This window comes from Nocardiopsis sp. NPDC057823, assembly GCF_042797335.1.
GTDB classification, from domain to species: domain Bacteria; phylum Actinomycetota; class Actinomycetes; order Streptosporangiales; family Streptosporangiaceae; genus Nocardiopsis; species Nocardiopsis changdeensis.
Map to the genome: position 1 here is coordinate 1 of NZ_JBHVLR010000027.1, position 54,916 is coordinate 54,916.

Consider the following 54,916-nt stretch of genomic DNA (forward strand, 5'->3'; position numbering starts at 1 on the left):
CGTGTGACGGGGCCAAAACAAACTTGGCTGTAAAAATCGAACACGCGCTGTTGAGTTCTCAAGAAGCAACCGCCCTTCCCGTACAAGCCCGGAACTCTAGGTTCCTTTTGCTCTTCCGTGGAAGGCGTCTGCGTTTCCGCTTTGTTGTGTCTTCACTTTATCAGTGTTCCCGTTCCCCGCCAAATCGGCGTGGTCTGGAATGGACCGACCAGGAGTGAAGAATTCCTGTTTCCCTTCGCCGCCCTTTTCAGGGCCGCCTCCGAAGCCTACCGCCTGCGGGCGCATGCCCGTGACGCTCTGGTCGGAGTGAAGAGGAGGTGCCGCTTCGACGCGGTCCGGGGCCGAACACGCCCTCTGGGCGCTCGCCGTCCCGCAGCGGCTCTTTCGAGTATAGGGAGGTGTACCGAGGACGTCAAACCGTGGCCCGGGTCGGGTGTCGAACCGGGGACCTGGCGCCCGTGGGCGCGGTTGCGTCTCTGGGTCCTGGGTGCCTCGTGCCTGGGGCCGCTCCCCACACCGGGAGCCGTCCACTCACGTGGGCCGTTGTTCATCGGACAACAGTCGTTCTCCCCGGGAGATTCCCCTCGAAACCCTCATGCCGGGGCAAATTCTCCGCCTCCCCCGCAACACGAAGGGCCGGCGCCCGAAGGCGCCGGCCCCGTGGGTCCCGCGGCTCAGCCGGTCAGGACGACTCCGCCGATGTTGCGCTTGCCCTTGCGCAGCACCACGAACCGCCCCTGGAGGACGTCGTCCTCGGTCAGGCGCGCCTCCACGTCGGTGACCTTGGTGTTGTTCACGTAGGCACCGCCCTCCTGGATGGCGCGGCGGGCCGCGGACTTGCTCGGGGTCAGGCCGCTCTGGGCGAACAGGTCCGCGACCCCCGGCAGGTCGGCCACCGGGCCGGACACCTCGGCCTTGGGCACCTCGGCCAGGGCCGCCTCCAGGGTGCGCGCGTCGAGCTCGGAGAGCTCGGCGCGGCCGAAGAGGGCCAGGCTGGCGTCGATGACCTTGCGGCACTCGTCCGCGCCGTGCACCAGGGTCGTGAGCTCCTCCGCCAGGGCGCGCTGGGCGGCGCGGGCCTGCGGGCGCTCCTGCGTCTGGCGCTCCAGCTCGGCGATCTCCTCCTGCGAGCGGAAGCTGAACACCTTGAGGTAGCGGACCACGTCGCGGTCGTCGGCGTTGAACCAGAACTGGTAGAACGCGTACGGCGAGGTCAGCTCCGGGTCCAGCCACACCGTGCCGGTCTCGGTCTTGCCGAACTTGGTGCCGTCCGCCTTGGTGAGCAGGTTGGTGGTCAGGGCGTGCGCCTGGCCGTGCGGCTCGTTGCCGTCGATCCGGCGGACGAGGTCCAGGCCCGCGGTGATGTTGCCCCACTGGTCGGAGCCGCCGGTCTGGAGCGTGCACCCGAAGCGCCGGTACAGCTGCACGAAGTCGTAGGACTGCAGCAGCACGTAGCTGAACTCGGTGTAGCTCATCCCCTCGCCGTCGAGACGGCTCTTGACGGTCTCGCGGGCGAGCATCTGGTTGACGCTGAAGTGCTTGCCCACGTCGCGCAGGAACTCGATGGCGTTGATCCCCGACAGCCACTCGGCGTTGTTGGCCAGGATCGCGTCGGTCGCCCCCGGGGTCTCCCCCTCCGGGGCGAACCGCAGGAACGCGGACAGCTGGCCGCGCAGCGCCTCCACCCAGCCGAGCACGGTCTCCACGGAGTTGAGCTGGCGCTCGGCGTTCGGCTTGGGGTCGCCGATCATGCCCGTCCCGCCGCCGACCAGGGCGATGGGCCGGTGGCCCGCCTGCTGGAAGCGGGCCAGGGTGAGGATCTGGGTGAGGTGGCCGACGTGCAGGCTCCCCGCCGTCGGGTCGAAGCCGCAATACAGGGTGATCGGACCATCGGCGAGCGCCTTGCGAAGTGCGTCAAGGTCGGTCGTCTGCGCGATGAGGCCGCGCCACTGGAGTTCGTCGATGATGTCGGTCACTGTGCTTGCTCTCTGATTCGTAGGCGGGCCGGGGCCCGATCTGCCTTGCAGTGTAGGTCGGGCCCGGAGGGGGCACACCCTCTTTTCCCCTCCGCCGCCCCTGACCTGCGCTCCACCGTCACGCTATCGGTTCCGCGGCCGCGGGCGTCCGCACGGCTCCCGGTTCCCCTTCGTGAGGGGCCCTTGACACCTCAAGCTAATGCCATTAGCTTCATGGCTATGGAGATGAGCTTGAGCAGTGGAGAGCGGACCGTGCGACACCTCACCCGGCCCCAGGGGCGGATCGCGTACGACCTGTACGGGGCGGACCACACCGACGGCACCCTGGTGGTCTGCGTGCCCGGGATGTTCGACCACCGGGCGTCCTTCCGGTTCGTGGGCGAGGCCCTGGCCGCGGCCGGGCACCGGGTCGCCGTCATGGACCTGCGCGGGCACGGGGACAGCGACGCGACCTTCGACGACCACACCAACCGGGCCGCGGCCACGGACGCCATCGCGCTGGCCGAGGAGCTGGGCGGGCGGGACGTCGTGATGGTCGGTACCTCGATGGGCGGCGCCGCCGTGACCATCGCCGCACTGGAGCGCCCCGACCTGGTGGCCGGCATCGTTCCCATGGCCGCCTTCCTGCGCGCCGGGAAGCCGAACCTGTTCATGCGGGCCGCCCTGCGGCTGATGCTGCTGCGCCCCTGGGGGCCGCGACTGCTGACCGGCTTCTACGACGGCCTGCACAAGGGCCGCACGCCGCAGGGGCACCGGGAGCAGCTGGACCGGGTCCTGGCGATGCTGCGCCCCGCCGACCGGTTCCGCGCGGTGCGCGACACCGTGAACGCGCCGAACGAGGAGGTCCTGGCCGCGGAGGGCCTGCGCGCCCGGGCCGTGGTCGTCGGCGGCGAGCTGGACCCCGACTGGAAGGACCCGGCGGCGGAGGCCGCCTGGGTGGGCTCGGTCGTCGGCGGCCGGGTGGTGATGCTGCCCGAGTGCGGCCACTACCCCCAGAGCCAGCGGCCCGACCTGGTCGTGCCGCTGCTGGAGGAGCTGATCGCGCAGGTGCGCGCCGATGCCTAGGGCCGGACTCACACCCGAGCTGGTGGTCGCCGAGGCCGCCCGGCTGGTGGACGAGCAGGGCTGGGAGGCGCTGTCGCTGGCCGCGGTGGCCAAGCGGTTCGGCGTGGCCGTGCCCAGCCTGTACAAGCACGTGGAAGGTCTGCCGGGGCTGCGGAGCGGCATAGCGGTGCTGGCCGCGAACGAGATCGGCGAGGCCGTCCAGCGGGCGGCGGTGGGCCGCTCCGGGCCGGACGCGCTGCGCGCCTGCGCCGACGCCTACCGCGCCTACGCCCACGCGCACCCCGGGCGCTACGTCCACCTGCAGCGGCTCCCCCGGATGGCCGCTCCCGACGTGAAGCTGGACACCGACCCGGTCGCGGTGCTGGCGGCGGTGCTGCGCGGGTTCGGGATCACCGAGGACCGGTCGGTGCACGCGGTCCGGGCGCTGCGCAGCGCGCTCCACGGCTTCGTGGACCTGGAGGTGCAGGGCGGGTTCGGCCTCCCCGAGGACGTGGACGAGAGTTTCGCGCTGCTGGTGGAGGGGTTCGTACGCGCTTACCGGGACTGGCCCGGGAACGGGGACGGCGGCGGGGCGGCCCGCGGACGGAGGGCGGACTGATGCTGGCGGGGCACTTCGGGGTGGCCGGGATCGTCAAGGCGTGGCGGCCGGAGATACCGATGGCGGCGCTGCTGGTGGCCTCGCAGGTCCCCGACCTGGTGTTCGCGCCGCTGGCCGCGCTGGGCGCGGAGTCCATGGCGCCCGCCGACCCCGGGCTGAGCGGGTACGGGTCGCTGCTCATCACGGCGCCGTTCTCGCACGCCCTGGTGTCGAACGTGGTGTTCGCGGCGGTCGTGGGACTGCTGGTGCACGTGTTCCTGCGGGGGCGGTGGGGTTCCCATGCCGGGTGGGTGCTGGGCGGGGTGGTGTTCTCGCACTGGCTGCTCGACCTGCTGGTGCACCGGCCCGACATGCCGCTGCTGCCCGGCGGTTCCGGACCGCCGCTGCTGGGCCTGGGCCTGTGGGAGGTCCCCGCGGCGGCGGCCGTGGTGGAGGGCGCGCTGGTGGCGGCCGGGGCGCTGCTGTACGGGTGGCGCACGCTGCGGGACCTGCCGGACCACCGGGGGCGGGCGTGGGCGTACAGCGCGGGTGTGGGGCTGCTCCTGGCCGGATCGTTCGTGTTCGACCTCTTCGCCTCCTGAGCCCCTCCCAACCCACGGGCACCAGGGGACGGCGGACCGCTCTGCGGCCCCCGTTCCGGTCGGCCGGATCGGGGGCGGCATCGCCGAATGTTCCCGACCGGCCCCGGAATGCGACAAGCTGGAGGTCGGCGCCGCTCCACGGCGGCGCGCCCCGTTCACCAGCCCGTGGAGTTCCCTCATGGCCGATAAGAAGTCGTCGTCGAAGCTGGGCGGGATCATCTCCGCCGTCGTCGGCGCGATCGTCGTCGCAGCGTTCGTCCTGTACCAGCTCGGGATCATCGACCTGGGCCTGGAGGAGGACACCGGCGCCCCGCAGGACGGCGCCCCCTCCTCCCCCTCCGGGGAGGTGTCCGTCGAGCAGGCCCGGACCATGCTGGACGAGCTGACCGTCGAGGCGGAGAACGACCCGCCCGGATACGACCGCGCGATGTTCCCCCACTGGAGCAGCCAGGACGGGTGCGACACCCGGCAGACGGTGCTGGAGCGCTCCGGCGAGAACGTGGAGATGAACGAGGACTGCCGCGCGGTCTCCGGGTCCTGGTACAGCGCCTACGACGGCGAGACCTTCACCGACCCCCAGGACCTCGACATCGACCACATGGTGCCGCTGAAGGAGGGCTGGCGCTCGGGGGCCCACGCGTGGACCACCGAGGAGCGGGAGCGGTTCGCCAACGACCTGGAGTCGTCGCCGCAGCTGTGGGCGGTGAGCGCCACGACCAACCGGTCCAAGGGCGACGCCGACCCCGCCGACTGGATGCCCCCGCTGGAGTCCGTGCACTGCGAGTACGCGGCCGCGTGGATCGAGGTCAAGCACGTGTGGGACCTGAGCGTGGACACCGACGAGGAGGCCGCGCTCCGCGGGGTGCTGGACGGCTGCTGAGCCGCCGCCCCGGCGCCGCCCGCGGGGCGGCTCCGGGACCGGGCCGGCCCGGCGTACCGCGGAGGACGTCCGCGGCGCGCCGGGCCGCTCCCTTCTCAACGGGGGTCGGCGAGGGTGATCCCCCGGGCGGTGGCCAGCAGTTCTTCGGGGCCGAGGATCCCGAAGGCGTCGCGGACCTCCACCGCGACGCCCGTGCCCGGGGTCCAGAAGGCCTCGGTCTCACCGTGCAGCGCCGGGACCCCGCCGTTGTCGAACGGGGTGAGCTCCCACTCGTCGGGGTCGCGCTCGTGGTACTCGGCGAGGAAGGACCGCAGCGCGTCCAGGTCGGTGAGCCCGTCCCCGCGCAGGACCAGGACCTGGAGCACCACCTCGGCGCCTCCCCCCTCCCGGGGGCGTTCCCACACCCTGCTGGAGAAGGCGACGTCCCCCCACTCGTACTCGAAGTCGGAGACCGAGGTCCGGTCGTCGATCGCCACTGGCAGATGTCCGATGCTGAAGCCGTCCAACTCTCCCCCTCGTAGGTCGGTGACGGCGGCGGCCGTCGTGAGCGCGAGCGTGAACACCGCGGCGAGGAACGCCGCGAGCGGGCGGATGAAGGACATGGGACCTCCGACCGGCGCGGTGCGGGACCTTCCCGGACCGTCCGGCTCCCTTTCATGCTGGGCCGCGCACGAGGTCCGGACCAGCGTGTTCCGGAACCTGTGGATAACCCCGTTGCGACACGCGCCGCCACCCGGTTCCGTCCCCTTCCCGATCGTGCCCGGGTCAATCCGGCGGGACGGCGGACGGCGGGGGACATCGGGGTGCCGTCCGGGGGAACGGGAACCGGACGGGGGCGGGGATGGGGACGGGTACGGCCGCCCCGGGGCCGGTCGTACCCGGGCGGCCGGGAACGGTCATGTCCGGGGCGGTCGTGGCCGCTCCCTTCTGAGTCCGGTCGCCGCCGATCCGTCGAGAAAGCGCGCGCAGGCGGAGGGCCGCTCGTGCCCGGGGGCCGGGACCGGCCGGGACCGGGTCGGCACCGGTCAGTGGAGGAAGCGCGCACGGGCTAAGGGCCGGTCGTGGCCGGGGTGGCCGGTGCCGACCGCCTACGGGGCCGGTCGGCACCGGGCTGCGAAGAGGGCGCACACCGGCGGAGGACCGGTCCGGGCCGGGCGGCGCCGGTCCGCGGAGAGGGCGCGCACGGGCTAAGGGCCCTGCGGGCGGACCGGACACCGCGGACGCTACAGGGAGCGCAGGCCGACGAGGACGGCGTGCAGGATGTCCTTGCGGGCCAGCGGGCGGGAGGGGCCGCACCGCTGCAGGGAGCCGTCCGCGATCATGCGGGCGGCCATCGCCCTGACCTGGCCGACGGGGAGGTTGACCTCGGCGGCCAGCTCGACGACGGTGCGGGCCCGCAGGGCGTGGCGGAGGATGGCCTCGCGCTCCGGGCGCAGCCATTCCCGGCGCCCCGGGGTGCGCGCGGCGACCACCAGGGTGAGCAGGTCCAGCGTCTCGGGTCCCGGGCCCGGGTCCGCTCCGTCCGGGTCCCCCGCGGCCACGGCGAACGGGCGCAGGAACCGCTCCTCGGCCCGGTCCGGGTCGGCCCCGCCGTCGGGGTCGAGGTCCGCGCCCTCCCCTACGTGCCGGGCCACGGCCCGGCGTCTGTCATGGCTCACTGTGTCCTCCCGGTGGTGTGGGAGCCGGTACTCGGGGGACGTCCCGCTCGCGGGGCACGGGGCGTTTGGGCAGGGGCGCCCGCTCCGGGTCCGGAGGGCCGTCCGGGGCCCGCCGGGAGTGCCGGGGGCCCTCGGCGCGGTCGTCGGGGACACCGCGCGGGTCCCCGTCGGCGGGCCGGCCCTCCGGGGCCGGGAAGGGCGCGGTCGGCGCGCCGTCCGGCCACGGGCCGACCAGGCGGCCGCGGTCGGGGCCGACGGGGCGGGGGCCGGTGAACCCCGGGGGCAGATCGCGGCGGGGGGCCGGGCGGCCGTTCTCGGGCGCCGTGCCGGGACGCGGCGGGGCCGGGTCGGGGCGGCGGTGCTCCGCCGTCAGGTGGGGCAGGGGTTCGGTGGGGTCGCCCGGGTACCCGCCCGGGGCGCCGGGCACCGCCCCGGGGCCGGTGGCACGGAAGGGATCGGTGCGGTGCCGCGGTTCGGCGTGGTGTCGGCTGAGGTCGCCGAGCACCTCCTGCGGGCCGCTGTCCCCCCAGCGCACGTCCCACTGTCGGCCGGTGTCCGGGCCCGGGCCGCCGGGGCCGGGGTCCGCGGAGTACCGCGGCCGCCGCTCGCCGGCCGGCACGTCCTCGAAGGCGGGCGGTTCGGCGAACAGGTCGATCTCGCCCGGGGCGTCGGCCGGGTGCGGCCCGCGCGGGGGCTCCCCGGCCGGCGGGCGGGGGTCGGCCGGTGCCTGCGGGCCGGTGGTCCGGACACGGTCGGCGTCCGGGCCGGGCCCGCCCGGGGCGTCGCCCGCGGCGGCCCGGGGTCCGACGCTCCGGACCGGGCCCGTGTGGACGCCGGTCCCGTCGCCGGGGGCCGCCTGAGCGCCGGTGCCCGGGAGCCGGTGCGGGCCCGTCTCCCCGCCGCCGGAGGCGGTCCGGGGTCCGGTGACCGGGATCGCGCCCGAGTGGGGGGCCGACCGGCCGGTGCCGGGGTCGGGGGCCGGGCGGGGACCGGTGTCCCGGACCGGTTCGGGGCGCGGGTCCGGCTCCACTGGGCCGTCGGCGGCGAAGGCGGCCCGGGGCCCGGTGGGCCGGGGCGGGTCGGTGTACGGGTTCGGGGCGCCCGAGGGCCCGACGCGCTCGGGGGGCGTTCCGGTGCGGGGGTCCGGCTCCGCAAAGTCGCCGGTGTCGGGGCCGTCGGCGGCGACCGGCCGCAGGTCGGGCCCGCCCTCCGGGGCGGCCCAGCGTTCCGGCTCGCGTTCGGGGCGCACGCCCGCGGGGGCGGCCCCGGTCCGGGCCTCCGACAGGCCGAACGCCCGGCGCACGTCCCCCTCGGCGGGAGCCGCCGCGGCCGGGACCACGCCGCGCGGGCCGGCGGCCGGCGGTGCGTCGGCGGGCTCCAGCAGGGACTTGGGGACGAGGGTGATCGCCCGGGTGCCCCCGTACGGCGAGGGCTCCAGCCACACCCGCACGCCGTGGCGTTCGGCCAGTCGGGCCACCACGAACAGTCCCAGCCTGGGGTCGTCGGGCAGCGCCATCACGTCGAACTCCGGCGGCCGCGCCAGGGTGCGGCGGGCCTGCTCGTACCCGTGCTCGGACATGCCCAGGCCGCGGTCCTCGACCTCCACCAGCAGTCCCTCCGGGCAGGGGCCGCAGCCCACGTCCACCGGGGTGCCCGCCGGGGAGAACTGGGTGGCGTTCTCGATCAGCTCGGCCAGCAGGTGCACGATGTCGGCGACGGCCTGGCCGTGCATGAGCATGCGGGGCGCCGAGGTCAGCCGGACCCGTTCGAAGTCCTCGGTCTCGGCGATGGCGGCGCGCAGCACGTCCACCAGGGGGCGCGGCTGGCGCCAGCGGCGGGCGGACTGGCCCCCGCCGAGGATGATGAGGTTGTCGGCGTACCGGCGGGCCCGGGTGGTGAGGTGGTCGAGCCGGAAAAGCCGGCCGAGGGCCTCGGGGTCCTGTTCGTCGTATTCGATCTCGTCGAGCAGCCGCAGCTGGCGCTGGACGAGGTTCTGGTTGCGGAAGGCGATGCCCAGGAACGCCTTGTTGGCGCCGCGGCGGATCTCCGCCTGCCGCACGGCCGCCTCGACGGCGGTGAGCTGGGCGCTGTCGAACGCCTCGGCGACCTGGCCGATCTCGTCGTCGCCGAACTCGTCCAGCGGGGGCAGCTCCTCGTGGGCGTCCACCCGGTCCCCGCGCTGGGCCCGCTCGACGATGTCGGGCAGGTCGTCGTCGCGCTCCATGACGCGTTCGCGCAGCAGGGCGAGCCGGTCGGTGAGGCGCCGGGAGGAGCGGCGGACGGTGGCCAGGGCGATGGCGCCGCCGGCCAGGCTGACCAGGGCGGCCGCCACCCCGAAGGACACCTGGGCGAGGGAGGCCCTCCAGGCCAGGTCCACGGTCCGGTCGGCCTGGGCGCGGGCCAGCTCGTCGATCAGGGCGACGGAGGCGCCGGAGGACTCGTCCCAGTCGGCGACGTCGACGTCGACGGCGGTGTTCCACTCCGGGGGCGAGCCCTGCCCGGGGTCGTCGGCGGCGGTCGCCGGGGAGCGGGTGACGACCCCGCGGCTGATGTCCTCGGCCCGGATCCAGGCCGGGTCGGCCGCCATCTCCTCCTGCCGGGCGCCCACGGCCGGTGAGAGCAGGGGGGCGGCCTCGGCCAGGGTGTCGCGGTAGGAGGCGGTGAGGTAGGTGAAGTGGGCGGTCTCCTCGTAGCCCATCGTGCCGCGGGCGGCGACCCCGGCCAGGAGGGCGTCGGCGGTGGAGTACTCGGCGGCGGCGCGCAGGAGCTCGCTGGTCAGGACGGCGTCGGTGAGGTTCTCCCCGCCGTCGGTGGTGTGCACCAGGGCGGTGGTGACGGCGGTGGCGCCGTCGAGGACCTCCGCGTAGCCGACCAGGATCTGCTCCTGGACGGCGGAGCCGTCGTCCAGGGCGGTGCGCAGGGCCGGCAGGGTCTCGGCGGCCTCGGTGAACGCGTCGGCGCTGCGGCGGACCTCGTCGTCGCGCGTGGCCTCCAGGCGCCCGGCGAAGCCGACGGCGTCGGCGACGGCGGCGTCGGTGCGGGAGCGCTGCTCGCGCAGGGCCTCGGTGTCGACGGCCTCCCCCGCTTCGAGGCGGCCCAGGTGGACCAGGCCCATGCGGCGCTCGGAGCGCAGCTCCAGAACGGCGGCGGCGAAGACCTCGGTGCCCTCGCGGGCCTGGACGACGGCGCCCATGAGCCGGACGGCCTGGACGGTGCCGACCGCGGCGACGATCAGCCACAGGGCCAGGAAGCACAGGCTCGGCACGAGCACGATGCGGTTGAGCTGCCCACGGATCGTGGACGCTTTGACGCGGGTTCTGCGCATGGCCCCTCCAGCCTGTGCGGGTGCCGGGCCGGGGGGCCTCGGCGGCTTTCGGTCGTGCCGAGGCTATCGAAAAATCATGGCGGAACGCTGTCAAATGATTACTACGAGTTGTCTTCGGAGATACGGAAGACCCGTGACGACCTTCCCGAACGCCCTCGAAGCTCCAGGTCGAGGCGCCTGTGAACGGCGGCGGGGCCGCCCGCAGAAGCGGACGGCCCCGTGAACACGCCTCATCCCACGGCGTGTCGCCGTGCTCAGGCCTCCGGACGGTGGCGCGAGCCGACCGGGGCGGGCAGCTGGTCGGCGGTCGGCGGCTGCTCCACGCCCAGCGAGTTGAGGATCTCGGCGTAGCGCAGCGCGGCGATCTTGCCGAGCAGGCCGTCGGCGCCCAGCGGGGCGCCCAGGCGCGCGCCGAACCGCTCCGCGGTGGCCGACAGGTCCGCGCGCAGCTCCGGGCCCAGGGCGCTGGGGGCGATGACCGGGCGGCGGCAGCCGCCCTGGCGCAGCTGCCCGATGGCCTGCTCCAGGGCCGCCTCGTTCTCCAGGTCGGCGGGCAGCACGGTCAGTCCCAGGCGGGCGGCCAGCAGGACGGCGGTCACCCCGGCCGCGGCCACGGCGGCCTCGCCGCCGACCGCGCCGACCACCACTCCGTCGGCCATACCGGTGTCGCGGGCCACGACGCTGATCAGGCGCATGCGGTCGGCCCGCACGTAGCCGCTCTCAGCGAGCCGCAGGTGCAGGACCTCGGCGAGCATCGGGTGCGGGCCCAGGCCCTCGCTGACGCGCACGTCGGCGCCGGAGGCGCGCACGGCGGCGTCGATGGCGGCCGAGACCCCGGCGTGCGGGGCGGTGACCAGGGGGACGACCACACCGGTCAGCGGCCGCTCGCCGTCGCCCTGCAGGCCGGACAGCGCCTCGGCGAGGGTCTCCTCGTCGCCTTCCAGGTGCCCGTGGCGGATCGTCACCTCGGGCCGGTAGGCGCGCACCAGGTCGGCCATGCGGGCGCCGATGGACTCACCGTCGACGCCCCGGGCCCGCTCGGCGGTGCCGGGGACCGCCATGATCAGGGTCGGGGTCCCGAACCAGTCGTCGAAGGACAGCGGGTTCCGATGGCGGCCGGACCGCCGCTTGGGCAGTTCGCGTGGGGGGAGTCGATCTGAGTTTCGCATACCAGGATTCAGGATGAGAGGCGGACGGATCGCCCGGTCGGAGCGTTGTCACTGACGCGCCATTGTAGCGTTCCAGGGCATATCCACGGGTGTGTCTCCCGAACGTACACCGGACCGTTCCCCCGCCGGCGGGGCGGGGTACCACCCCGGCGGGCTCACCCGCTCAGGGCCGGCCTGCGGCCGTGGATGACATGGGTGACCAGGGCGACCAGCACGTCCCGGCAGGAGGCGCGGTCGCGGGCGTCGGCGAGGACGACGGGCACCGAGGCGTCCACGTCCAGGGCCCTGCGCACCTCCTCGGGGTCGTAGTCCTCGGCGCCCTCGAAGCGGTTGACCGCCACCACGAAGGGCACGCCGCGGCGCTCGAAGAAGTCCACCGCGTGGAAACAGGTCTCCAGGCGGCGGGTGTCGGCCAGGACCACCGCGCCCAGGGCGCCCTCGGCGAGCTCGTCCCACATGAACCAGAAGCGGTCCTGCCCGGGCGTGCCGAACAGGTAGAGGACGACGTCGGGGTTGACGGTGATGCGGCCGAAGTCCAGGGCGACGGTGGTGGTGGTCTTGTCCTCCACTCCCCCGAGGTCGTCGATCCCGTAGCTGGCCTCGGTCATCACCTCCTCCGTGCTCAACGGGGTGATCTCGCTGACCGAGGCCACCATGGTGGTCTTCCCGGCGCCGAAGCCGCCGGCGATGATGATCTTGACCGCCTGGGGGATCGCCTCGGCCTCCCCCGGCCTGGTCTCAGAGTCTGCGGATGCCATCGAGTACCGCCTGCAGCACTTTCTTCTCGGGGAGCTGGGAGATGGGCGTCGCCGCCCGGGTGCGGATGTCGCCGTCGGCGAGCAGGTCGCCCAGCAGCACCCGGACCACGGTGAGGGGGATGTCGAGCCGGGCGGAGACCTCGGCCACCGAGATGGGCCTGCGGCACAGCTCGAGGATGGCCCGGCGCTCGGGTTCCAGCGGCCGCTCGCGCCGGTCGCGGGCGGCCACCACGATGGTGATGAGGTCGAGCCGGGGGCCCGCGGCGGTGGGCCGGACCCGGCCGCGGGTCAGCGTGTAGGGGCGGACCAAGGCCCCCTCCACGGTGCCGCCGGGGGACAGTCCCTCGGCGGGGCCCTCGGACGTGGGGTGCCCGCGCCCGGGGTGCCAGGGCGCGGCGGTGCGGCGGGAGGCCGGGCTCCGGCGTTCCTCCTGCGCGGTCATGAGCCGGCACCCCCGGTGGTGGTGAGCTCGCCGGGCCGGCGGGGCGCGGCGGTGAGGAACTGGCCCACCCGCTTGACCCGCAGGTTCATCTCGTAGGCGACCAGGCCCACGTCGGCGTCCTCGGTGGCCAGCACCGCCAGGCAGGCCCCGGCCCCGGCGGCGGTCACGAAGAGGTAGGAGCGCTCCATCTCCACCACGGTCTGGCGGACGTCGCCGCCGCCGAAGTGGCGGCCGGTGCCCCGGGCCAGGCTCTGGAAGGCGGAGGCCAGGGCCGACAGGTGTTCGGCGTCCTCGGGAGGCAGGTCCCGGGACCGGCCCAGGAGGAGTCCGTCGGCCGACAGCACGATCGCGTGCGCGGCCCCCACGACCCGGTCGGCCAGGTCGTCCAGGAGCCAGTCGAGGTTGTCCACGGCGTTGCTCTTGCCCACCATCTCAGTCGTTCTCTCCCGTGTGGTCGTCGGTGCTGCCACCGACATGGCTGTCGTACTGCCGCCCGTCCCCGTCACCGTCGACGTCCGCGGCGCGGCCCCGGCGGGTCCCCGCGCTGAAGGCGTCCATCATCCGGCGGGCCTCCTCCGGGCTGCGGGCGCTCGGCGGCGGGGCCTGCTCCTCCCCCGGTTCCGGTGCGGGCGAATGTCTGAGCTGGGGGGCGAGGCTGGCCTGCCGCCTGCGCCGGGGCAGGTCGGGACGGTCCCCGCCGGCCGCCGCGCGGTCGGCGGTGCGGGAGGGGCCGTCCGCGGGTGCGCCGTCGTGCGCCCCGTCCGGGGCCGGCAGGTCGGGGACGCTGCGCAGGAGCGGGGCGCGGTGCCCGGCGCCGTCCCCGTCGGGCGGGGGCACCGGGCGCAACCGGGGCCGGGGCGGCGCGGCCCCGTCGTCGGCGACCAGGACGCCGACCGCGGTCCCGGCGTCCGCCCCCTCCTGGGCCGGGGCGTGCTGAACGCGGCGCGCGGCGGGCCGGGAGTGGTCGGGCGCCGCCCCGGCGGCGGTGAACAGCGCTCCGGGCAGGAGCACGACGGCGCGGGTGCCGCCGTAGGGCGAGGGCCGCAGCTCGACCTGGACGTCGTGCTTGACGGCCAGCCGGGCGACCACGAACAGGCCCAGGCGGGCGTCGGTGCCCGGCGCCATGACGTCGAACTCGGGCGCCTCGCTGAGGGTGGTGTTGGCGCGGGTCAGGGCGTCCTCGGTCATGCCCAGGCCGCGGTCCTCGATCTCGACGGCCACGCCCTTGGGCACGGACTCTGCGGAGATGGTGACGTCGGTGTGCGGGGGCGAGTAGGCGGTGGCGTTCTCCACCAGCTCGGCGAGGAGGTGGATGACGTCGGCGACGGCGGCGCCGGCCAGGGACAGCTCGGGCACGGCGGTGACGTGGACCCGGGCGTACTCCTCGGTCTCCGACACGGCGCCCCGCAGGATGTCGATCAGCGGGATCGGCCGGCGCCAGCGCCGCCCGGGCCGGGCGCCGCCGAGGATGATGAGGTTCTCGGCGTGGCGGCGGCCGCGGGTGGCCAGGTGGTCGAGCCGGAAGATGCTCTCCAGCAGGTCGGGGTCGTCCTCCTCGCGCTCGATCCGGTCCAGCAGCTGGAGCTGGCGCTGCACGAGCGACTGGTTGCGGTGGGCGATGCCCAGGAAGACCCGGTTGACCCCCGACCTCAGCTCGGCCTGTTTGACGGTGGCGGCGACGGCGGTGCGCTGGGCGATGTTGAAGGCGTCGGCGACCTGGCCGACCTCGTCGTCGCCGTGGTCGAGCTGCTTGATCTCGGCGTCGGGGTCGACGCTCTCCCCGGCCTCCAGGCGGCGCACGATGCGGGGCAGGTCGACGCGGGCGACGCCCAGGGTCTCGGCGCGCAGCCGGGCCAGCCGGCGGGTGAGGCGTCCGGCGGAGCGGGCGGCCACCCCGTAGGCGACGGTGCCCGCGAACAGGGAGGTGATGCCGCCGCCCAGGGCGAGGCTGAGCATCCAGGCGCTGGCGGCCTCGGTGGCGGTGACCACGTCGCCGGCCCGGCGGGCGGTGAGGTCGGCCAGTTCGGTGTTGACCCGGTCGGCCTCGGCCCGCCAGTCGGCCAGCCCGGCGGGCGGCGAGGTGTCGCGGACGATCTCGGCGGTGACCGGGTCGAGGGAGGCGGGCGCCTCGTGGGAGCCGATGGCCGCGCCGATCTCCAGGAGCCGCTGCCAGGGGCCGCTCCGCGTGACGGCCGCGGGGGTGGGCGCCCCGGCGTCGTCCCCGGGGTGGACGGTGTCCAGGCGCAGGCGGGCGTCGTGGAGCAGGGCGGTGATCCGCGTCTGCTCGTCCCGGGTGAGGTCGCCGCGGACGGCCACGGCGGCGACCAGGGCGTCGGCGTGGCTGAAGGACTCCTGGGCCCAGAGCAGGTCGGTGGTGGCGGCGGCCTCGGCGGAGGCGCCGCCGTCGTCCAGGGAGCGGATGGTGCCGGAGTACAGGCGGATGCCCCGGTGGATCGCCGAGGTGTAGGCCTCCAGGGTGTCGGCGCCGGCGGCCGGGGGGTCGGTCAGAGCGGCGGTGCGGGCCGCGGCGACGGCGTCGAAGGAGGCCAGGAGGTCCTCGGTGAGGGCGGGGGTGCCGGGGTCGTCCCGGTCGCCCAGGGAGCCGTCGAGGCCGCGGACGGTGTCGACGGCCTCGTCGGTGAGGCGGGCGCGGTCGGCCAGGGCCCGGCGGCTCCCGGACCCGGGGGCGGCCAGGTACTCGGCGGCCAGGCGGCGCTCCTCCTGCAGCCGGGTGAGCGCGGTGACCAGGTGGATGCCCGCCCGGCCCTCGGACACCGCCGAGCGCAGCGAGACGGCCTGGGCCAGCGTCGCCATGCTGAGCAGGACGAACAGGGCCAGGAAGGTGATGCTCGGGATCAGCACGATCCTGTTGAGCTGCGCCCGGATGCCGCGGCCTCGGCCTCCCGGTCTTCCCATTGCGCTCCTCCAGCGGACTGACCGCGGGCACCGGTCGGCGTGGTTCCGACGCGGATCATCACCGTGTGCACCGGAGAGGGCACTCAGCGGCACCCGCGGACTTCGGACGCTATCGCACCGTCGGACGGGCCGCCGGGGAAACGGCGAAATACACCCGGGTCCGGGTGCCCGCCGCGCGTTCGGCACCCGGGGACCGCCCCGGCGCCCGCCCCGTGCCGGGAGGGGGAAGCGCGGCAGGGCGCCCCGAGGTCTCGGGACGCCCTGCCGTGTGGACCGCTGGAATGGACTAGGACCTGTCCTTGAACATCCTCCTGTGCCATGGGGGGTTCGCGAGGCGCCGGCGGGGTTCTGGAGGCCCCGCAGGAGCGGTCCTCAAGGGAAGCCTGTGGCCGTAGGCCATCCGTTGAGGGTGGCGGTGGGCGACGGGCGGGCGAGGACCGCACCGGAGGGGCCGAAGGTCCCCGCCCTCAAAGGGCGCCGAGCAAGGTGGCCGGGCTGCGGCCGTAGGCCGTCCGTTGAGGGTGGTGGCGGGCGACGGGCGGGCCGAAGCGCAGCGGAGGTTCAAAAGAACGCGGTCTAGGAGAAGGCCTCGCGGTTCTCCTCGACGGCGGCGCGGAGCCGTTCGAGCTGTTCCGCGACGCGGACGGGCGCGGTGCCGCCCCGGCCGGCGCGCGAGGCCAGGGAGCCCTCCACCGCCAGCACCTCGCGCACCGCGGGGGTCAGGTGCGGGGAGATCGCGGCGAAGTCGTCGTCGGACAGGTCGGGCAGGTCGATGCCGCGCTCCTCGCACACCCGCACGCAGGTCCCGGCGATCTCGTGGGCGTCGCGGAACGGCACCCGCTCGCGGACCAGCCACTCGGCGATGTCGGTGGCCAGCGAGAAGCCCTGCGGGGCCAGCTCGGCCATCCGGTCGGTGTGGAAGGTCAGGGTCGCGACCATGCCGGTCATCGCGGGCAGCAGCAGGTGGAGGGTGTCGACGGCGTCGAACACCGGCTCCTTGTCCTCCTGGAGGTCGCGGTTGTAGGCGAGGGGCAGGCCCTTGAGGGTCGCGAGCAGCCCGGCGAGGTCGCCGATGAGGCGGCCCGCCTTGCCGCGGGCCAGCTCGGCCACGTCCGGGTTCTTCTTCTGGGGCATGATCGACGACCCGGTGGAGAAGGCGTCGTCGAGGGTGACGAAGGAGAACTCCTTGGTCGCCCAGAGGATGACCTCCTCCGACAGCCGGGACAGGTCCACGCCGATCATGGCGGTGACGAACGCGAACTCGGCGACGACGTCGCGGGAGGCGGTGCCGTCGATGGAGTTCTCCACCGAGGCGGGGAAGCCCAGCTCGGCGGCGACGGCCTCGGGGTCCAGGCCCAGGGAGGACCCGGCCAGCGCGCCGGAGCCGTAGGCGGACACGGCGGCGCGGCGGTCCCAGTCGCGCAGGCGCTCGATGTCGCGCACCAGCGGCCAGGCGTGCGCCATGAGGTGGTGGGCCAGCAGCACCGGCTGGGCGTGCTGCAGGTGGGTGCGGCCGGGCATGGCCGCGCCGGGGTGGGCGGCGGCCTGGTCGGCCAGGGCGTTGACCAGCTCCAGCAGTCCGGCGGCGATCGCCCGGGCCTCCTCGCGCAGGTACATGCGGACGAGGGTGGCGATCTGGTCGTTGCGGGAGCGCCCGGCGCGCAGGCGCCCGCCCAGCTCGGCGCCGACCCGCTCGATGAAGCCGCGCTCCAGGGCGGTGTGCACGTCCTCGTCCTCCAGGACGGGGGTGAAGGCGCCCGAGGCGACGTCGGCCTCCAGCCGGTCGAGGCCGGCGATCATGCGGTCGAGCTCGTCCCCGGTGAGCAGTCCGGCGCGGTGCAGCGCCCGAGCGTGGGCGCGCGATCCGGCGATGTCGTGGCGGGCCAGCCGCCAGTCGAAGTGGGTGCTCAGCGACAGCCGGGCCAGGGCCTGGTCCGGTCCGCCCTCGAAGCGGCCTCCCCACAGGCGCAGCGCCTCGGGCTGGTCGGCCATGGTGTGGTTCTCCTCAACGTGGTTCGGGTGCGGTCCGCGGGCCGCCTGCGGCGCGCGGGCGCCGCTACGGCCTGCGGTCGGCCAGCCGCAGCAGCGCGGCGGCCAGCTCCTCGCCGCCCTGGGGATCGCGGGAGATGACCAGGATGGTGTCGTCTCCGGCGATCGTCCCCAGGATGGCGTGGAAGTCGGTGTGGTCGATGGCCGAGGCCAGGAACTGCGCGGCGCCCGGCGGGGTGCGGACGATGACCATGTTGGCGGACGCCTCCGCCGACACCAGCAGGTCCTCGGCCAGCCGGGTGAGCCGGGCGCCGGAGGCCTGGGACAGGTCCAGGGTGTCGGGGCGGGTGCGCTGGAGGCGTTCGCCCCCCTCCCCCGGCAGGACGTAGGCGAGGTGCCCGGCGGCGGTGCGGAGCTTGACCGCGCCGAGTTCGTCCAGGTCGCGGGAGAGGGTGGCCTGGGTGACCAGGACGCCCGTCTCGGCGAGCCGTTTGGCCAGCTCGCCCTGGGAGCGGATGTCCTCGCGGGTGAGGACCTCGGTGATGCGGGCGTGCCGCGCCGCCTTGGTCATCGGTGCGGTGGCGCCCCCGTCGACGGTCATCGTCGCACGTCCCCTTCGGCGTCGGTGTGCTCCAGCAGGAAGGCCAGCAGGGCCTTCTGGGCGTGGCGCCGGTTCTCGGCCTCGTCCCAGACGACGCTCTGGGGCCCGTCGATGACGCCCGCGGAGATCTCCTTGCCGCGGTAGGCGGGCAGGCAGTGCAGGACGATCGCCCCGGGGTCGGCGGCGGACAGGAGGTCCTCGTCGACGATGTAGGGGCGGAAGGGCGCCTCTCGGTCGGCGGCCTCGGCCTCCTGGCCCATGGAGACCCAGGTGTCGGTGGCCAGGACGTCGGCCCCGGCGGCGGCCTCGCGGGGGTCTGTGGTGACGGAGACCGATCCCCCGGTGGTGCGGGCGATCTCGGCCGCGCGGGCCAGGACCCGCGGGTCGGGGTGGTAGCCGTCGGGGGCGCCGACGCGGACGTGGAGCCCCGCGGTGGCTCCGCCCAGCAGGTAGGAGTGCGCCATGTTGTTGGCGCCGTCGCCCAGGTAGGCCAGGGTGAGCCCGGCCAGGGCGCCCTTGTGCTCGCGGACCGTCTGGAGGTCGGCCAGGATCTGGCAGGGGTGGAACTCGTCGGTGAGGGCGTTGACCACCGGAACGGTGATGTCGGCGGCCAGGGTCTCCAGGTCGGCCTGGGCGAAGGTGCGCCAGACGACGGCGGCGACCTGGCGCTGCAGGACGCGGGCGGTGTCGGCGAGGGGTTCGCCGCGGCCCATCTGGGTGCTGCCCGAGTCCAGGACCAGCGGGGCGCCGCCGAGGTCGGCGACGCCGACGCTGAAGGACAGGCGGGTGCGGGTGGAGGGCTTGTCGAAGAGGAGGGCCACGGTGCGCGGGCCGGCCAGGGGCCGGTGGGCGAAGCGGTCCTTCTTCATGGCGTCGGCGAGGTCCAGCACCCGGGCCTGCTCGGCCGGGCTCAGGTCGTCGTCGCGAAGGAAGTGCCGGGTCATGACTGCTTCTCCTTGGTGGCGGCCTCGGCGGCGTCGAGGATGGTGGGCAGGGCCTCGATGAAGACCCCGATCTGCTCGGGTGTGATGACCAGCGGCGGGGCGAGCCGGATGGCGTCGGGGGCGACCGCGTTGACCAGGAAGCCGCGGACCGCGGCCTGTTCCTGGACGTGGGCGGCGTGCGGACCGGTCAGGGTCAGGGCCCGCCACAGGCCCGAGCCTCGCTGCCCGGCCAGCAGGGGGTGGTCGATGGCGTCGAGCTGCTCGGCGAGCAGGTCCCCCATGACGGCGGTGTGGGCGAGCAGGCCCTCCTTCTCGATGGTGTCCAGGACGGCCAGGGCCGCGGCGCAGGCGATGGGGTTGCCGCCGAAGGTGGAGCCGTGGTCGCCCTTGTGGAAGGCGTCGGCGTAGCGGCCGAAGCCGACGCAGGCGCCGATGGGCAGGCCGCCGCCCAGCCCCTTGGCGAGGGTGAGGACGTCGGGGCGCACCCCGGCCTCCTGGTGCGCGAACCAGGCTCCGGTGCGGCCGATGCCGCTCTGGATCTCGTCCAGGACGAAGGCCGTGCCGGTGGCGTCGCAGATCTCGCGGACCCCGGCGAGGTAGCCCTCGGGGGCGGGGACGACCCCGGCCTCGCCCTGGGTGGGTTCGACGAACACGGCGGTGCAGCCGGTGTCGACGGCCTCGCGCAGGGCGTCGAGGTCGCCGTGGGGGACGAAGCGCACGTCCATGCCGAACGGCCCGAAGGGCTCGCGGATGGAGTCCTTGCCGGTCAGGGCCAGGGAGCCGGAGGTGCGGCCGTGGAAGCCCTTCCCCGCGGCGACGAAGTAGTGGCGGCCCGGGCCTGCGGCGCGCTTGACCAGCTTGAGGGCGGCCTCGTTGGCCTCGGTGCCGGAGTTGGAGAAGTACACCTTGGCGTCGCCGCCGAGCAGGGAGACGAGCCGCTCCGCCAGCTCGATCTCGCGCTCGTTGATGAAGAGGTTGCTGGTGTGGGCGATGGTGGCCGCCTGGTGGGCCACGGCCTTGACCAGGGCGGGGTGGCCGTGCCCCAGGGAGGAGACGGCGATGCCCGCGATGAGGTCGAGGTACTGGCGCCCGTCGGCGTCGTAGACCTCGCAGCCGCGTCCCAGGGTGAGGGCGATCGGCGGGACGCCGTAGTTGGGCATGAGCGAGGCCGAGAAGCGTTCGCGCAGTTCGGAGCCGGTCATGGCCTGCCTCCGTCGGTGTGGTCGGTGCGGGTGTCGTGGGGGCGCCAGGGGCGCGGGCGGTCTCCGGCGAGCAGGGCCGCCTCCAGTTCCTCGTCGGCGACCATCGTGCCGACACCCTGGTCGGTGAAGACCTCCAGGAGGAGGGAGTGCGGGACGCGGCCGTCGATGATGTGGGCCTGGGGCACACCGCCCTCGACGGCGGTGAGGCAGGCCTCCATCTTGGGGAGCATGCCGGAGGAGAGCGTGGGGAGCAGGGCGCGGAGCTCGTCGACGTTGAGGCGGCTGACCAGCTCGGTGTTGGCCGGGTAGTCGGCGTAGAGGCCTTCGACGTCGGTGAGCATGATGAGCTTGCTGGCGCCCAGGGCGACGGCGATCTCGGAGGCGGCGGTGTCGGCGTTGACGTTGTAGACGCCGCCGTCGTCGGCGCGGGCGACGCTGGAGACGACGGGGATGCGGCCGTCGGCCAGCAGGGCGGCGACGGCGCCCGCGTTGACCTCGGTGACCTCGCCGACGCGGCCGAGGTCGACCTCCCGGCCGTCCACCGTGACGCTCTTGCGTTCGGCGACCAACAGGTTGGCATCCTCGCCGGACATGCCGACGGCGAAGGGTCCGTGCCGGTTGATCAGGCCGACGATCTCGCGGTTGACCTGGCCGGTGAGGACCATGCGGACGATGTCCATGGCCTCGTCGGTGGTGACGCGCAGCCCGGCGGTGAAGGCGGACTCCACCCCGGAGCGTTCGAGCATGGCGCTGATCTGGGGGCCGCCGCCGTGGACGACGACGGGGCGCAGTCCGGCGTAGTAGAGGAAGACGACCGATTCGGCGAAGCGGACGCGCAGTTCCTCGTTGATCATGGCGTTGCCGCCGTACTTGACCACGACGGTGCGGCCGTGGAAGCGGGACAGCCAGGGCAGCGCCTCGATGAGGTTGGCGGCCTTGTCTATGGCCTGGGCCCGGTCGTCGCCGGTGGCGGCGCTGTCGGTGGCTCGGGAGATCATGTCCGGTCCTCGTGCTCCGTGGTGGCGGGGTCGGCGTCGATCTGGGCGGCCAGGTCGGCGCACACGTCGGCGAGCAGGGCCGCGAAGGCCTCCTCGTCGGGGGTGGTGCCGGCGGCCCCGCTGGCCATGAGCAGGGCGGTGTCGGCCGGTCCGGTGAACGGGGGGAGGGTCTTGGCGGCGGCGTCGGCGATGAGGGCGCGGCACCGGTCGGCGGTCAGGTCGGCGTCGGTGGTGACGATGTACAGGCCGCTGGACAGGGAGGGGTCCGGCCCCTTGGCCATGGCGCCGACGGTGTAGCCGTCCCCGCGCCGGAAGACGATCTTGACGACGGTGTCGGTGGTGCGGACGGCGTCGGCGGCGGTCAGCCCGCCGGAGCGGGAGAGTTCGGCGACGGCGGCGGTGACGCCGCCGGTGAGCCGGTCCAGGGGCGGGCGGGTGCCGACGGGTCCGGCGGCGCACAGGGCGATCTCGGCCGCGGAGTCGTCGACGGCGGCCGCGGTGTGCTCGGCCAGGGCGTGGACGTCCTGGAAGCCGAGGGGGACGGTGTCGACGTTGGCGCAGCCGGAGTTGAGGACGGCGGCGCGGACCCGGCCGCCGGCCAGGACCTGGCGGGACCACAGGGCGGGGGCCGAGCGGTCGGCGCCGGAGCCGAAGACCGCCCCGGCCGCCCGGGAGGGGCCGTCGTTGACGAGGACGGCGACGTCGCGCACGCCGGGGACGGCGATGCCCGCGCTGACTCCCGCGGCCCGGAAGCCCAGGGGTGCGGTGACGCTCACGTTGTGCCTTTCCAGCTTTCCGGTGGTCAGGGGGCCACGGCGGCGAGCGGGAGGCCGGTGGTCTCGGGCAGGCCCAGGGCGAGGTTGGCGCTCTGGATCGCGCCGCCCGCGGTGCCCTTGGTGAGGTTGTCCAGGGCGGCGACGGCGACCATGCGTCCGGCGTCGGGGTCCACGGTGACCTGGACGAGGGTGGTGTTGGCGGCGAGCGTCATGGCGGTGCTGGGCCAGGTCCCCTCGGGCAGGAGGTGGACGAAGGGCTCGTCGGCGTAGGCGGTCTCGTAGGCGGCGCGGACCTGCTCCGCGGTGGTGCCGGGCCGGAGGGGGGCGGTGCAGGTGGCGAGGATGCCGCGCGGCAGGGGGGCCAGGACGGGGGTGAAGGACAGCTTGACGGGTTCGCCGGTGACCGCGGTGAGGTTCTGGACGATCTCGGGGTTGTGGCGGTGGACTCCGCCGACGCCGTAGGGAGTGAGGGCGCCCATGACCTCGCTGCCGATGAGGTTCGGCTTGGGGGCCTTGCCCGCGCCGGAGGTGCCGGTGACGGCGACGACGGTGAGGTCGGGTTCGACGAGCTGCTCGGCCAGGCCGGGGAAGAGCGCGAGGGTGGCGACGGTGACATGGCAGCCGGGGACGGCGACGCGCTTGGCGCCGGTGAGGCGCTCGCGCTGTCCGGGCAGCTCGGGCAGGCCGTAGGGCCAGGTCCCGGCGTGGGGGGTGCCGTAGAAGCGTTCCCAGGAGGAGGAGTCCACGAGCCGGAAGTCGGCGCCGCAGTCGATGACGAGGACGTCCTCGCCGAGCTGCCGGGCGATGTCGGCGGACTGGCCGTGCGGCAGGGCCAGGAACACGAGGTCGTGGCCGCGCAGGGAGTCGACGTCGGTGGGGGCCAGGACGCGGTCGGCCAGCGGGAGCAGGTGCGGCTGGTGCTGGATGAGCGGTGTCCCGGCGTTCTTGGCGGCGGTGACGGCGCCGATCTCGATGTCGGGGTGGCCGATCAGCAGGCGGAGCACCTCGCCTCCGGCGTATCCACTGGCCCCGGCGACCGCCGCGTTGTAACCCATGGTGCTCCCCTCACTCTCAATGACTGAACTATCATGCACACTGCTGCAAATTTATGCAAGCCAGATCGGAGGAAGGCCGGTGCGAGCGCGCTCACACCGGCCCCGGTACGGCGGCGTCCGGTCAGCGGCCGGCGATGCGCCCGGCGATGCCGGCGAGGCGGGAGGTGTGGGCCTTCTCCTCGGAGGTCTTGGACTCGCGGCGGTCGGCGGTGCGGTAGAGCCCGTAGATGACCTGCGTGCCGACCCAGCGCAGCGGCTCGGGCTCCCAGCCGCGCACCTGGTGGCCCACCCAGGGCAGCCGGGTGAGCTCGGTGTCCCGGCCCAGGATGAGGTCGCGCAGGGTGCGCCCGGCCAGGTTGCTGGTGGCCACGCCGCTGCCGACGTAGCCCCCAGCCCAGCCGATGCCGGTCTCGGTGTCCATGTGCACGCTGGGGCACCAGTCGCGGGGCACGCCCAGGACGCCGGACCAGGCGTGCTCGACGGGCACCTCCGCCACGTCCGGGAACATGCGGGTGAGCGCGCGCCACAGCTCGGCGATGGCCTGGGGCTGGGTGGCGCCGTCCTTGTCCTGGGCCGAGCCGAAGCGGTAGGGCACGCCCCGGCCGCCGATGGCGATGCGGTCGTCGGCGGTGCGCTGGGCGTAGACGTAGGCATGCGCGGTGTCGCCCAGGACGTCGCGGCCCTCCCAGCCGATCTTGTCCCACACCTGGGCCGGAACGGGCTCGGTGACGATCATCGAGGAGTTCATCGGCAGCCATTCGCGGCGCTGGCCGCGCAGGGTGGAGGTGAAGCCCTCGGTGGCGCGCACGACGTGGTCGGCGTAGACGGTGCCGTGGTCGGTGACCACGGCCGGGCGGGCCACGCCCCGGCGGGGGCGGATCTCCTCCACGGCGGTGCCCTCGAAGATGGTCACCCCCAGCGCCTCGACCGCCCTGGCCAGGCCGGTGACCAGCTTGGCGGGCTGCACGCGCGCGGCGTGCGGGGAGTAGGCGCAGGCGACCGCGTCGGCGACGGCCAGGGAGGGGGTGTGCCCCTCGGGGAGCATGTGGATGTCGTCGGGCCAGTACCCCCATTCCTGGAGGTACTCGATGTCCTCGGCCAGCCGGTCGCGCTGGGCGGCGTTGGTGGCGACCAGGCGCATGCCGCCCTTGACGATGTCGGCGTCGATGCCCTCGGCGGCCGCGGCGGAGATGACCTCGTCGACGGTGCTCATCATCGCGCGTTGCAGGGCGATGAACGCGCTCTTGCCGTGTGACTGCGCGTAGCGCTCGCGGGAGCCCGCGAACTCCGCCGACAGCCACCCTCCGTTACGGCCGGAGGCGCCGAAGCCGGCGAACTCGCGCTCGACCACCGCGATGCGCAGGTCGGGCTGCGCCTTCTTGAGGTAGTAGGCGGTCCACAGCCCCGTGTACCCCGCGCCGACGACGCAGACGTCGTAGTCGGCGGTGCCGGGCAGCGGGTCCCTGCGCTCGGGAAGGCCGATGTCACGGAACCAGAAGGAGACGGAGCCGTTGGCGAACCGGGGGGACCGGGGGATCGGCCTCAGCTGCGCGGCAGTGGTGAACAGTCCCATGATTCCCCCCGGGGCCTTACCGTTGGGACCCCTCCCCCGGAGCCCTCGAACATCCGCCAACCTACACGGGAACGAAGGCCGGTGGGACGTTTTCCGTACTTTCGTACGGACACGGCGACATTCCGACCGGGGAATCGACTACCGAGCGTTTCCGACGGGTAATCCGGGGTCAGACCGTGCTGTCACGGAGCGTGCGCGCGACCGCGGACAGGGTGCGCACGCCCTCCTCGCCCAACGGCCCCAGGACGTGCTCGCGCAGACGCTCGACGTGCTTGACCCGCACCTGGCCGATGAACTCCACCCCCTGGGGGGTGAGGGTCGCGTAGACCACGCGCCGGTCGGACGAGCAGTTCTCGCGCTTGAGGTACCCCTCGCGTTCGAGCCGGTCGGCGAGCTTGGTGAAGCCGCCGGTGCTGAGACTGACCTCTCGGGCCAGGCGGCTCATCGGGAGCCGGTGTCCGGGGGTGCGCTGCAGGCGTATGAGGACCTCGAACCAGGGCCCGGCCATGTCCTTGCCGTCGGGGGTGATGCCGCGCAGCAGCCTGGGGTGGACGCCGTTCATGGCCTCGTGCAGCAGGCCCCAGGCGGTGATGAGGTCGTCGTCGGTGAGCGTCGCGGTGTCCTCGGTCGGCCGTGCGGTCATGATCCGCCCCCTCAAGAAGTATCTTCCCGAGAAACAATACCGGATGATGGGAGCACGGGAAAGTCTTTTCCAAGGAAAATATTTCATCCGGCCGGCTCCCCTGCGGCCGGGGCGCGGCCCCGGCAGCCCGAGGGCCGCCCCCCGCGGTGCTCCGCGGAAGGCGGCCCTCGGAAGAGCCGGCCTCAGTGGCGGGCGGCCACCGCGTCCAGGGCTCCGGCCAGGGTGGACACCAGGTGGTCGATCTGCTCCCAGGTGATGGTCAGCGGCGGCGAGATGAGCAGCGCCGTCGGGACCGGCCGCAGGATCACCCCGCGCGCACGCGCCTCGGCGAACACCTCCGCCGTGGTGATCCCCCTCCCGGCCAGCGCCTCCTCGGTGAGCTCCACCGCGGCCATCACCCCGGTGCCCGAGCGGACCTGCGCGACCAGCGGGTGGTCGGCCAGGGGGCGCAGGGCCCCGTCCAGCTGCCGCTCCACCTCCAGGGACACCGTGAACAGGTCCTCCCGCTCCAGGATGTCCAGGTTGGCCATGGCCGCGGCACAGGCCGTCGGGTGCCCGGCGTAGGTGGTGCCGTGCAGGAAGGGGTGGCCCTCCCGGTACCAGAACGGATCGGCCACCCGGCCGCTCACCACCACGCCGCCCAGCGGCAGGTAGCCGCTGGAGACGCCCTTGGCGAAGACGATCATGTCGGGCCGCACCCCGAAGCGCTCGATCCCGAACCAGTCGCCCAGCCGGGCGAACGCGCAGATCACGCTGTCGACGATGAACAGCACGCCGTACCGCTCGCAGATGCGGGCCACCTCGGTGAAGTAGTCCGGCGGCGGCGCGTACACCCCGCCCGCCCCGATGACGGGCTCGGCGAAGAAGGCGGCCACCCGCCCGGGGCCCACCCGCAGGATCTCCGCCTCCAGGGCGGCCGCGGAGTCGTGCGGGACCACCGACACGTCCTCGACCAGCGGCCCGTATCCGGTGCGGAACCGCTCCATGCCGATCACGCTGGTGCCGAACCCGTGCAGGCCGTGGTAGCCGCCGGTGCGGCTGATCAGGTGGACCCGCTCCGGGGCCCCGGTGACGGCGTGGAAGCGGCGGGCCAGCTTGGCCGCGGTGTCGATGGACTCCCCTCCCCCGCAGGTGAGGATCACCCGCGGGTCGTCGACCGGGGCGTGCGCGGCCAGCCGCTCGCTGAGCCGCGCCGCGGGGGCGTTGGAGAAGTCCCCGTAGACGGTGTAGGCGTCCAGGGTCAGCATCTGACGGTGGACGGCCTCGGCGATCTCGGGGCGGCCGTGGCCGACGTTGCAGTACCAGAGGCTGGCCGTGCCGTCGAGGTACCGGTCGCCGGCCTCGTCCCAGAGCCACACGCCCTCGGCGCGCGCCACCGTGAACTCGGGGCCCTTGCGGACCGTGTTCATATCGCAGAAGGTGTGCCAGAGGCGGCCGGGCTCCCGCACCTGCGGGGCGGCGGGAACGAACGGGAGAGCCGTTTCGGTCATAGGGCGACCTCCGAACCGTGGACGTGCGCGAACGACGACGCGCTGCCGGGAATACTGCGGTCCCCGCCCCCGGGCGCCCTGGGAGGGGCGGGTGCTTGCAGGCTAAATGTGGGGGACGCCTCACAGCAAGAGACGAAACGAACTTTCATGCCCCGAAACACCGGGGTCATTCCGGCTACCCCGGCACATGGTCCGGAAAACCCATGACACGCTGGGAGAACAGAGCCGAAAAAAGTTCTCCGCGTCCCCTCCACGGGAGAGCGTTCCGTCTTCCGGCGGCCATCTCCGGGAAACACGGGCCCCGGAGGACACGGGCCCGGGGAACGCGGGAGGGGCCGCCCCGTCGGTGGACGGGACGGCCCCTCGCGGTGGCGCGGTGCGCCGGCGCGGCGTGTCAGGCGCGCAGCGCGGCGCCGGTGCGCTCGGCCGCCGCGGCCACGGCGGCGTCGCGGGCGGCGCCCGCCTCCTCCGCCGTCAGCGTGCGGTCGGCGGCGCGGAAGCGCAGGGTGAAGGCCACCGACTTGCGGCCCTCGCCCACCTGCTCGCCGGTGTAGACGTCGAACAGGCGCACGCTCTCCAGCAGCTCCCCGGCGCCCGCCGCCAGCGCGGCGCCGATCTCGCCGACCGGGACGGACTCGTCCACGACCAGGGCCACGTCCTGGACCGCCACCGGATAGGTGGAGACCTCCGGGGCGACGACCGGGGTGCGGGCCCGCTCGACGCGGTCCAGCTCCAGCTCCATCGCCGCGGTGCGCTCTGGCAGCCCGAACGCCTTGACGGTGCGCGGGTGCAGCTCGCCGGCGTGGCCGACGAGCACGCGCTCGCCCCCGACCCGCACGTACAGTGCGGCGCAGCGGCCCGGGTGCCAGGGGGCGTGGGCGTCGGCCTCCGCCTCCAGCTCCACCCCGGCGACCCGGGCGACCTCGCGGGCGGCCTGGATCGCGTCGGCCCAGGTGGCCGCGCGGCCCCCGCCCCACCAGCCGGCGCGCTCGGCGTCGCCGGTGATGACGACGCCGATCCGGCGCGGCTGGGCGGGCAGGGCGGCGTCGATCAGCGCCAGCTCCTCCGCGCTCGGTCCGCGGTCGACCGGCAGGAGCGGGGCGCGGGTCGCACCCGGCTCGGGCCGGTACACCAGGCCCGTCTCGAAGAGGGCCACGTCGGTGAAACCGCGCCCCACGTTGCGGGCCAGCGCCTTGAACAGGCCCGGCAGCAGCGTGGTCCGCAGCAGCGGCTCCTCGTCGTTGAGCGGGTTGGCCAGGCGCAGGGCGACCCTGCGGGCGTCGTCGGCGGGCAGCTGGAGCCCGTCGAGGTCGCGCTCACCGGTGAACGGGTAGGACAGCACCTCGTTGTACCCGGCGTCGGCCAGGGCCCGGCCGACGGCGCGGCGCAGCCGCTGGCCCTCGGTGAGGCCGCGGCCCGAGCCGCGCGGCCGGATCGAGGGGATGTTCTCGTAGCCCTCGAACCGGATGACCTCCTCGGCCAGGTCGTTGGGGTCGGTGAGGTCGGGCCGCCAGGACGGCGGGGTGACGGTCAGGACGTCCCCGTCCGCGGCCACCTCGCAGCCGACGGCCGTCAGCCACTTCTCGGTGGTGCCGGCCGGGTAGTCGACCCCGGAGACCGAGGAGGCGTGCCCGGCCCGCACCGTGATGGGCGCGCGCGGGGCGACCCGGTCCAGGTGGGTGTAGGCGTCCTCGACGGTCGCCCCGCCCAGCTCGGCCAGCAGCCCGACGGCGCGGGTGGCGGCGGCGAGCTGGAGGCCGGAGTCCACACCGCGCTCGAAGCGGCGGGAGGCCTCCGAGGAGAGCTGGTGGCGGCGCGAGGCCCGGGCGATGTGCATCTCGTCGAAGTGGGCGGCCTCGATCAGGACCGAGGTGGAGGACAGGCCGATCTCGGTGTCCACCCCGCCCATGACCCCGGCGATCGCCTGGGCGCCGGACCCGTCGGCGATGACGATGTCGTCGGTGTCCAGGGAGCGCTGGACGTGGTCCAGTGTCTCCAGCTTCTCCCCCGCCTCGGCGGCGCGCACGGTGACGGTGCCGGTGAGGCGGTCGCGGTCCCAGGCGTGCAGCGGCTGGCCGAGCTCGAGCATCACGTAGTTGGTGATGTCGACGGCCAGGGAGACGGGGCGCACCCCGCACTGGTGCAGGCGGCGCTTCATCCACAGCGGGCTGGGCGCGTCGGGGTCGAAGCCGGTGGCGCCGCGCAGGACGAGGCTGTCGCACAGGGAGTCGTCGGCGATGGCGGCCGGGTGGCCCTCGCCCGCGGGGGCGGACACGGCGACGTCGGCGGGGTCGTGGAACGCGACGCCGTACAGGGAGGCGGTGTCGCGGGCCACACCGCGGATCGACAGCGCGTAGCCGCGGTCGGGCGTCACCGCGATGTCGATGACGTCCTCGCGCAGGCCGAGCGGGCCGATGGCGTCCTCGCCGACCTCGCCGAAGCCCTCGGGCAGGATGACGATGCCGCTGTGGTCCTCCCACAGGCCCAGCTCGGTGGCCGAGCAGATCATGCCCTCGGACATCCGGCCGTAGGTCTTGCGGGCGCCGATCCTGAAGCCGCCGGGCAGCTCGGCGCCGGGCAGCGAGACGACGACGAGGTCGCCCTCGGCGAAGTTGCGGGCGCCGCAGATGATCTGCTGGGGCTCGCCGGTGCCGTTGGCCGACCCGACGTCCACCCGGCAGTAGCGGATGGGCTTCTTGAACCCGGTGAGCTCCTCGATCTCCAGGACGCGCCCGTAGACGACGGGGCCGGTCAGGTCGGCGCCCAGGGTGTCGACGGTCTCGACCTCGAGCCCGGCCAGCGTGAGCCGCGAGGCCAGGTCGCGTGCGGTGACGTCGGCCGGCAGGTCGACGTACTCCCGCAGCCAGGAAAGGGGGACGCGCATCAGTTCTCACTCCCGAACGCCGAGGTGAAGCGGATGTCGCCCTCGACCATGTCGTGCATGTCGCGCACGCCGTGCGCGAACATCAGTGTCCGTTCGATTCCCAGGCCGAAGGCCCAGCCGCTGTAGACCTCGGGGTCGACCCCGGCGGCGACGAGCACGCGGGGGTTGACCACGCCGCAGCCGCCGAGCTCGATCCAGCCCTCGCTGGAGCAGGTGCGGCACGGGTTGTCGGGGTCGCCCACCGACGCGCCGCGGCACACGAAGCACTCCATGTCCACCTCGGCCGACGGCTCGGTGAAGGGGAAGTAGGAGGCGCGGAAGCGGGTGCGCAGGCCCTCCCCGAACATGGACCCGACGAAGGCGTCGATGGCGCCGCGCAGGTGCGCCATCGTGATGCCCTTGTCCACGACCAGGCCCTCCAGCTGGTGGAAGACCGGGCTGTGGGTGGCGTCGAGCTCGTCGGTGCGGAAGGTCTTGCCCGGCGCGACCACGTACACGGGCAGCTCGCGCGAGAGCAGCGCGCGGACCTGCACCGGCGAGGTGTGGGTGCGCATGACCATGCCGGAGTCCCCGCCGCCGGGGCCCTCCACGAAGTAGGTGTCCTGCATGGTGCGGGCCGGGTGGTCGGGCTGGAAGTTGAGGGCGTCGAAGTTGAACCACTCCGCCTCGACCTCGGGGCCCTCCGCGATCTCGAAGCCCATGCCGACGAACACGTCGGCCATGCGCTCGGCGACGGTGGTCAGCGGGTGGCGGGCGCCGCGCGGGGCCCGGTCCCAGGGCAGGGTGACGTCGACCCGCTCCTCGACCAGGACGCGCTCGTCGCGCTCGGCCTCCAGGGCGGCCTGGCGCTCCTTGAGGGCCTGGCCGACGTCGCGGCGGGCGCCGCCGACGCGCTTGCCCGCGTCGGCCTTGGCCGCCGGGGGCAGCGCCCCGATCTCGCGGTTGGCCAGGGCCAGCGGGGACCGGTCGCCGGCGTGGGCGAGACGGACCTCCTTGAGTTCGGCGAGGTCCTTCGCCGCTGCGATGGCGGCCAGTGCCTCCTCGCGCATGCGGGCGACCTCGTCGGGGTGCAGGGGGGTCACCTCGACCGGGTCGAAGGAATTGTTCGGTGCAGACATGGTTGGTCACCTCACCGCCGCGTCCCCGTGCAGGAGGAAGGCGTGCGGTGGTCACGGTCCGCCGTGGGGCGGACGGGGCCGACAGGGAAGGCTCAGGGATGTCGGGCGCGCAGGGAAGGGTCCACTCACCGGTCCCGGGCACGCCGTGGAGCCCACCGGGGGCGTCGGAGGGTCTGAAGGGCTTCAGACGAACTCGGGCGTCCCGGCGGGCATGGTAAATCGGAACTCGGCACCGCCGCTGGGGGCGCGTCCGACGGTGATCGTGCCGCCGTGGGCCTCGACGAGGCCCTTGACGATGAACAGCCCGAGGCCGGTCCCGCTCCGGCGCTTGCTGCGCCAGAACTGGCGGAAGACGCGCGGAATGGTCTCGGGCGCTATGCCCTGGCCTTCGTCGCGCACCGACACCGCTGCTCCTCCCTCACACGGCTCGATCACGATACTGACAGTACCAGCGCCGTGCCGCACCCCGTTTTCCACGAGGTTGGAGAGGATCTGTTCGAGCTTGTCGGGGTCCAGCCACATCTGCGGGAGGCCTTCGCGCGTCTCGACCCGGAAGCGCTCCTCCGACTCGCCGGAGGCCACGCGTCCGGCGACGACCCGGCGCACCACCTCGGTGACGTCGACGACCTGGCGGCGGACCTCGATGCGGCCGGACTCGATGCGGGAGACGTCGAGCAGGTCGTGGATGAGCCGGGTGACGCGGTCGGCGTCGGCGTTGACGGTCTCCAGCATGAACAGCTTCTGCTTGTCGGTGAGCCGTTCCCACTTGGTGAGCAGCGTGGAGGTGAAGCCCTTGACGCTGGTCAGCGGGGAGCGCAGCTCGTGGGCGACCTCGGAGACGAGGTCGGCGCGGCTGCGCTCGGCGCGCGTGGAGGCGTCGCGCAGGGTGACGACCAGGCGGACGAGGTCGCCGCCGGGGCGGGCGCGCACGTAGCGGGCGGCGACGAGGATCTCGCGGTCGTCGGGCAGGTACAGGGCGCGCTCGGTCTGGCGGGTGCGGCCGCGGTCCCCCCCGTAGGGGTCGCTGGCCTCCCACCAGTCGTTGCCGTCCGCGCCGACCAGCGGCAGGGCGGCGCGGAAGTCGCGCCGCAGGGCGTCCGCGGCGGGGATGCCGGTGAGCTGGGCGGCCTGGGCGTTGTAGAGGATGACGCGGCCGCGGGCGTCGGCGACGACGACGCCGTCGGGCAGGTCGTCGGCGTGCAGCGGGGCGTGGCCGGTGACGGTGTCGTCCACGTCCCACAGCGGTGCGGGGGTCGGGTCGCCTCCGGTGCCGTCGTCCGGGGGGGCGTCGGAGGGGTGTGCACCCTCTCCGTCCTCCACCGGGTGATCCACCTGCCGGCCGCTGCCCACGCCTCTCCCCGCTCCCCTTGTAGGTCCACGGACGCAGGGCATCCGCGCCTGCGTGCCGCCGACCGATGGCGCCGGCATCCGCGACCACCACCGCAGATCTACCCGGCACGTCCGTCCGGTACGCCTCTTGAACAGGGATCTCCGCCCACGTCGGGGCGGGTGGCGCATCGGGGGGCGCCACCGTGATCCCGCTCAGACCCTATCGGCACCGACACCCCGTGCACGTGCATTTGCCAATGCGAGTGGCGCGTCGGCGCCGGAAATCCCCGCCGGCCCTCAGGAGCGCCGCTGCTGGCGCGCGGTGGTGTAGAGGCACACGGCCGCGGCCGTGGCCAGATTCAGGCTTTCGGCCCCGCCGTAGATGGGGACGCTGACCGCGCCGTCCGTCAGGCGGACGGTCTCCTCCGGCAGGCCCCAGGCCTCGTTGCCGAAGACCCAGCCGACCGGGCCGTCCAGGTCCCCGCCGTCGGCGACCTCGTGCAGGTCCCGCGGCCCGCCGCCGTCGGCGGCCCAGACCCGGGCACCGCGCTCGCGCAGGAAGTCGACCGCACGCGCCACCGGGACGCCCACCACGATGGGCAGGTGGAACAGGCTCCCGGCGGAGGCCCGCACGCACTTGCCGTTGTAGGGGTCCACGGAGGCGTCGGTGAAGATGACCACGTCGGCCCCGGCGGCGTCGGCGGTGCGCAGCACCGTACCCGCGTTGCCCGGGTCGCGGACGTGGGACAGGACCGCCGCCAGGCGCACGTCGCCGACCCCGTCCAGGGGGACGTCGACGAACTCGCAGACGGCGATGACGCCCTGCGGGGTGACGGTCTGGGCCAGCTCCGTCATGACGTCGAGGCTGACCCGGTGGACCGGGACGCCCGCCGTGTGGGCGGCGTCCATCAGGTCCAGGTGGCGCTGCATGGCCTCGGTCGTGGCGTACACCTCGACCACGCCGGGGGCGGTCCCGCCGTAGGGGGACCGCCCGGCACCGCCGGCGGCGGCCAGTGCTTCGCGCACGGCCTGCGGCCCCTCGGCGAGGAAGCGCCGCTCGCGCTGGCGGAAGGTGCGTTTGGCGAGCCGCCGAACCCCCTTGATCCTGGGTGACCGGACACTCGTGAACTCGTGGCTCGCCATCGCTCTACCCGTCAGACTCCGTGTGGAACCGGTCAGGCCGCGGCCTCGGCCGGAAGGGCCTTCTTGGCGGTCTCCACCAGGGTCGCGAACGCGGCCTCGTCGTTGACGGCCAGCTCGGCGAGCATACGGCGGTCGACCTCGATGCCGGCCAGCTTCAGGCCCTGCATGAAGCGGTTGTAGGTGAGGCCGTTGGCGCGGGAGGCCGCGTTGATCCGCTGGATCCACAGACGACGGAACTGGCCCTTGCGGTCCTTGCGGTCGCGGTAGGCGTAGGTCATCGAGTGGAGCATCTGCTCCTTGGCCTTGCGGTACAGGCGCGAACGCTGACCGCGGTAGCCGCTCGCCCGGTCGAGGACGACCTTGCGCTTCTTCTTGGCGTTGAGAGCCCGCTTCACGCGTGCCACTGTGACTCCCTCTTGTGTGTTCCGGCGCGCGGGGCGCGCCGACCGGCCCGACTCCGAGGAGTCCGGCGACCGGATTCGCTTCTGGTTGATCCCACCCGGCGGCCGTCACCGCGCCGCTGGGGCGCGGGGGCGCTTCCGGTGGGAGGGGAAGGTTCGCGGACTACTTGCCGAGAAGCTTCTTGATGAACTTCGCGTCCGCGGGGGCGAGCACGGCCTCGTTGCTCAGCTTGCGCTTGCGCTTGGAGGTCTTGTGCTCAAGGATGTGGTTCTTGTTGGCACGGCGGCGCATGATCTTGCCAGAGCCGGTGACCTTGAAGCGGTCCTTGGCCCCACTGTGGGTCTTGTTCTTCGGCATGTCGCCGTCGTCTCCTACTCCGTCGGCGTGTCGGTCCGCGCGCGGGGCGCGGGCGACACGGTTGTTCCGCCACTGCTTCCGTCACTGTGGCGGGGTCCCTGGACGCCGGCCGTGACGCGTTCGGATGTCCGCGCACAGCCCACCCCACCACCCGGTCCCTTCCGGCGGCCGGGCGGTGGGGGACTTCCCCGGAGCCGCTAGGCCTGTGCGTCGGGCTGTTCGCGGCGGGACTTGTCCCCCGCCGCGGCCGCGCGGGCCTCGGCCTTGTGCTCGGACCGCCGCTTGTGCGGGCCGATCACCATGACCATGTTGCGGCCGTCCTGCTTGGGCTGCGACTCCACCGTGCCAAGGTCCTGGACGTCCTCGGCGAGCCGCGCCAGCAGGCGGCGGCCCAGCTCCGGACGGGACTGCTCACGACCACGGAACATGATCGTCACCTTGACCTTGTCCCCGCTCTTGAGGAACCGCACCACGTGACCCTTCTTGGTCTCGTAGTCGTGCGGGTCGATCTTCGGGCGGAGCTTGATCTCCTTGATGATCGTGTTCGACTGGTTCTTACGGGCTTCGCGGGCCTTGACCGCTGACTCGTACTTGAACTTGCCGTAGTCCATCAGCTTGGCGACCGGCGGGCGCGCGGTCGGCGCTACCTCGACGAGGTCGAGGTCCGACTCCTGGGCGAGGCGCAGGGCGTCCTGCACGGAGACGATTCCGACCTGTTCACCGTTGGGTCCGACGAGACGGACCTCGGGCACCCGGATGCGGTCATTGATGCGGGGCTCGGCGCTGATGAGACCCCTCCCTAGCTTTCTCGGATTACCTGGGACCGGCCGCCCCTGATTGGTGCGGCCTGCTGGATCGGCCCGCCCGTCTCCGGCGGATGGACCGACCGCGTCGGGGTCTCCCTGGAAAAGCGAAAACCCCGCCAGCGTGTGCAAGCGGGGTCGATCCGGTGGACGGCACGGCGACGCGCGTATCGGACGGACTCCGCGTACGCGGGATCCCGTCGCGACGGCGACGCATCGGGCCGACTCGGTGGACCCGCCCGGGCGTGACCCGACGGGTGGGAGGATCATCTCCGCTTGCGGTTCCAGTGTGACAGGCACACCGGACCAAGTCGATATCTCATACTACCAGTCGGGCGGACCCTCCCGGTCCGCGCCGCTCAGGAGGCGGCGCGGCGGGCCAGTTCGGCCTCCCCCGCGGCGCGCATCGCCTCGACCGGGACCCGTTCCCGGCCCGTCATCAGTCGCACCTGGGCCACCGCCTGGTGCAGCAGCATGGGGAAGCCGCCCACGACCCGGCCGCCCCGTTCCGCGACCCGGCGGGCGGCGGCGGTGGGCCAGGGGGAGTACACCACGTCGAACAGGTCCGCGCCGCTCTCGGCCAGCGGCCCGGCCAGGCCGTCGGCCGCGCCCGAGGGCAGCGACGAGACGACGAGGTCGACGCCGAGGTGGCGCTCGGCCTCGGCCAGGGGGGCGACCTCCACCGGGTGCCCCAGGCGCCCGGCGGCGGCGACCACCTCGTCGGCCCGGGAGGTGTCCCGGGCCAGGACCGTGACCGGGGCGGTGAGCCCGAGCCCGCGCAGGGCGGCCAGGGCCGAGGCCGCGGTGGCCCCGGCGCCCAGGACCGTGGCACTGCGGGGGGCGTCCACCCCGGCCTCGGCCAGGGCGGTGACGATGCCCTCGACGTCGGTGTTGTGGGCGGCCCAGCCGCCGCCCTCGCGGACCAGGGTGTTGGCCCCGCCGACGCGGACGGCCAGGTCCTCGGCCCGGTCGGCCAGCTCCAGCGCCCGCCGCTTGAGCGGCATGGTCAGCGAGAGCCCGGCCCAGTCCGGGCCGAGCCCGGCGAGGAAGGGGGCCAGCCCCTCCTCGCCGCATTCGTGCAGCCCGTAGGACCAGTCGTCCAGGCCCATCGCCGTGTAGGCGGCGGCGTGCAGGACCGGGGAGAGGGAGTGGGCGACCGGCGAGCCCAGGACCGCCGCGCGCATCAGCCGCCGCTCCAGTTCTCCATGAACTCCTGCTTGAGCAGTTCGAACTCGGCCTCGCTGTCGGTGAACTCGGTGACGCCGTTCTCCGGGTCGGTGGCCACGAAGTACAGCCACGGCCCCTCCGCCGGCTCCAGCGCCGCCATTATGGCGTCCTCGCCGGGGGCGACGAAGGGCCCCGGCGGCAGGCCGGGCTTGTGGTAGGTGTCGAACCCGCTGGTGTCCGCGGCGCACGCGGCCAGCTGGTCGTTGTTCAGCGCGATGCCGTACTCGCCGATGGCGTAGAAGCAGGTGCTGTCCATGCCCAGGTTCATGTCGATCTCCAGGCGGTTGTAGATCACCCGGGAGACCTTGGGCATGTCCTCCTTGCTGCCGCTCTCGGCCTGGACGATGGAGGCGACGGCCATGACCTCGTCGGGGGTCAGGCCCAGCTCGGCGGCCCTCTCCTCCAGCCGCACCTTCTCGGCCGTCGCGTGGAACTGCTGGACCATGGTCTTGAGCATGGTCTGGGCGTCGGTGCCGGGGTCGAACATGTAGGTCGAGGGGAACAGGTACCCGGCGGCCTCGCCCTCGGCGTACTCGGGCAGGCCCAGTTCGTCGGGCCGGGAGTGGGCCGCCTCGAACTCCTCGTAGGGGACGCCGGTCGCCTCGGACAGCTCCTCCATGGCCTGCTCGTTGCGCAGGCCCTCGTTGACCGTGACCCGGCCGCCGAGGCGGTTGTCGGGGTCCAACAGGGCCCGCACCGCGTTGTCGGCGCTCATGCCCAGGGCCAGGGAGTAGCTGCCCGGGACCAGGCCCTGGCCCCGCTCCTCCTCGGACAGGTCCTCCAGGGCGTTGGTGAACGCCCGCGGGCTGGCCACCACGCCCAGGTCGGTCAGGCCCTGGCCGACGGCGAGGCCGCTCTGGTTCTCCTCGATCACGTAGACGACCTCGCCCTCGCCCGCGCCGTCGAAGTCCGGCGGGAAGACGTAGGTGCGCATCACGAAGAACCCGCCGCCGCCGATGACGGCGATGAGCGCCAGGACGAGCAGGATCATCATGCCCTTGCCGCGCCGTTTGGCCCGGCGGCCCTCCGGCGTGCGCTGCTGCTGGGCCAGGCGGGCGCGTTTGAGCTCCTTGGCCTTCTTGCGGCTGCTGCGGCCGCCCCCGTAGGCGGCGGCGATGTCGGCCAGGGCCGGCTCTTCGTAGTCGTCGTGGTCGTCCTCTTCGGACCCGGCGTCCTCGGACGCCTCCGGCTCCTCCGCGGGCTCCTCCTCGCGGCGGCCGCGCCGGCGTCCCCCGCGGCGGGCGCCGCCGCGTCGGCCGCGGCCCCGGCCGCGCCGGGCGGGGGGCTCCTCGTCGTCGTCGGCCGGGGCGCCGTATCCGGCGTCCTCGGACTCGCCGGCCTCCTCGGGCTCGGGCGCCTCGTCGGCCGCCGCGCTCCGGCGTCGCCGGGAGCGGCGGGGGGCCTCCTGCGCCGGGGCGGCGAAGGCGTCGTCGTCGGGGGCGTCCCGGAACGGCGCGCTCTCGTGGGACCCCGTGTCGTGGGGGCCCGGGTCGCGCGGACCGGTGTCGAAGGACCCGGTGTCGTAGGAACCCGTGTCGTAGGACCCGGTGTCGTAGGAGCCCGTGTCGTGGGCTCCCGTGTCCTGCGGTGCCTGCGCCCGGCGGGCGCGGCGGCCCCGGGGCGGGGCGTCGGCGATGAACGCGCCGGACTCCGCGGGCGGCTCCTCCACCGGGCCGCGGCGGCGGCGGCCGGAGCGGGTGCGGCCCGTGTCCTCGGCGGGCTCGGCGGCCTCCTCGGCGGGGACCCCGCGGTGGCGGCGGCCGCGGCGCGGGGTGGAGTCGAAGGAACCGGAGTCGGGGGATCCGTCGCCGCGGGCGCCGCGCGGCCGCAGGTCCTCTTCGGACAGGGCGGCGAACGCCCCGGTGTCGGCGGAGCTGTTCACGCCGGGGAAGGGGACGGCGTCGAACGCCCCGGTGTCCTCGGGCAGACCGTCCAGAAAGCCGGGCTCCTCGTCCCGGCGGCCGCGCTTGCGGCCCCCGCGCCCGCGGCGCGGGGGCTCCTCGGCGGCGCGGCGGCCGCGGCGGGAGGCGCGCGGCGCCTCCTCCCCGGCCGCGGGCGGAGCGGGGTCGGGCTCGGGGCGCTCGCGGCGGGCGCGGCGCGGCGGCTCCTCCTCGGCGGGGGCGGGCCCCGCGGGCGAACCCAGGCCGGCCAGCGTGGCCAGGGCGTCCTGGGTGGTGTCGGCGGCGGGCGGCCGTCCCGCGGTGTCGGGACCGGTGTCGCGCGAGCGGCGGGCGCCGGAGCGGGCCGCACGGCCGCCGCGCAGCGCGTCGGCGGCGCCGCCGCGGCGCTGCGGCGCCGCGGGCTCCTGGTCGCGGTCGGAGCGGCCCGGGTTCAGCGGGTCGTACTCCTGGTCGGGCCGGGGAGCGTAGCGGGGGGTCCGGAACTCGCCGGTCGAGGGCCCCGGGTGCCGGGGGCCGGACGCCTCGGAGTCGGCCCACGGGGAGGCCTCCGGGCGGGCGCGTCGGCCGCGCGCGGGGCCGCCGCGCGGGTCGTAGTCGCGACCGCTGTCGCGGTCGGCGCGTCCACGATAGGGATTTTCGGGGTAGTCATCCCTGTCGTTCATGATTCTCCCTGGCTGGAGCGGACGATCTCGCCCGGGGGCCGGCCTGTCGACCGTTCCTGGTCCAAGGCGCTCTGAAGGAGGACCGTGGCCGCCGCCTGGTCGATGACCGACCGACGGGCGCGTCCGCCCTTGGCGCCCTTCTTACTGAAGGAGGCTCCGGAGAGCAGGTGTCCCTGTGCGGTCACCGTGGTGAGGCGTTCGTCGACCAGACGGACGGGGACGGGGTGCAGGAGTCCGGCCAGCGAAGCCGCGAACTCCCGGGCCGACCGGGCGGCCGGCCCCTCCTCTCCTGACAGAGAGGCAGGGTAACCCACGATGACCTCCCGTGCCTCCTTCTCCAGGACCAGCAGGGCGATCCGGTTCTTGTCGCCCCTGCCGCGCGGCACCGTCTCCAGGGGGCTGGCGAGCGTACCGGAGGGGTCGCTGACGGCCACACCGATGCGGGCGTTGCCGGGGTCGACGGCCAGGCGGACACCGTTCCTCACGAGGAGCGCCCCCCGGTTCGGGGAAGGCGGCAGGGGCGGGCCGTCCCGGTACGGGTACGGCACCGCGATGGGAGAATCCTCGACACGGTGGTCCTGTTCGTCAGGTGGATCGCGGGGAAAGTCCGCGCAGACGGCCGTTTGATCGGCTGTGACGCGCCACAGTATGCCCGATTCGATGACCGTACGCAGCCCGGGTCACGCGGAGTGGGCTCCGGCTCACGGTCCGGGCGCTCGGTCCGCCGCTGTACGGGATGCGGGGCGGCCGTGGAGGCCGCATCCGAGTGTAAGTCACGCGAATCCCCCGTCATGGCGTCCGATCGCGCCCACACGGCCGGAGCCGGGAGCGCGGACGACCGCGTTCGCCCGAATCGTCACAGGTCGTGATACTACCCGGCACTGTATGTCACGCTGGGTCACCACGCCCGTGTTGCGAAGACCACGCCGGGAACGGCGGCCGAACGAGGGCCGCCGCCCCGGCGGGCACGGGGCGCCCGGAGCCCGTTCCCGGATGTCCTCCTGTGCCGCCGGAGGTCGCGCGGCGCCGACGGGGCCGAAGGCTCCCGCCCTCGGAGGGCGCCGGGCGAGGCGGCGGTGCCGCGGCCGCCGGGCCGTCCGTCGGGGGCGCCGACGGACGGGGGGCGGACCGCGGCGGAGCGGAGGTCCGGAGGAACAGGCGCTAGGCGCCGGCGATACGGGCCTCCACGGCGCGGAGGGCCTCGTCGACCTTGGTCGCGTCGGTGCCGCCGCCCTGGGCCATGTCGGGCTTGCCGCCGCCACCGCCGCCGAGCGCGCGGGCCGCCACGCCCACCAGGTCGCCGGCCTTGATCCCGGCCTTCTGCGCCGCCTTGTTGACCGCGATGACCACGACCGGGCGGTCCTTGGGCACGGCCGTCAGCGCCACCACGGCGGGCTCGGCCTCGCCCAGGCGGCCGCGCACGTCCGCGGCCAGGGTGCGCAGGTCGTCGCCGCCGGTGCCCTCGGGGGCCTGCTCGGCCACGACCAGCGCCGGTCCGTGGCGGCGGGCCCTCTCCGCGATGGAGCCGGCGGCCTGCAGGACCTGCGCCGCGCGCAGCTTCTCGATCTCCTTCTCCGCGGCGCGCAGCCGGGAGATCACGGCGTCGATGCGCTCGGGCAGTTCCTCGCGCGGGGCCTTGAGCTGCTCGGACAGGCGGCCGACCAGCGCCGACTCCTTGGACAGGCGCTTGAACGCGTCCACGCCGACCGCCGCCTCGACCCGGCGCACGCCGGAGCCGATGGAGGACTCGCCCAGGAGCTTGACGATGCCCAGCCGCGCGGTGGAGGGCACGTGGGTGCCGCCGCACAGCTCGACGGAGTAGTCGCTCATCTCCACGACCCGGACGCGGTCGCCGTACTTCTCGCCGAACATGGCCAGGGCGCCCATCTTGAGGGCCTCGTCCAGGCTCTTCTCCTCGGTGCGCACCGCGATGTCGCCGGCCAGGACGGTGTTGACCTCCTCCTCGACCTCGGCCAGCCGGGACTCGCCCAGGGCGTTGTCGGCGGTGAAGTCGAAGCGCAGGCGGCCCGGGCTGTTCTCCGAGCCGGCCTGGCCCGCCGAGGGGCCCAGCGCGTTGCGCAGCGCCGAGTGGATGAGGTGGGTGGCCGAGTGGGAGCGCTCGATGGCGTGCCGGCGGCCGCCGTCGATCGCCGCGTGCACGGTGTCGTCCACGGTGATCTCGCCCGACCGGACGGTGCCCCGGTGGACGAACAGGCCCGGCAGGGGCTTCTGCACGTCCTCGACGTCGACGATCCCGCGGCCCTCGACGGTGAGCGTGCCGGTGTCGGCCAGCTGGCCGCCGCTCTCCGCGTAGAACGGGGTGCGGTCCAGGACGACCTCGACCTTCTCCCCCTGGCGCGCGGCGGGCGAGGAGACCCCGCCGACCACGATGCCCTTGACCGTCGACTCGCTCTGGGCGTCGGTGTAGCCCAGGAAGTCGGTGGTGCCCGCGCCCTCGAGCAGCTGCGCGTACAGGGAGATGTCCGCGTTGCCGAGCTTCTTGGACTTGGCGTCGGCCTTGGCGGTGTCCTTCTGCCGCTGCATGAGCTCGCGGAAGGACGCCTCGTCCACGGTCAGGCCCTGCTCGGCCGCCATCTCCAGGGTGAGGTCGATGGGGAAGCCGTAGGTGTCGTGGAGCTGGAAGGCGTCGGAGCCGGAGAAGACGGTGCCGCCCGCGTGCCGGGTGCGCTCGGCCGCCCGGGAGAACAGGGCGGTGCCCGCGCGCAGGGTGTCGGCGAAGTTCTTCTCCTCGGTGTCGATGACACCGTGGATGACGTCGGCCTTGTCGAGCAGGTCGGGGTAGATGTCCTTCATCGCGTCGATGCTGACCGCGGTGAGGTCGTGCATGTGGCCGGTGTCGGTGCCCGAGAGCAGGCGCATGTTGCGGATGGAGCGGCGCAGGATGCGGCGCAGGACGTAGCCCGCCTTCTCGTTGCCCGGCTTGACGCCGTCGCCGACCAGCATGACGGCGCTGCGGACGTGGTCGGCGACCACGCGCAGCAGGACGTCCTGCTCGTGGTCGTCGCCGTAGCGGACCCCGGCCAGTTCGGCGGCGCGGTTCAGGACGCGGCCGATGATGTCGGTCTCGTAGATGTTGTCGACGCCCTGGAGGACCGCGGCCAGGCGCTCCAGGCCCATCCCGGTGTCGATGTTCTTCTTGGGCAGCTCGCCGAGGATCGGGAAGCCGGACTTGTCGCCGCCCTCGCCCCGCTCGTACTGCATGAAGACGAGGTTCCAGATCTCGATGTAGCGGTTCTCGTCCGCCTCGGGGCCGCCCTCGGCGCCGTACTCGGGGCCGCGGTCGTAGAAGATCTCGGAGCAGGGGCCGCAGGGTCCGGGGACGCCCATCGACCAGTAGTTCTCCTCCATCCCCATGCGCTGGATGCGCTCGGGGCGCACGCCCACCTTGTCGCGCCAGATCGCCTCGGCCTCATCGTCGTCGAGGTAGACGGTGACCCAGAGCTTCTCGGGGTCGATGCCGAAGCCGCCCTCGGCCACCGGGCTGGTGACCAGCTCCCACGCCAGCGGGATCGCCTGCTCCTTGAAGTAGGCGCCGAAGGAGAAGTTGCCGAGCATCTGGAAGAAGGTGGCGTGCCGGGAGGTCTTGCCCACCTCCTCGATGTCCTTGGTGCGGATGCACTTCTGGACGCTGGTGGCGGTCTCGTACGGCGGAGTGCGCTGGCCCAGGAAGTAGGGCTTGAAGGGGACCATGCCTGCGGGCACCAGCAGCAGCGTGGGGTCCTCGGCGATGAGGCTTGCCGAGGGCACCACGGTGTGTCCGTTCTTCTCGAAGAAACTGAGGAAGCGGCGCGCGATCTCTGCCGTCTCCATTGATGCCCTCCTGTGCTCGGCTCCGCCGCCCTCGGCGGGCCCGTCCCTGCCCGGGACCTGATTGCGCGTGGCCGGTCGGTCGCCCCATCGTAGGGGGGAGGACCACGCGGATGCCTGTGGTTTTCGCCTGCGCGGCCGGCCCCTGCGGGGGCGGCCGACCCGGGACCCGTCCTGTCGACGACAACGCGGGGACCTCGGTTGTTCCAAGGCTATCGCCGTCGGGCACCGGGAGGCGCCGGGTCGGCGGAGCCCTCGCCGGGTGATCGCCGCCGACGTCTCCCCGGGGAGGTCGGGCGCCCGACCGGTGGAAGGCGCGGGGGCGGGCGGCGCCGAAGCCCCCGACGGCACGGGGGCGGACGCGCCCGCCTGCGGCAGGGGGTCCGGGTCCGGGAGCCCCGGGCGGGGACGGGCGCGGTGGAGGGGCCGGTCCCCCGGCTCCGGTCAGTCCCCGGGCAGGGCGCGGCGGTCGCCGGGGGGCAGGGCGCGGGAGCGGCGGGGCGCGTAGGTGCGCAGCAGCTCCTCCTCCTGCTCGCGGACGGCCTCGGCCAGGTCCTCGTTCAGTTCGCGCAGCGCGCCCTTGTACTCGCCGACCCGGTCCTCGACCCGCTCGGCGATGCCGCCGGGGGTGAGGGCCCGCCGGGCCTGGTGGACGCGGTGCACGGCGTAGCCGCCCAGGGCGGCCCCCGCGGCGAGGTAGAGCAGTCGCCGGATCACCGGTTCTCCTTCCGGCGGCGGCCGCGCACGACCGCCAGGGCGCGGCGCTGGCCCAGGACCCGGCGGACGCCGTAGGACAGCGAGGCCGCCTTGACGAGCGGACCGGTGACCACCGAGCGGGTCAGCGCGGTCATGGTGGCCACGTCCTCGGTGGTGGCCTGGGCGTTGGCGGTGATCTCCTCCACGCGCTCCAACGAGGTGTTGGCGCGTTCGACGGTGGCGGCGACGTCGTCCATCAGGGGCGGGGTGCGGTCACCCAGTTCCGAGACGACCGCGGTCGCGGCGTTGATGAGCTTGATCAGTTTGACGAGCGCCACGCAGATGAACGTGGCCAGCACCGCCCAGACCACCGCGGCGACGAGCGCGGCGACCTCTCCTCCGGTAAGCATGCGGGCTCCGTAAGGCGGATAGGGGCTACTTCTGAGGGTCTGTTTCCGAGGGTCCGTGTGCGACACCGCCCCCGCGCGTGCGCCGGAGTGGCGTCGGGGGCCGCCCGCCGTCGGCCGCGCTCCGGGGTGGGGCGTCCGAACCGGCGGGTTCCGGCCGACCATATCGCGTCGGGCCGACCGGTGTGCGGGGGCCTCGCCGTGCGCGGGCCGACCTGCCTCCGGGCGGTGGCCGATGCGGGACGCGGGCGTCGACTCCACTCCCCGTTTTCGGGAGAATGATCGTGGATCGGGATCTTCACTACGATGTCCGGACACTCCGCCGCCCCGTCGGCCCAGAAGCATCGCGACAGGACACCCATGAGCCCTCGTTCTCCCCGAGAGATCTCCGTGCTGGTACCGGAGCACCTGCCCCCGCTGTATCCGGACGACCCGACGCGGATAGGCCCCTACCTCGTCCTCGGACGGCTGGGGCAGGGGGCGTCCGGAACGGTCTACGCCGCGGTGGACGCGGCCTCTCCGACCGCGGGCGAGCGGCTGGTCGCGGTGAAGGTCGTCAAGGCCCCGGCCCCGGGCCCCGAGCGCGAGGCACTGGTGCGGCGGCTGACCGCGCTGTCGCAGGTGGACCCGGCGCGGGTGGTGGTGCCGCTGGCGTTCGACGGCCGGGCCGACCGGCCGTGGCTGGCGATGCCGTACATGGAGGGACAGCGGCTCTCGCACTTCATCACCAAGCGCGGGGGCCTGGGCACCGGAAAGCTGCTGGCGCTGGCCGTGGGCCTGGCCGAAGGGCTGTCCGCTCTGCACGCCCGGGGCATCGCGCACGGGTCGCTCAACCACGAGCGGGTGCTGCTGGAGTCGCACGGGCCGCACATCATGGACTGCGCGGTCGCCGACGCGCACACGGCCGGCTCCGGCGCCACCTGGATGAGCCCGGAACGCTACCGGGGCGCGGCGGCCTCCCCCGCCGCCGACGTGTTCGCCTGGGGGGCGGTCACCGCCTACGCGGGCACCGGGCGGCTGCCGTTCGGCCCCGGCGAACCGGAGGAGATCGCCGGACGCGCCGCGGCCGGGGAGCACAACCTGACCGGGCTGCCCAAGGGGCTGGTGCCGCTGGTGTCCCGGTCCCTGGACCCCGATCCGAACGCACGGCCGAGCCTGAACGAGGTGATCGGCTCGGTCCTGGCCGTCTGGCAGAGGGAGAACGGCCGCGAGGGGTCCGGGCCGCCCGACCGCGACGAGGTCGCCGCCCTGATGGAGCGCGAGTGGCGTGCGGTCGAACCGGCCCAGCGGGTGCCCCGTGTGATCCGCCTGGAGGGGCGACCGCCCCGGCGGCTCCCCCGGCGGGCGCCGCTCCTGGTGGGCGCCGGCGTGCTCGCCGCGGTGCTGGTGGGCGCGGGCGTGTGGGGCGTGGTCCGGCTGGCGGGGTCCTCCGACGACGAGGCGCTGGTGGCCGGCACCGAACAGGAGGCGTCCCCCTCGCCCTCCCCGGAGGAGGCGCCCCGGACGCTGGTGGTGCGGTTCGACCCCGCCGAGCAGGAGAACGTCGTGGAGGGGCCCTGGGTCTACACCCCGGTGGACCGCGACGACGAGCCGCAGCGCGGCCAGGGCGTGCCCACCCACCAGGACTGGGCCGCGCAGTGGGAGGAGGCCGGGGAGCCGGCCTCCGCCGTGATCGACCCCGAGGCCGAGGTGCTGTGCGCCAAGTTCTGCGCCGCCCCCGACCACGTGTTCCTGGACGAGGAGGGGCGCGGGACCTGGGAGCTGACCGGCCGCGACTTCATCGACTACCTGTCGTGGGGGCCGGTGGTGATCGTGGAGGTCACCTTCTCCGAGGAGGAGCCCGCCGAGGGCGGGCCCCGGGAGATCGTTCAGGTCACCGAGCTGTTCACCGACTAGCGTCGGGCCGGGGGCCCTGCGCGTCGGGCCGGCCGCCGCGCAGGACCTCCTTGATGCGGCCCAGCACCTCCGAGACGCGGCGTTCGGCGCCGTGCTCGGTGGGGCGGTAGTACTCGCGGCCCACCAGCCCCTCGGGGGCGTGCACCTGGGGGGCGACGCCGCCGGGGTGGTCGTGGGCGTAGCGGTAGCCCTTGCCGTGGCCCAGCTCCTTGGAGCCCCGGGAGTGGCCGTCGCGCAGGTGGAGCGGGACCGGCCCGGCCCGTCCGGCGCGGACGTCGGCGATGGCCTCTCCGATGGCGGTGATCACCGCGTTGGACTTGGGCGCCACGCTGATGTGGATGACGGCCTGGGCCAGGTTGATGCGCGCCTCGGGCATGCCGATCAGCTCGACGGCCTGGGCGGCGGCGACGGCCGTCTGGAGTGCGGTGGGGTCGGCCATGCCGACGTCCTCGCTGGCGTGCACGACGATGCGCCGGGCGATGAACCGGGGGTCCTCCCCCGCCTCGATCATGCGGGCCAGGTAGTGCAGGGCGGCGTCGGGGTCACTGCCGCGCATGCTCTTGATGAACGCGCTGACGACGTCGTAGTGCTGGTCCCCGGAGCGGTCGTAGCGCACGGCGTGGCGGTCCACGGCCCGTTCGAGGTGGGCGGCGGTGATCTCGACCGGCTCGGCGGCGGGCGGCCCGGCCACCAGGGCCGCGGCCTCCAGGTAGGTGAGGGAGCGGCGGCCGTCCCCGCCGGCCAGCCGGACCAGGTCGTCGGCGGCCTCGCCGGTGAGCGTGTAGCGCCCGTCCAGGCCGCGCTCGTCGGTGAGCGCCCGCTCCAGCAGGGCGTGCACGTCGGCGTCGTCCAGGGGCTCCAGGGTGAGCAGCAGGGAGCGGGACAGCAGCGGGCCGACCACGGAGAAGAAGGGGTTCTCGGTGGTGGCGCCGATGAAGCTGACCCACCGGTTCTCCACGGCGGGCAGCAGCGCGTCCTGCTGGGTCTTGTTGAACCGGTGGACCTCGTCGACGAACAGCAGGGTGCGGGTGCCGTTCATGCCCATCCGGCGGCGGGCCTCCTCGATGACCGCGCGCACGTCCTTCACACCGGCGCTGACCGCGGACAGCTCCACGAACCGGCGCTTGGTGGCCTTGCTGACCACGGTGGCCAGGGTGGTCTTGCCCGTCCCGGGCGGGCCCCACAGGAACACGGACATGGGCGCGTCGTCCTCGACCAGGCGGCGCAGCGGGCTGCCCTCGCCCAGCAGGTGGCCCTGGCCCACCACCTCGTCGAGGGTGCGCGGCCGCATGCGCACGGCCAGCGGCTCCTGTCCTTTGGCCGCCTCGGACCCGGCATCGTCGAACAGAGTTGCAGACACCCGTCCAGGGTAGGCGGTGGCGGCGACGTTCGCGGCCGGTACGGCGCGTGGCCCGTCGGCCCGGGCGGGGCCTCAGGCGGCGGGGCGGCGCATGCGGGCGACGAGCAGGGCGATGTCGTCGCCGCGTCCGGCGGGGGCCATCTCGGCCAGGGCGTGGGCGGCGCCCTCGGGGTCCTCGCAGTGCTCGACCAGGGCGGCGCCGACCTTGTCCAGGCCGGCCTCCATGAGCACGTCGGCGCTCTCCACCAGCCCGTCCGTGCACAGCAGCAGGGTGGTGCCAGGGTCCAGGACGCGGGTGGTGACGGGGTAGGACGTGTCGGGCAGCACGCCCAGCGGCGGCCCGGTCTCGGGCTCCCACAGCTCGTAGCCGTCGGGTCCGGCCAGGATGGCCGGGGGCTGCCCGGCCCAGGCGGCCTGCATGGCTCCGGTGGCCCGTTCCAGCACCAGGTAGCCGCAGGTGGCGAAGACGATCTCGCCGGTGTCGGTGAGCAGCCGGTTGGTCTCGCCCAGGACGACGCCGGGGTCGGACTGGTTGCTGGCGTAGGCGCGGAAGGCTGCGCGGATCTGGCCCATGGCGGCGGCCGCCTCCACGCCGTGGCCCTGGACGTCGCCGACCAGCAGGCCGACGCGGCCCTCGGGCAGTTCGACGACGTCGTAGAAGTCGCCGCAGATGCGCCAGTCCGCCCGGGAGGGCAGGTACTTGGTGGCGATGTCCAGGTCGGGGAAGCTGGCGACCTGGCGGGGCAGCATGCGCCGCTGCACGGCGTCGGCCAGCTCCAGCTCGGCCTGCTGGGCCTTGATGCGCTGGAGCGCCTGGCCGGCCAGTCCGGCGAAGGTGAGCATGAGGGCGCGCTCGTCGCGGCTGGCGTGGTGGGGGCGGTCCCACACCATCTGCCAGACGCCCAGGGCGACCTTGCCGTCGCCGAAGATCGGCACGGTCGCCCAGGCCTGGGACTTGGAGTCGTTGTGGCGCATGAGGTCGGCGGCGGCCGGGAAGCGGCTGACGACCTCGGCGCGGCTCTCGAAGAAGCGGGGCTGGCGGTCCTGTATGACCGCTCCCATGGGGAAGTCGGTGTCGTAGGCGCTGCGGCCGTCGATGAGACCCACGTTGCCGCGCTCGCGGGCGCCGGGCGAGGTGCGCAGCACCCCGTCCTCCACGTACATGGCCCCGGCGAAGTAGCCGCCGAAGATCGGCAGGAACTCCTCGCTGAGCAGGTCCATGACCTTGTCGACGGTGGTGGCCGAGACGAGCTTGGACGACAGCTCGGTGACCAGGCGGCCGTGCTCGGCCTCGGTGCGGCGGCGGTCGGCCAGGCGGCGCACCAGCTGGACGTGCTCGGTGACGTCGTCGACGATGCCGACGAGGCGGTCGGGCTCGCCCGGCACGAACCGGGCGCGCACGTGCAGGGAGCGCTCGTCGCCGAGGCGGTCGAAGACCCGGAAGCGCTGCTCGTAGTCGCGTCCGGCGAAGGAGGCGGCCATGGCGTCGCGGACCCGGGCGATGTCGTCGGGGTGGACGCGTTCCAGGATGCGGTCCAGCTCGCGGTCCTCCCCGGCCAGCAGCGAACCGAGCGGGGTGGGGCCGAAGAGCTCGTGCAGGCGGCCGCTGCCCAGGTCCAGGCTCCACAGGACGGAGTCGGAGTTGTCGGTGCGCAGCTCGCCGATGACCCGCAGGTCGGTCTCCTCGGTGGACAGCACGTGCACGAGCACCACGGCGTCGCCTCCGTCCACCGGCAGTACCTCGGCCTCGGCCAGGCGGTCGGCCTTGGCGGTGACGGAGATCCGCAGGCGGCGGCGCGGGCGGCCGTTCGGGGAGGTGCGGTGGGCCAGGGACTCGTGGTGGAAGCGGGCGGCGCGGCCGTCGTCCCCGTCGAGCAGGTCGTACCAGCGGCGGCCCGCCAGGTCGTCGGCCGCGCGGTCGACGAGGGCGAGGAAGGCGTGGTTGGCATGGCGGATCGAGCCGTCGGCCGCGGTGAGCACCATGGGTTCGGGCGCGTGAAGGAACGCCCCGGCGAGCGCGCCCTGCGAACCACCACCTGCAGCACGTTCTTCGTTCACGGACTCAATCCTCATGTCGTCTCGGACGTCACAGCCGTGCCCGGGCACGGTCACCCCCTGCGGACATTCCGATTCGGCTCATTCTAGTGTCGGGGGTGGGGCTGTCTCCGGGGAGCGCTCCGAGGGCGGTCGGCTCCCCCGCCCGTCCGCGCCACCCGCGCGACCTCGTACGGCACGGGTCGGTGCGGCCCACCGGCACGGGGGTGTTCGGCGCACGCGGGCCCACGGGCCGGCGGGGGCCGACCCCGGTGCACAAATCGTTACGCTCGCGTGACTCGGTGGCACAGAAGGCACTTCACCACCATTTCCGCCCACCGGTGCGACGAGGCCCCCGTCGTACCGCGCGACCACTCCCGAGGACGCCGGTACTTGGTGGGGGGAAGGGTGATTCGCCCACAACCGTAGGGGATGTCACGGCCGGGCGCATCCACAGGAGTCACACGAGGCCATGTTCGGCCAGGTTTTTCCAGGAGAACCGAGGAATTCCTTCACATAGGTCACCTATGACCGTTTTATGGAGTTCCCGAAAGTATCGCCGCAACGCGAAAAGCGCGGCCGGTCGGGGCCGAGGACGCAGGCCCTCCCCCGTGCGCCGACCCCCGGACGAAGGCGCAGGTCGGACACGGTCCCTCCGAGCGGACCGCTCCGGTCGGCCGCGCCGGACACGGCCCGGCGGCGGCACGACCGGACAGGAGCACGGCCCGGACGGGGGCGCGGCGCGGCCGCCGAAAGCCGCGGGGGCGGTGCGCCGACGCGCACCGCCCCCGCGGACCCGGTCACCGGGCTCAGGCCTCCTCGGCCTCCGGGTCGACGTCCACCCCGGCCTCGGCGCGCTGCTCCGCGGTGATCGGCGTCGGGGCGCCGGTCAGCGGGTCGCCGCCGGAGGCGGTCTTGGGGAACGCGATGACCTCGCGGATCGTCGGCTGCCCGGCGAGCAGCATGATGATCCGGTCCCAGCCCACGGCCAGGCCGCCGTGCGGCGGCGGGCCGAACTTGAACGCCTCCAGCAGGAAGCCGAACTTGGACTCGGCCTCCTCCTTGCTCAGGCCGATCGTGTCGAAGACGCGCTGCTGCATCTCGGCCCGGTGGATACGGATCGAGCCGGAGACCAGCTCGTAGCCGTTGAGCACCAGGTCGAAGGCGCGCGAGTTCGTCGTGCCCGGGTGGTCCTGGAAGTCGTCCTCGTCCTCGACGGCCGGGGCGGTGAACGGGTGGTGCACCGGCTTCCAGGAGCCCTCCTCGTCGGCCTCCTCGAACAGCGGCATGTCGGTGATCCAGAGGATCTCCCAGCGGGACGCGTCGATGAGGTCGCAGCGGCGGCCGATCTCCAGGCGGGCCGCGCCCAGCAGCTCCTGGGCCTCGAACCGCTTGCCCGCGGCGAAGAACACCGCGTCGCCCGGGGCGGCGCCGACCTTGGCGGCCAGGCCCTCCCGCTCGGCGTCCGACAGGTTCTTCGCCACCGGGCCGCCCAGGGTGCCGTCCTCCTGGACCAGGACGTAGGCCAGGCCCTTGGCGCCGCGCGAGCGCGCCCAGTCCTGCCAGGCGTCCAGCTCCTTGCGGGTCTGGGACGCGCCGCCGGGCATGACCACGGCGCCCACGTACGGGGCCTGGAACACCCGGAAGGTGGTGTCGGCGAAGTAGTCGGTCATCTCGACCAGCTCCTGGCCGAAGCGCAGGTCGGGCTTGTCGGAGCCGAACCGGTCCATCGCCTCGGCGAAGCGCATCCGCGGGAAGCGCTCGGGCAGCTCGACCCCGCGCACCTCGCGCAGCAGCCGGGTGAACAGCTGCTCGCCGACGGCGAAGATGTCCTCCTCGTCGACGAAGCTCATCTCCAGGTCGATCTGGGTGAACTCCGGCTGGCGGTCGGCGCGCAGGTCCTCGTCGCGGAAGCAGCGGGTGAGCTGGTAGTAGCGCTCCATGCCGCCGACCATGAGCAGCTGCTTGAACAGCTGCGGCGACTGCGGGAGGGCGTACCAGTGGCCCGGCTGGAGGCGGACCGGGACCAGGAAGTCGCGGGCGCCCTCCGGCGTGGAGCGCGTCATGTACGGGGTCTCGATGTAGGTGAACCCCAGGTCGCGCATGGTCTCGTGGGCGATGTAGGTCGCCTTGGAGCGGATGCGCAGGTTCTCGGCCATCTCCGAGCGCCGGATGTCCAGGTAGCGGTAGCGCAGCCGGGTCTCCTCGGCCACGTCGGAGGCGCTGTCGAGCTGGAAGGGCAGCGGGGCGGCCTCGCTGAGCACCTCGATCTCGTCGGCGACGACCTCGACCGCGCCGGTCGGGATGTCGGGGTTCTCGTTGCCCTCGGGGCGGACCCGGACCGAGCCGGTGACCTTGATGCAGTACTCCGCGCGCAGGTCGTGGGCGAGGTCGTCCTCACGGACGACGACCTGGACCACACCGGAGGCCTCGCGCAGGTCGAGGAAGACCACGCCACCGTGGTCGCGGCGGCGCGCCACCCAGCCGGCGAGCACGACGCTCTCCCCGGCGTTCCCGGCGCGCAACGCACCTGCTTCATGCGTGCGTATCAACGAACTTCTCCTTCGGCGTCTTCGAGTACGTGTCAAGTCTGCCCGACCCGCGCCGGGGCACGGTGCGCCCCGGGGCGCACCGGCCCGGTCACGGGCGGCGGGTCGGCCGGCGGTTCCGCGCGAACGGGGTCAACCGGCGATATCGCGCAGGTAGGGATTGGTGGCGCGCTCGCGGCCCACGGTGGTGGCCGGGCCGTGGCCCGGCAGGACGCGGGTGTCGTCCGGCGCGCCCAGCACGGCGCCGGCGAGGCTGCGCGCCATCGCGGCCGGGTCGCCGCCGGGGAAGTCGGTGCGGCCGATGGAGCCCGCGAACACCAGGTCGCCGGCGAACATCACCGGGACGCCGTCGTCGCTGCGGGTGGTGTAGACCACCGACCCGGGGGTGTGGCCGGGGGTGTGGGAGACCGTGTACTCCGCGCCCGCCAGGGACAGGACCTCGCCGTCGGAGACCTCCACCACGCGGGCGGGCTCGCGGTAGGGGCCAGGGCCCAGCAGGGCGGTCAGCTGCGCGGCGAAGGCGGCGTCCACGCCCCGGCCCGGGTCGGTGAACAGGCCGCGGTCGGCCGCGTGCACGTACACCGGGACGCCGTGGGCGTCGGCGATCTCGGCGGCCGACCACACGTGGTCGAAGTGCCCGTGGGTGAGCAGGACCGCGACGGGCGTCAGCCGGTGCTCGGCCAGGACCTTGGCGACGGGCTCGGCCGCGTCCTGCCCGGGGTCGACGACCACGCACTCGCCGTTCGGAGCCGCCGCCGGGACGTAGCAGTTCGCGGCGAGGGGTCCGGTGGGTAGTGCGGCGATGAGCACGGCGGGTGGCGTCCTGTTCCTCGGTCGGGTGGTGCGGGAGGCCGCGGCTCGTGGAAGGGCCGCCCGCGGGTATTACCAGAGCCTACCGACGTGAACGGGGCCCGGGCGACCGGAAGAGCACACCTGTGCGCTCTTTTGATCACCATTCGATCACCGCACACGCCCGGACTCTTTGCCAAAGCGCGTGGTAATGCCATATTGGGCACCGTCCCATGTGCACCGGGCCCCGACCTGCGCCTCTTCCGGGAAAGCGGGCCGTCGGTTCTCGGCTCCGGTCCGGCACGATGGGGGACACCGACGGCGGGCGCCGGAAATGCCCGCCCGGACGGATGAGACACGGCGCGCCGTCATCATCGAATCGGATGGATACCGTGGTCAGCACAGTGGTTTCCATCACGGATCGGCGAGGGACACCGCGACGACCAGAACCCGCTCTCCGCGGGTTCATGACAGCAGGAGGACACGGTGACCACGGACCCTTGGGGCCGCGTAGACGACGACGGCACGGTCTACGTGCGCACGAGCGAAGGCGAGCGGGTCGTCGGATCGTGGCAGGCCGGGGAGCCGGAGGAGGCCCTGGCCTTCTTCCGCCGCAAGTACGACTCCCTGGTCACCGAGGTTGAGCTGCTGGAGAAGCGGCTCAACACCACCGACCTGTCCGCCGCCGCCGCGATGTCGAACATCGACAAGCTGCGCTCGGCCGTACAGGAGGCGCACGCCGTCGGCGACCTCGACGCCCTCACCCGCCGGCTGGACGCCCTGGCCGGGCGCGCCGAGACCCGCAAGGTCGAGCAGAAGCAGGCCCAGGAGCGGGCGCGCGGCGAGGCGCGGGAGATCAAGGAGCGCATCGTCGCCGAGGCGGAGCGGGTCGCGGTCGAGACCACGCACTGGAAGTCCGGCGGCGAGCGGATGCTCCAGCTGATCGAGGAGTGGAAGAAGGCCCCCCGGGCCGACCGCCCGACCGAGCAGGCGCTGTGGAAGCGCATGTCGGCGGCGCGCAACTCCTTCTCCAAGCGGCGCAAGGCGTACTTCGCCAACCTGGACCACGAGCGGGAGTCGGTGCGGGCCGAGAAGGAGCGCATCGTCGCCGAGGCGGAGGCCCTGTCCGGGTCCACCGAGTGGGGCGAGACCGCCCGCGCCTACCGCGACCTGATGCAGCAGTGGAAGCGGACCGGCCGCGCCGACCGGGCCAGCGAGGACCGCCTGTGGGCCCGGTTCAAGGCCGCCCAGGACACGTTCTTCGACGCCCGCAACGCGGTCTTCGCCGAGCGGGACGCGGAGCTGCGGGTCAACGCCGACGCCAAGGAGAAGATCCTGGCCGAGGCGCAGACCGAGATCCGCGGCCTGATCTCGGACCCGCGCCGGGCCCGCGCCCGGCTGCGCGACTTCCAGGAGGCCTGGGAGGAGGCCGGGGAGCTGCCGCGCGACGCGCGCGACCGGCTCGAGGGCTCCTTCCGCCAGATCGAGGACGAGGTGCGCCGCGCCGAGGAGTCGGAGTGGGAGCGCAAGAACCCCGAGGCCCAGGCCCGGGCGCGTGACACGGTGGCGCAGCTGTCCACCGCGATCGCCGACCTGGAGAAGAAGCTGGAGAAGGCGCGGGCGAACAACGACGCCCGCCGCGTCAGGGAGGCCGAGGAGGCGCTGGAGGCCCGCCGCGCGTGGCTGGCCGAGGCGGAGAAGGCGCTCGGCGACCTGAGCTGACGCCCGGTCCCGGCCCGTCGGGGCGGGTCCCGTGTCCGAGGGGACGCGGGGCCCGCCCTTTCCGTACCCGGCGGTGCTCCCCCCGCGGGCCGCGCGGCTCCGCCACCGCGCCCGGCGCCTCCGGGGCCTTCGGCCCCTCCGCCGCGGTCCGCGTCCCCCGGCCCGCTCCTCCGAGCCTCCGGAACACCGTCGGGCGCCCCGTGGCCCCCGGCAGCGCGGGAGGGCGTTCGGGAGCGGGCCCTAGCGGTGGGCGTCCAGCCGGTGGACGGTGGCTCCGGAGAGGGCGCCGGTGTCGGGCTCCTCCCCGGAGGTGTTGTGCTCTGCGGGTTCGGACGGTACCGGCTCGGACGGCTCGGGTCCGGCCGCCGCGGGTCCCGCGGGCTCGGCCGGCGCGGGCGCGGAAGCGCGGGCGCGCAGGCGGAACGCGGCGACCCCGCCGGCCAGGGCGAGCAGCCCGGCCGCCGCGGTCACCACGGCCCACAGGGGGGCGAGCGGCCTGCGCACCTCGTGCTCCTGCGCCGCGCAGGAGACGAGCACACCGTCCGCGCCGGAACGCAGGCAGGCCGTGGCGACCGGGCGGCCCGCCCCCTCGGGGAGGGCGGCCAGCTCACCGGTGACGGTGAACGAGGCCCGTTCGCCCGCCTTCAGGGGCCGACTCCAGACGACGCGCCGGCCGTCCACCTCGGCGCCCTCCGTGCCGGTGACGTAGCGCATGGTCGGGGGCAGGTGGTGGACGACCTCGGCCGCGGCCACGGCCCGGGCGCCGGAGTTGCGGACCCCGATCGTGTACTCCACCCGGTCCCCCGGCGACAGTCTCTCGTGTTCGGTGGTCTTCTGGAGCGACACATGCAGGGTCTCGGCGCCGGGGACCACTTCCCGGCGCTCCGACGGGTCCGGCTCCGGGGCTCCCGGTAGGGCGACGAGGGCCGCCAGGCCCAGCGCCGCCATCGCCGCAGCTACTGCCATGGTGCTTCCTCCGTGTACAGCACATTACTATGTGTATTTACTTGATAACACGGAGTGTTCGTTTTGTGCGTGCGCCATGCAGTGAGGGGGGGGGGGGCCACCCCCGCGGGCCCCCCCCCACCCGGGGGGGGGGGGGGGGTTTAAAAAAAAAAAAAACCCCCACAAGAGAATTTTTTTGGGTTTGGGGGGTTGTGGTTTAAAAAA

The 54,916-nt window shown here is 74.0% G+C and carries 43 protein-coding genes; 6 read left to right on the forward strand and 37 right to left on the reverse strand.

Annotated features, from left to right (window positions below; genetic code table 11):
* Window positions 1-674 precede the first annotated feature (674 nt).
* Window positions 675-1,976, reverse strand: coding sequence for a tyrosine--tRNA ligase (tyrS, locus tag ACFVNO_RS28975; protein WP_378897317.1), 1,302 nt, complete (start codon window positions 1,974-1,976; stop codon window positions 675-677).
* 252 nt (window positions 1,977-2,228) lie between these two features.
* Here tyrS and ACFVNO_RS28980 point away from each other — a divergent pair, with 252 nt between their 5' ends.
* The 4 genes from ACFVNO_RS28980 (at window position 2,229) to ACFVNO_RS28995 (ending at window position 5,100) form a co-directional block, all read left to right on the forward strand.
* Entirely contained in the window at window positions 2,229-3,041 is an 813-nt protein-coding gene (locus tag ACFVNO_RS28980; protein WP_378897396.1) for an alpha/beta fold hydrolase, read from the forward strand.
* Window positions 3,034-3,639, forward strand: coding sequence for a TetR/AcrR family transcriptional regulator (locus ACFVNO_RS28985; RefSeq protein ID WP_378897320.1), 606 nt, complete (start codon window positions 3,034-3,036; stop codon window positions 3,637-3,639). The genes ACFVNO_RS28980 and ACFVNO_RS28985 overlap by 8 nt, the downstream gene beginning before the upstream one ends.
* Window positions 3,639-4,220 carry a permease gene (locus ACFVNO_RS28990; protein WP_355269795.1) on the forward strand — a complete coding sequence of 194 codons (582 nt, stop codon included), beginning with the start codon at window positions 3,639-3,641 and terminating at the stop codon, window positions 4,218-4,220. The genes ACFVNO_RS28985 and ACFVNO_RS28990 overlap by 1 nt, the downstream gene beginning before the upstream one ends.
* Before the next feature lie 178 nt (window positions 4,221-4,398).
* Window positions 4,399-5,100 carry an HNH endonuclease family protein gene (locus ACFVNO_RS28995; protein WP_378897325.1) on the forward strand — a complete coding sequence of 234 codons (702 nt, stop codon included), beginning with the start codon at window positions 4,399-4,401 and terminating at the stop codon, window positions 5,098-5,100.
* Window positions 5,101-5,195: 95 nt separating this feature from the next.
* Here the strand turns inward: ACFVNO_RS28995 and ACFVNO_RS29000 are convergent, their stop codons facing one another.
* From ACFVNO_RS29000 to ACFVNO_RS29150, 31 genes are all read right to left on the reverse strand, one after another.
* A complete protein-coding gene (locus tag ACFVNO_RS29000) occupies window positions 5,196-5,606 on the reverse strand; it encodes a hypothetical protein (RefSeq protein ID WP_378897399.1) in 411 nt (136 codons plus the stop codon).
* A gap of 717 nt (window positions 5,607-6,323) precedes the next feature.
* Window positions 6,324-6,734 carry a DUF742 domain-containing protein gene (locus ACFVNO_RS29005; RefSeq protein ID WP_378897402.1) on the reverse strand — a complete coding sequence of 137 codons (411 nt, stop codon included), beginning with the start codon at window positions 6,732-6,734 and terminating at the stop codon, window positions 6,324-6,326.
* A gap of 13 nt (window positions 6,735-6,747) precedes the next feature.
* The gene (locus ACFVNO_RS29010) at window positions 6,748-10,083 is read right to left on the reverse strand and encodes a nitrate- and nitrite sensing domain-containing protein (protein ID WP_378897328.1); all 3,336 of its coding nucleotides are present in this window, start codon (window positions 10,081-10,083) and stop codon (window positions 6,748-6,750) included.
* Between the two features lie 254 nt (window positions 10,084-10,337).
* Window positions 10,338-11,252, reverse strand: coding sequence for a sirohydrochlorin chelatase (locus ACFVNO_RS29015; protein ID WP_220559976.1), 915 nt, complete (start codon window positions 11,250-11,252; stop codon window positions 10,338-10,340).
* A gap of 155 nt (window positions 11,253-11,407) precedes the next feature.
* On the reverse strand, window positions 11,408-12,010 hold the full coding sequence (locus ACFVNO_RS29020; RefSeq protein ID WP_220559975.1) for an ATP/GTP-binding protein: 603 nt from the start codon (window positions 12,008-12,010) through the stop codon (window positions 11,408-11,410).
* Window positions 11,991-12,452, reverse strand: coding sequence for a DUF742 domain-containing protein (locus ACFVNO_RS29025; RefSeq protein WP_355269787.1), 462 nt, complete (start codon window positions 12,450-12,452; stop codon window positions 11,991-11,993). Before ACFVNO_RS29025 ends, ACFVNO_RS29020 begins: the two co-directional genes overlap by 20 nt.
* Entirely contained in the window at window positions 12,449-12,883 is a 435-nt protein-coding gene (locus tag ACFVNO_RS29030) for a roadblock/LC7 domain-containing protein (protein WP_355269785.1), read from the reverse strand. Before ACFVNO_RS29030 ends, ACFVNO_RS29025 begins: the two co-directional genes overlap by 4 nt.
* A 1-nt stretch (window position 12,884) precedes the next feature.
* Window positions 12,885-15,368 carry a nitrate- and nitrite sensing domain-containing protein gene (locus tag ACFVNO_RS29035; RefSeq protein ID WP_378897334.1) on the reverse strand — a complete coding sequence of 828 codons (2,484 nt, stop codon included), beginning with the start codon at window positions 15,366-15,368 and terminating at the stop codon, window positions 12,885-12,887.
* 576 nt (window positions 15,369-15,944) lie between these two features.
* Window positions 15,945-17,360 (reverse strand): argininosuccinate lyase, encoded by a 1,416-nt coding sequence (gene argH / locus ACFVNO_RS29040; RefSeq protein ID WP_378897336.1) that lies wholly within the window; start codon window positions 17,358-17,360, stop codon window positions 15,945-15,947.
* Between the two features lie 64 nt (window positions 17,361-17,424).
* Window positions 17,425-17,958 (reverse strand): arginine repressor, encoded by a 534-nt coding sequence (locus tag ACFVNO_RS29045; RefSeq protein ID WP_220559969.1) that lies wholly within the window; start codon window positions 17,956-17,958, stop codon window positions 17,425-17,427.
* Entirely contained in the window at window positions 17,955-18,902 is a 948-nt protein-coding gene (argF, locus tag ACFVNO_RS29050) for an ornithine carbamoyltransferase (RefSeq protein ID WP_355269780.1), read from the reverse strand. Before argF ends, ACFVNO_RS29045 begins: the two co-directional genes overlap by 4 nt.
* Window positions 18,899-20,104: an acetylornithine transaminase gene (locus ACFVNO_RS29055; RefSeq protein WP_220559967.1), complete on the reverse strand. Its 1,206-nt coding sequence runs from the start codon at window positions 20,102-20,104 to the stop codon at window positions 18,899-18,901. Before ACFVNO_RS29055 ends, argF begins: the two co-directional genes overlap by 4 nt.
* Window positions 20,101-21,102 (reverse strand): acetylglutamate kinase, encoded by a 1,002-nt coding sequence (argB, locus tag ACFVNO_RS29060; protein WP_378897342.1) that lies wholly within the window; start codon window positions 21,100-21,102, stop codon window positions 20,101-20,103. Before argB ends, ACFVNO_RS29055 begins: the two co-directional genes overlap by 4 nt.
* Entirely contained in the window at window positions 21,099-21,878 is a 780-nt protein-coding gene (locus tag ACFVNO_RS29065; protein ID WP_220559965.1) for a bifunctional ornithine acetyltransferase/N-acetylglutamate synthase, read from the reverse strand. The genes argB and ACFVNO_RS29065 overlap by 4 nt, the downstream gene beginning before the upstream one ends.
* A gap of 26 nt (window positions 21,879-21,904) precedes the next feature.
* Window positions 21,905-22,933 carry an N-acetyl-gamma-glutamyl-phosphate reductase gene (argC, locus tag ACFVNO_RS29070; RefSeq protein ID WP_355269774.1) on the reverse strand — a complete coding sequence of 343 codons (1,029 nt, stop codon included), beginning with the start codon at window positions 22,931-22,933 and terminating at the stop codon, window positions 21,905-21,907.
* 121 nt (window positions 22,934-23,054) lie between these two features.
* Window positions 23,055-24,506 carry an FAD-binding oxidoreductase gene (locus ACFVNO_RS29075; protein WP_355269772.1) on the reverse strand — a complete coding sequence of 484 codons (1,452 nt, stop codon included), beginning with the start codon at window positions 24,504-24,506 and terminating at the stop codon, window positions 23,055-23,057.
* Between the two features lie 169 nt (window positions 24,507-24,675).
* Window positions 24,676-25,149, reverse strand: coding sequence for a MarR family winged helix-turn-helix transcriptional regulator (locus ACFVNO_RS29080; RefSeq protein ID WP_220559962.1), 474 nt, complete (start codon window positions 25,147-25,149; stop codon window positions 24,676-24,678).
* A 182-nt stretch (window positions 25,150-25,331) separates the two neighbouring features.
* On the reverse strand, window positions 25,332-26,558 hold the full coding sequence (locus ACFVNO_RS29085) for an aminotransferase class III-fold pyridoxal phosphate-dependent enzyme (RefSeq protein WP_355269801.1): 1,227 nt from the start codon (window positions 26,556-26,558) through the stop codon (window positions 25,332-25,334).
* Between the two features lie 475 nt (window positions 26,559-27,033).
* Complete coding sequence (gene pheT, locus ACFVNO_RS29090; protein ID WP_378897351.1) at window positions 27,034-29,523, reverse strand: phenylalanine--tRNA ligase subunit beta; 2,490 nt, start codon at window positions 29,521-29,523, stop codon at window positions 27,034-27,036.
* Window positions 29,523-30,641: a phenylalanine--tRNA ligase subunit alpha gene (gene pheS, locus ACFVNO_RS29095; protein WP_355269768.1), complete on the reverse strand. Its 1,119-nt coding sequence runs from the start codon at window positions 30,639-30,641 to the stop codon at window positions 29,523-29,525. Before pheS ends, pheT begins: the two co-directional genes overlap by 1 nt.
* Window positions 30,642-30,824: 183 nt before the next feature.
* Window positions 30,825-31,991 carry a PAS domain-containing sensor histidine kinase gene (locus tag ACFVNO_RS29100; RefSeq protein WP_355269766.1) on the reverse strand — a complete coding sequence of 389 codons (1,167 nt, stop codon included), beginning with the start codon at window positions 31,989-31,991 and terminating at the stop codon, window positions 30,825-30,827.
* 276 nt (window positions 31,992-32,267) lie between these two features.
* Entirely contained in the window at window positions 32,268-33,113 is an 846-nt protein-coding gene (locus ACFVNO_RS29105) for an RNA methyltransferase (RefSeq protein ID WP_220559958.1), read from the reverse strand.
* Window positions 33,114-33,145: 32 nt separating this feature from the next.
* Window positions 33,146-33,517 (reverse strand): 50S ribosomal protein L20, encoded by a 372-nt coding sequence (rplT, locus tag ACFVNO_RS29110; RefSeq protein WP_220559957.1) that lies wholly within the window; start codon window positions 33,515-33,517, stop codon window positions 33,146-33,148.
* Between the two features lie 160 nt (window positions 33,518-33,677).
* Complete coding sequence (rpmI, locus tag ACFVNO_RS29115; protein WP_073384074.1) at window positions 33,678-33,872, reverse strand: 50S ribosomal protein L35; 195 nt, start codon at window positions 33,870-33,872, stop codon at window positions 33,678-33,680.
* 197 nt (window positions 33,873-34,069) lie between these two features.
* Window positions 34,070-34,660, reverse strand: coding sequence for a translation initiation factor IF-3 (gene infC, locus ACFVNO_RS29120; protein ID WP_220565649.1), 591 nt, complete (start codon window positions 34,658-34,660; stop codon window positions 34,070-34,072).
* 374 nt (window positions 34,661-35,034) lie between these two features.
* Entirely contained in the window at window positions 35,035-35,859 is an 825-nt protein-coding gene (locus ACFVNO_RS29125; protein WP_378897357.1) for a shikimate dehydrogenase, read from the reverse strand.
* The gene (gene mltG / locus ACFVNO_RS29130; protein ID WP_378897360.1) at window positions 35,859-38,465 is read right to left on the reverse strand and encodes an endolytic transglycosylase MltG; all 2,607 of its coding nucleotides are present in this window, start codon (window positions 38,463-38,465) and stop codon (window positions 35,859-35,861) included. The genes ACFVNO_RS29125 and mltG overlap by 1 nt, the downstream gene beginning before the upstream one ends.
* Window positions 38,462-38,950 (reverse strand): Holliday junction resolvase RuvX, encoded by a 489-nt coding sequence (ruvX, locus tag ACFVNO_RS29135; RefSeq protein WP_220559955.1) that lies wholly within the window; start codon window positions 38,948-38,950, stop codon window positions 38,462-38,464. The genes mltG and ruvX overlap by 4 nt, the downstream gene beginning before the upstream one ends.
* Before the next feature lie 676 nt (window positions 38,951-39,626).
* A complete protein-coding gene (gene alaS / locus ACFVNO_RS29140; protein ID WP_355269805.1) occupies window positions 39,627-42,296 on the reverse strand; it encodes an alanine--tRNA ligase in 2,670 nt (889 codons plus the stop codon).
* A 441-nt stretch (window positions 42,297-42,737) separates the two neighbouring features.
* Window positions 42,738-43,010 carry a hypothetical protein gene (locus tag ACFVNO_RS29145; protein WP_355269807.1) on the reverse strand — a complete coding sequence of 91 codons (273 nt, stop codon included), beginning with the start codon at window positions 43,008-43,010 and terminating at the stop codon, window positions 42,738-42,740.
* Window positions 43,007-43,399, reverse strand: a complete 393-nt coding sequence (locus ACFVNO_RS29150; RefSeq protein WP_355269809.1) for a DUF948 domain-containing protein — start codon at window positions 43,397-43,399, stop codon at window positions 43,007-43,009. The genes ACFVNO_RS29145 and ACFVNO_RS29150 overlap by 4 nt, the downstream gene beginning before the upstream one ends.
* A 357-nt stretch (window positions 43,400-43,756) precedes the next feature.
* On the opposite strand from ACFVNO_RS29150, the gene ACFVNO_RS29155 reads away from it, so the two are divergent.
* Window positions 43,757-45,292: a serine/threonine protein kinase gene (locus tag ACFVNO_RS29155; RefSeq protein ID WP_378897367.1), complete on the forward strand. Its 1,536-nt coding sequence runs from the start codon at window positions 43,757-43,759 to the stop codon at window positions 45,290-45,292.
* Here ACFVNO_RS29155 and ACFVNO_RS29160 read toward each other — a convergent pair.
* From ACFVNO_RS29160 to ACFVNO_RS29175, 4 genes are all read right to left on the reverse strand, one after another.
* Window positions 45,282-46,652, reverse strand: a complete 1,371-nt coding sequence (locus tag ACFVNO_RS29160) for a replication-associated recombination protein A (RefSeq protein ID WP_220559950.1) — start codon at window positions 46,650-46,652, stop codon at window positions 45,282-45,284. The two genes, ACFVNO_RS29155 and ACFVNO_RS29160, sit on opposite strands and share 11 nt — an antisense overlap.
* A 72-nt stretch (window positions 46,653-46,724) precedes the next feature.
* Entirely contained in the window at window positions 46,725-48,635 is a 1,911-nt protein-coding gene (locus tag ACFVNO_RS29165; RefSeq protein ID WP_378897405.1) for a SpoIIE family protein phosphatase, read from the reverse strand.
* An 860-nt stretch (window positions 48,636-49,495) separates the two neighbouring features.
* The gene (aspS, locus tag ACFVNO_RS29170; protein ID WP_355269816.1) at window positions 49,496-51,238 is read right to left on the reverse strand and encodes an aspartate--tRNA ligase; all 1,743 of its coding nucleotides are present in this window, start codon (window positions 51,236-51,238) and stop codon (window positions 49,496-49,498) included.
* A gap of 129 nt (window positions 51,239-51,367) precedes the next feature.
* Window positions 51,368-52,045 (reverse strand): MBL fold metallo-hydrolase, encoded by a 678-nt coding sequence (locus ACFVNO_RS29175; RefSeq protein WP_355269818.1) that lies wholly within the window; start codon window positions 52,043-52,045, stop codon window positions 51,368-51,370.
* A 465-nt stretch (window positions 52,046-52,510) separates the two neighbouring features.
* Here ACFVNO_RS29175 and ACFVNO_RS29180 point away from each other — a divergent pair, with 465 nt between their 5' ends.
* Window positions 52,511-53,746: a DUF349 domain-containing protein gene (locus tag ACFVNO_RS29180; protein WP_355269820.1), complete on the forward strand. Its 1,236-nt coding sequence runs from the start codon at window positions 52,511-52,513 to the stop codon at window positions 53,744-53,746.
* A gap of 240 nt (window positions 53,747-53,986) precedes the next feature.
* On the opposite strand, the gene ACFVNO_RS29185 is transcribed toward ACFVNO_RS29180, so the two are convergent.
* A complete protein-coding gene (locus ACFVNO_RS29185) occupies window positions 53,987-54,712 on the reverse strand; it encodes a hypothetical protein (protein ID WP_378897372.1) in 726 nt (241 codons plus the stop codon).
* Window positions 54,713-54,916 lie beyond the last annotated feature (204 nt).

What these genes read in the sequence shown, in the direction of transcription:
- ACFVNO_RS28985 (WP_378897320.1), top strand. Translation starts at nt 3,034, where the DNA reads ATGCCTAGGGCCGGACTCACACCCGAGCTGGTGGTCGCCGAGGCCGCC.
- ACFVNO_RS28990 (WP_355269795.1), top strand. Translation starts at nt 3,639, where the DNA reads ATGCTGGCGGGGCACTTCGGGGTGGCCGGGATCGTCAAGGCGTGGCGG.
- ACFVNO_RS28995 (WP_378897325.1), top strand. Translation starts at nt 4,399, where the DNA reads ATGGCCGATAAGAAGTCGTCGTCGAAGCTGGGCGGGATCATCTCCGCC.
- ACFVNO_RS29010 (WP_378897328.1), bottom strand. Translation starts at nt 10,083, where the DNA reads ATGCGCAGAACCCGCGTCAAAGCGTCCACGATCCGTGGGCAGCTCAAC.
- ACFVNO_RS29015 (WP_220559976.1), bottom strand. Translation starts at nt 11,252, where the DNA reads ATGCGAAACTCAGATCGACTCCCCCCACGCGAACTGCCCAAGCGGCGG.
- ACFVNO_RS29020 (WP_220559975.1), bottom strand. Translation starts at nt 12,010, where the DNA reads ATGGCATCCGCAGACTCTGAGACCAGGCCGGGGGAGGCCGAGGCGATC.
- ACFVNO_RS29025 (WP_355269787.1), bottom strand. Translation starts at nt 12,452, where the DNA reads ATGACCGCGCAGGAGGAACGCCGGAGCCCGGCCTCCCGCCGCACCGCC.
- ACFVNO_RS29030 (WP_355269785.1), bottom strand. Translation starts at nt 12,883, where the DNA reads ATGGTGGGCAAGAGCAACGCCGTGGACAACCTCGACTGGCTCCTGGAC.
- ACFVNO_RS29035 (WP_378897334.1), bottom strand. Translation starts at nt 15,368, where the DNA reads ATGGGAAGACCGGGAGGCCGAGGCCGCGGCATCCGGGCGCAGCTCAAC.
- argH (WP_378897336.1), bottom strand. Translation starts at nt 17,360, where the DNA reads ATGGCCGACCAGCCCGAGGCGCTGCGCCTGTGGGGAGGCCGCTTCGAG.
- ACFVNO_RS29045 (WP_220559969.1), bottom strand. Translation starts at nt 17,958, where the DNA reads ATGACCGTCGACGGGGGCGCCACCGCACCGATGACCAAGGCGGCGCGG.
- argF (WP_355269780.1), bottom strand. Translation starts at nt 18,902, where the DNA reads ATGACCCGGCACTTCCTTCGCGACGACGACCTGAGCCCGGCCGAGCAG.
- ACFVNO_RS29055 (WP_220559967.1), bottom strand. Translation starts at nt 20,104, where the DNA reads ATGACCGGCTCCGAACTGCGCGAACGCTTCTCGGCCTCGCTCATGCCC.
- argB (WP_378897342.1), bottom strand. Translation starts at nt 21,102, where the DNA reads ATGATCTCCCGAGCCACCGACAGCGCCGCCACCGGCGACGACCGGGCC.
- argC (WP_355269774.1), bottom strand. Translation starts at nt 22,933, where the DNA reads ATGGGTTACAACGCGGCGGTCGCCGGGGCCAGTGGATACGCCGGAGGC.
- ACFVNO_RS29075 (WP_355269772.1), bottom strand. Translation starts at nt 24,506, where the DNA reads ATGGGACTGTTCACCACTGCCGCGCAGCTGAGGCCGATCCCCCGGTCC.
- ACFVNO_RS29080 (WP_220559962.1), bottom strand. Translation starts at nt 25,149, where the DNA reads ATGACCGCACGGCCGACCGAGGACACCGCGACGCTCACCGACGACGAC.
- ACFVNO_RS29085 (WP_355269801.1), bottom strand. Translation starts at nt 26,558, where the DNA reads ATGAACACGGTCCGCAAGGGCCCCGAGTTCACGGTGGCGCGCGCCGAG.
- pheT (WP_378897351.1), bottom strand. Translation starts at nt 29,523, where the DNA reads ATGCGCGTCCCCCTTTCCTGGCTGCGGGAGTACGTCGACCTGCCGGCC.
- pheS (WP_355269768.1), bottom strand. Translation starts at nt 30,641, where the DNA reads ATGTCTGCACCGAACAATTCCTTCGACCCGGTCGAGGTGACCCCCCTG.
- ACFVNO_RS29105 (WP_220559958.1), bottom strand. Translation starts at nt 33,113, where the DNA reads ATGGCGAGCCACGAGTTCACGAGTGTCCGGTCACCCAGGATCAAGGGG.
- rpmI (WP_073384074.1), bottom strand. Translation starts at nt 33,872, where the DNA reads ATGCCGAAGAACAAGACCCACAGTGGGGCCAAGGACCGCTTCAAGGTC.
- ACFVNO_RS29125 (WP_378897357.1), bottom strand. Translation starts at nt 35,859, where the DNA reads ATGCGCGCGGCGGTCCTGGGCTCGCCGGTCGCCCACTCCCTCTCCCCG.
- mltG (WP_378897360.1), bottom strand. Translation starts at nt 38,465, where the DNA reads ATGAACGACAGGGATGACTACCCCGAAAATCCCTATCGTGGACGCGCC.
- alaS (WP_355269805.1), bottom strand. Translation starts at nt 42,296, where the DNA reads ATGGAGACGGCAGAGATCGCGCGCCGCTTCCTCAGTTTCTTCGAGAAG.
- ACFVNO_RS29150 (WP_355269809.1), bottom strand. Translation starts at nt 43,399, where the DNA reads ATGCTTACCGGAGGAGAGGTCGCCGCGCTCGTCGCCGCGGTGGTCTGG.
- ACFVNO_RS29155 (WP_378897367.1), top strand. Translation starts at nt 43,757, where the DNA reads ATGAGCCCTCGTTCTCCCCGAGAGATCTCCGTGCTGGTACCGGAGCAC.
- ACFVNO_RS29165 (WP_378897405.1), bottom strand. Translation starts at nt 48,635, where the DNA reads ATGGTGCTCACCGCGGCCGACGGCTCGATCCGCCATGCCAACCACGCC.
- ACFVNO_RS29185 (WP_378897372.1), bottom strand. Translation starts at nt 54,712, where the DNA reads ATGGCAGTAGCTGCGGCGATGGCGGCGCTGGGCCTGGCGGCCCTCGTC.